Origin of the sequence: uncultured Ruminococcus sp. (genome assembly GCF_947301925.1) — a bacterium.
Lineage (GTDB): Bacteria > Bacillota > Clostridia > Oscillospirales > Ruminococcaceae > Ruminococcus.
The window spans coordinates 115343-173013 of sequence record NZ_CAMYUE010000001.1; the positions used below are offsets into that span (position 1 = coordinate 115343).

The window sequence follows — 57671 nt, forward strand, 5'->3', positions numbered from 1 at the left end:
AAGCGCCGGCCTTGAAGAAATCGACGCTTACGGAACGCAACGCGAAGGATATCTGAATTTTGATATTGAGGAGTACATAATCGACGATGACGAATTCAGAGAGCTTCTGAAGCAGTACGGCTTGTCCGAGAGTGAATTCATGGATAAGTCATCGCCCAAGGGCATAATAGTTGACAGCACACTTGCTTTTGACAGCGAGAGCGGCAGAATGGTCCGCACCAAATTTTTCGCAAAAGATGAATTTGATCTGGTATATTCAAGCTTTGACAGCGTAAAAGGATACTTTTTCTCTCACGTACTCGATGACGGAAATGTTGTATATGTCAATGAAAAAGACGTTAACGACACCAAGCTGATCCCCATAGAGGAGTGCAGCAAGGACAGGACTCTCAACATAGGCAAGGTGATAGACGAAAGACCTTATTTCGTCACATCTTATTCCAATGCTGTGATATATCCCTACAGTTGCATAAAAGAGGTCATCGACGATGCTCAGCTGTATTATTATGACTTTGCCATAAAGTCCGATGATACCAAGGCGGGCTATGAAAGCTTGAAGGAAACCTTCAAGGAAAAAGGCATATCAGATGAGGAGTTCTGGAATTATGCTGCCGGTGTGGAATCAGAGCGCAATATGGTGGTCATCATCAAGGTCTTTGCATACGGATTCATCGTGCTGATATCACTGATAGCAGCTGCAAACGTTTTCAACACCATAACCACAAACATCAATCTCCGCCGCAGGGAGTTCGCAATGCTGAAATCAGTGGGAATGACCGCAAAGAGCATGAGGAAAATGCTTAATTTCGAGTGCCTGCTATATGGCTCAAAGGCGCTCCTTTACGGACTTCCTACATCTATCGGCGTCACATATCTCATCTACCTTTCAATAAACGAGGGGATAGACACTCCATTCTTTGTACCATGGATAGCAGTTCTTATAGCTGTTATGAGCGTGTTCATCGTTGTATTTGCAACAATGATGTATTCCATGGGCAAGATAAAAAAGGATAACCCCATAGACGCTCTTAAAAACGAGAATATCTGATAAAAAGGCCGCAGTTTATAGCTGCGGCTTTTTATATATTATTGTTCTCTATCCTCAAGTCTGTCCATAAGATGGTCGAACAGTCCCTTTCCCTCGTCCTTCCAGTCCAGATCCACGTCCCTTGCGCTTTCTTTCCAGCGTGAGCCGTCTGGCAGGAGAGAGTAGGCTATATTGTGCTGCTGCCATTCGTTTGCCATATCCTCGGGAGTCCTGTACGCCTGCATATCGACAGTATGTATCGGGTGTATATCAGAGAGCGCCCTGCATATTATGAGGATATCGTCAGGCTCGGTTATCATGAATGAATCGGTTATATGCCAGTTATCGGTCTCGCATAATGCGTAAAACTCCCTGCCGTCGTAGCTGAAGGCGTAATTGGTGCCGCTGCCGTCGGTGTCGTGAAGACCGATATCCTCCGGGGAGGTCAGCAGAGAGTGCGTCACAGAGGCTGCTTCTTCCGCAGTATCGGAGGGAGCTTCCGCAGCAGATGCTGTTTCTTCGGGTGTTGATACGCCCTCTGTGCAAACAGCTGTTTCGGAACTCGTGCTGTAAGGCGTGACGGTGACATTATCGCAGCCTGATAAAGTCAATAGAAAGATCAGGGAAACAGCGGGAAAGAACTTCTTCATATGTATCACCATATCTATCAGCTGCTCTTGCGGAAATTCTTGTCGGTGAATATCCTTGCGAATATAAGTCCCAGTGGGAGGGCAGTTACTATTAATACGGCCTTTGTGAGCCACAGACCTCCTGTTGAGATATCATTGAGAGCTATATAGTATATTCCCTTGTACATGAACATTCCCGGAACCATGATAACTATTGACGGTACAGTGAGAGTTATCCTCGGATAGCCTATCCATCTGTGAATGGCCGACGCCAGCAGGCCTGCCGTAAGAGCGCCGGTAAAGGCTGCAAGTCCCACATGGACATCTGCAAGGTCTATGAGCTCAAGTCGCAGGGTATTTGCTATCATGCCTATTAGACCTGCCGTGGCAGCCATTTTTCGTGTGCTGTTGAACATGAGCGAGAAGCCGTAGACTCCGCAGAAGCTGGTGACAAGAGTTATTATCAGGCGCAGCGTGGGATCAAGTTTGTAGGCTTCAAAGTCCTGGGGATGGAAATTGAATATGAGCGCCGTTACCCAGCCTGTTAGGGTCGCCACAGTTATGATCAGCAGGGCATAGGTTATCCTCTCTATACCCGAGCGCAGATCCAGCTTCGCAAGATCCATGCCGCCGGTTATCAGTGGGAATCCCGGGATTACAAAGAGCATTGAGCATATATATCCCGCCTGATGAACTTCGGAGACGCCCAGGAGCAGCTCCGCCAGCTTGATGAACAGTACATAGGTGCAGCAGGCAGAGGCAACGCCGGCGGTTACGTTTGCAAAAAGGGTTATATGCTTTTCCAGCATTTTCCTGCGGACGAAGTTTCCTATGCCTGCGCCGAAAAAGGCACATATCATCTCAACGATACCGCCGCCGAGAAGAAAAGTGAAGGCGCAGCAGGCAAGAGCCGAAGCAAGTCCCAGGTTCCAGGCCTTGTAATTGCCCTTCATCGTCTGGAATTTATCCAGTATCATATGGAACTGCTGAACGGAGTATTTTCCCGCACGCTCGGCAAAGCCGTCAGCGAAGCTCTCCAGCTCGTTGAGTTTATCTGTGTTCACGCCCGTATTGTTGAGGGAGATGGCATTTGTATAGGTCTCTCCGCCGCCTACACAGGTATATTCTATGGAAAGCAGGCCTATATCCGCATTGCAGGTTATGCCAAGAGCACGCGCCAGCTTGTTCATGGACGCTCTTACGCGCCATGCTGCCGTGCCTACAGACAGCATCATCAGACCTATCCTTCCCACAAGAGAAGCTTTCTCGCTGAGGGACGCATTTACAGCTGGCTCCGTGCTCTCGCTGTCAACTATCTCATGCCAGTTTATGGTCATATGCTGTTTTCTGAACTTACTCATAAAGTGCTCCTTTAAGATCGTTATTGTCAGAGTGTATTATACCACTTTTCGCAGTAAAATGCAACAAGCGAAAAAAAACGGAAGCAAAGCTTCCGTTTCCTGTCATATAAGGTTGTTTTTGATGGCGAATACAGCCAGCTGAGTTCTGTCCTTCAGCCCCAGCTTTTCAAGCAGCCTGGAAATACCGTTTCTTACGGTGCCCTCGGCAAGGAACAGCTTTGCAGCTATCTCTCTGTTATCGGCACCGTCGCATATCAGTCTGAGGAAGTCGATCTCACGCTCGGTAAGATCGAAGTTCTTTGCGTCCTGCTGCACGAAAACGTCCTTTTTGATGGAGCGGAACACATTGTCGCAGAATACGTTTATGCCGCCTGCAACAGCCTTTATGGAGTTAATTATCTTGTCGTTGTCCATCTCCTTGAGTATATAGCCGTCCGCACCGCCTGCCATGGCCTTGTCGACAGTTTCCTTGTCGTCGAATGTAGTCAGCACCAGCACCTTTACATCGGGGAGAGTGTCCTTTATCTTTCTTGTGCCGTATCCTCCGTCGTAGTCGGGCATACGCATATCCATGAGGACAACATCGGGTTTCAGCCTCACGCTCATTTCATAGGCTTCCTTTCCGTTGGAAGCCTCTCCCACAACATTGAGCTCGCTGTCACCTGCAAGGACTGCCTTCAGTCCCGCACGGAGTATCTGAACATCGTCAGCTAAAATAATATTGATCATGTCTGCACCTCTCTTAACGGTATTTTTATAATGGTGTTGAAGCCCTCTCCCTCAACTGACGTGAATCTTGCGGTACCGCCGATTGCTTCTGTCCTTTCGCGTATACCGCGGAGCCCGTTGTGCTCCTTTATATCCTGACAGCCCTTTCCGTTGTCGAGGATATACATTTCAAAGCGGTCGTCGAGGAATTTGAGGATAATGTCTATCCGCTTCGCGTCGGAATATCTCAGGGCGTTGGTAATAGTTTCGCGGCAGTTGTCGTATACGGTCTTTATGCAGAATCTGTACCTGTCGTCCTCTGTGCCCTGTATACAAAGCTCTGTTTCAACGCCCCGGACGGCAGTCAGGACAGTCCGGACGGCTCTTGTGACCGAGGTCATGAACTCGTCGTCGCGGAGATTGTTTATAGTACACCTCAGCTGTGTGACGCCGCTTCGGGAAAGACCGTCTATCTCGGTGATATTGCCAAGCATATCATTTATATCGGGAGCTTCCTTCTCTGCTTCAAATTTCAGCATTCTTGCAAGGGAGCTTATCATCGTGAAGGTATGACCTGCGGAGTCGTGCATTTCCTGAGCTATGCGGTTGCGCTCCTGCTCGAGGCTGAGCTTCTTCTCGGCAGAGGCCAGCTCGTGGTATTCGGTGACGTTGCTTATGGTTATGATACTTGCCACCTTGTTGCCGTTGTTATTCTCGCAGCAGGACTGCTTCAGGCTGTAGTAATCGTTGCCGATCTTCACCTCCAGAGCTTTGAAATCGTCGGACAGGGTCTGTCCCGAGGCGTCAGAGAGAGACTTCATGAACTGCGGCAGGTCGGCGACTCCCGACATGAACGACACGGAATCCGCGTATATGTTCTTGTAGGATATATTGTTGTTGATATCGAATATTACCACTCCGCTGTTTATGTTGTTTATGGTATCGCGGATAGCGAGACTGTTGATATTGAGCAGTCCGTATCTTCCAAGAGCGATAATGATAAGCAGGCTTGAGAATCCGAAGAACAGGGGAGTGAGTGTAGCCTTTGATCTGAATATGCCTGCCAGTGAAAGGGTATTTATTCCCAGGGGGATAGCGGCTGACATGATAAGCAGTATGGACTGCTTTGTGAGCTGATCCGATCGTCTGGTATGCTTCAGGCATATAATGGTGATGCCTGCAATGATACATATGTAATATATCACCTGAAAGACATAGAACATGGGACCGTAGACTACTCTTCCCGCTTCAAATACGGAATAATAGGTATTGTGCAGCGGATTTGACAGGGTGAGTATCAGTGCCGAGGCAGATATCAGCGGCGTAAACGTGAGTATCCTGCGAACACGGGGGCCCGCGTCGGAGTATTCGGCGGAAAGCATGAGCCACAGCGGGCCGAAGAAGCATATTCCCAGATTGCCGATAGAATAGCTTATCCAGTACTGCATCCTTGTGTAGGAGAACAGGATAAGAAGCTCCGAGATGACCCATATGACTATTGACACCTGACAGCTTATGAAAAGAAAGGTAAGTCTGTTTTTGTTTCCTCTGCGTATTACCCATGTCAGGGATACGATCATACCGCAGAGTCCGAGAGAGAGAAGGATCGCGGGGACTATAGTGCTGAGCATATTACACCTCCTGCCGTTTTTGAGCGAATATTAGATCATTTACAAACATTATAACATATTTTATCAGATAAATCAACGGCAAACGCCGCTTATTTTATACTTTGCGCAAAAACGCTCCGCAGAGCGCGGAGCGTTACAGGGATCACCAGGTCCAGCCGCTGAATCTTTTTGCGATGGACGTGCGGAGAGTTTCGTTGTTTTTCTTGCAGTACTCGTTGACAGCTGCGAGAGCTATGAGCACCATGCCTGCGAAGAACAGATATATCCACCATCTGAGTGCCATGAGGTATTCTCTTGTGGCGAATACTGTAACAGTGAAAAGGCATACCGACGAAGCGATGAACCAGGTCTTTGATCTTTGCATTATTGAAGCTATGAGCACGAATATCATTACGGTCATTACGAATATGGTGTTTGTGCCGTTGTCGAATATGACGGCGTCGAGAAGAAGTGAGACGAAGGACATAATATAGATGGCATTTGATGAGTATTTTGCAGCCTCCCTGAATTTACGCCATACAAGGCGGCATGAGAGACCTGTGAGTGCAAGAGTTGCAATGTTTATCTTGCTTACGATCTGCTTTGAATCGGGGATAAGGAAAGGCCTTGTCATAATTGCTATGGCAGCCAGGAAAGTGGTGAAGGTAAGGAGCATTGCTGCTGTTTTGGCTGAGGTGTTCTTCTTTACGAAGCAGCCGCAGTATACAGCTGCCGACATAAGTGTGAAGAATACTGCGTCGCGGCTTGTTCCGAGCATAAGACCGATGGCCAGCCAGCCCGAGAGCAGCAAGGGATCGACAATAAGCTTCTTTTCTGTCCTGATTATGATACCCTTGCCGTAAACAAGTCTGGAAACTGCCATATAGAAGCAGAGTATGCAGAACATGGTCAGGCACTTTATGAAGTCGTCGCAGGGATAATCAGTTATTGCCTCATACATGAGAATAATTGCAGTCAGAGCGGGGAGTACAGCTGTAACGTTAACGCGGAGCCTGTTTGATACTGCGAAGTGCAGCAGACAAACAGCCATGGGAACAGCGTAGAGGCAGTGCATACATGAAACCACCATGAGAATAAGACCTGCGGCTGCAAGATCGGTGTATACTGCTGCGAAAAGGTCCTGCGAGTACCATTTGCCGTCTGCTTTGGAGGATAGCCTGTCAAGTATGAAGGCTGAAACAACGAATATCAGGGCAAGTATGCACCAGCATACGAGATTGGTCTCGCCAATGGGAGTTGAAAGAAGGTCGCTTATCACCTGTGTGGAGAAACCGCAGGTGATCATGGGAAGAACAACGGCTGAGATACCTGCCGTCATGCGGACAGCTTTGCGCTTGCTGAAAATATAGGCTCCTATGACTGCCGACATCAGAATTGCTGAGGCCGTCTCGGGAACGAAAGCCTGCGAAGACGCAATGCAGAGGCAGGCTGCTGAAGCTGCTGCGGCGGTGACAAGGGTCACGCTCTCGGTGAGTATATGCTTTAATGAAGGAACATAGCGGTGGAGCAGGTAGAGTACAAATGAAGCTGCGAAGAATAGGAGGCAGCCTGATCTTTTTCCGCTGAGACTGTAGATGCTCATTGCTGCCATCAGTGCAAGGAGCAGGCTGACGATGGATTCGGCATATATGAGGGATTCCGTTTTCTTATAATGTCCGTAGAACAGAAGCTGAAAGAGAATGACCGAAATGGCGGAATATGCCTGTACCGTAGGATCGGGAAGCGCATAGAGAACGTATACCGATGCAAGTGTGCCGTATATTGTTGCGGCAACTGTGCCGACTATCTTTAAGGGAGTCTCATACTTCTTTTTGTCAGCTGCCCTGAAAAGATAGAGTGCAGCGGTGATGACGGCCTGAAGCATAATGAGAGCGGGAACAGCTCCTTCAAATGTATCGCCGATCTGGAAGGCTGTGAAGAATAACGACAGAGCCGATACGGAAAGAGCGGCGTACATAAGAGGAAGGCTCCTGTAGAGCTTTACGCCTGCGAAAAGCATTATAGCTGCCAGGGCGGATGAAGCTGCAAGGAGGGCAAAAAGTCCGTCACCCGTGAATGAAAGCCAGCTTCCCATAAGGCTGTAGTAGCCTGCCGTAAGCAAAGCTGTGGACAGGAAGCCCGTACCCAGAACATAGAATGATACTGCTGTGCCCGAGAGCCTGAGGAATCTGCTGATGATAATGCTGAGTATGAATGATACCGCGGCGGCTGCGATGATTATGGCAACTCTGCCTGTATGCGATGTGTGTACCCAGCTGGCAACTCCGAATGCAATGCCCGAAAGGACCACAAATATAGTACCTATGAGGAAGAGCACATTGGAGACTGTCATGTCGTGCTTTGCGGATTTTGTTTTCTTCTCGGAGGCGGCAAATGGAGCCGCAGTATGTCTCTGAGGAGGAGTGGGCGGATAGGGACGTGTATATATGGGAGAAGGTCCGCTGTTGGGGATCCTTCCTATATACTGCGTCCTGTCTGAGTTGTTGTTTTTATCTGAGTGCCTGACGATGCCGATTATAATGAACGGCACCGCAAAGGGAATAACAATAAACAGTGCGATTATCATATTCAGTGTCAACATATCCATCATCCTTTCCTGTGTGTCAACGCTGTTTCTGTTGTAACTATATCATAACATCTCCGCGGGATTTTTGTAAGGTGTATTTCGTCATTTTCTGAATGACAAATGTCACTGTTTTTATAGCATGACAGGTAAAATGTACCTGTGCCAAAAGTATTGAAAGAGCTGCCTGGTCGTGTTATAATATAGGCAGTCGGAGGGGCAGATTTTGAAAACTTACAAATCGAATACAATATATGAACAAAACGTTAACACAGTGTGTTCATCGTCTTCTATAACGAACTGTATAATTCGATACGTTTTTTACTTGTGATAAATTTGTGAAAAGGTAAAATCGTGCATATGCAGCTGATATATTAAGCTTTAGCTGTGCAATATGACGAAATTCAACGATGATTTTTATGGATTTCTTTTTTTGTATTGCTTTTTTATGAAACGGAAAGTATAATGAAAGTATATAAGCGTAGATGCGGATTTATATATTTATAAAAAGTTTGATTAACTGTATTGAACATTTTGTTATATTTATATATTATCGGAAATACCTTTCTTACTTTTAGAGGCTGCATATTATGAAGCCGAATTGGAGGGAATACGTTATGAAAGAGTTCTTCAGAAGTTTTAAATGCAGAAAGATAGTCCTTGCCGTTGCAGATGTATTCATTGTGTGTATTTCGGCACTGATCGCTAATTTTATTCTTTCCTTCTGGGGGAGAGAGCTTGATGCGGCACGGCTTATCGTTTCGGGAGCTGTCAGTTCCATATGCTGCATCGGCGGACTTCTCATAACAGGCGCTTACAGCAGGATGTGGAGATACTTCAACAGGCGGGATTATCTTACCTGTATTTACGGTTCTGTTGTTGGCATAGTTGTTTCCGCTTCAATAGTCTATATTATCGATAAGAGCTTTTATCCGCTTTATACATTGCTGCATCTGTGTATAATGGCTGCGGGTGTATGCCTTTTCCGTTTCTTCTTCAAGACCGCGTTCATCACTCTTGTAAAGCCCAAGGCTGTCAAGGGCAAGCGCACAATGATGATTGGCGGCGGACAGGCCTGCAGGACTATCCTCAAGGAGATACACAATGCTCAGCATTCTCCTTATGCAGGGGACAAGCAGGTGACAGTATTCGATCCTGTCTGTATCATTGATGATGATATGGACAAGGTGGGCAGCAGTATCGACGGAGTTGAGATAGTCGGTACTACAGCAGAGATATTCAGGTTCGTCAAGGAGAGAAGGATAGAGCAGATACTGTTTGCTATACCTTCGTGTCTCGATGACGAGAGAAAGCGTATACTTGATATCTGTGCCGATACGAAGATACCCGTAAAGGTTGTACCCTTCATAGGCAATCTTGTTTTTGACGAGAAGAACAAGACCATTATCCATCAGATACGCGATATCAGAGTGGAGGATCTTCTCGGACGCGAGCCCATAACCTTTGACAATGCCGATATCAGAAACTTTATCAGCGGTAAGGTTTGCATGGTCACAGGCGGCGGCGGAAGCATCGGTTCCGAGTTGGTGCGCCAGATAGCAAGGTATTCTCCCGAGAGAGTCATCATAGTGGATATATACGAGAATAACGCTTACGATATAGAGCAGGAGCTCAAAATGGACTACGGCGACGACCTGAAGCTGGTAACTCTTATTGCCTCTGTAAGGGATTATTTCCGTATGAACCAGATATTCGACACATACAAGCCTGATGTTGTTTTCCATGCGGCTGCACATAAGCATGTTCCTCTTATGGAAGTATCGCCCATGGAGGCCGTCAAGAACAATATCATCGGCACCTTCAATGTTGCCACACTTGCACAGTTCCATGACGCCGAGAAATTCGTAATGATATCCACGGACAAGGCCGTTAATCCCACAAATGTCATGGGCGCTTCAAAGCGATGCTGCGAGATGATAGTTCAGTATCTGGCACAGCAGCATGAGGGCAGGACAGAGTTCGTTACCACAAGGTTCGGCAATGTCCTCGGCTCGAACGGCTCAGTAATTCCGCTTTTCAAGAAGCAGATAGAGCAGGGAAGGCCTGTAACTGTTACACATCCTGATATAATCAGATACTTCATGACCATTCCCGAGGCTGTGAACCTCGTAATGGAGGCGGCTGCCATAGCACACGGCGGAGAGATCTTCGTCCTTGATATGGGCAAGCCCGTCAAGATAGTGACTCTTGCCGAGAATCTTATCCGTATGTACGGCAAGGAGCCCTATAAGGACGTTGAGATAAGATTCACAGGCCTGCGTCCCGGAGAGAAGATCAAGGAGGAGCTCCTTATGAATGAGGAAGGCCTCCAGAAGACTTCCAACAAGCTTATTTTCATCGGCAAGCAGATAGAGATCGACGAGTCCACATTTGCCTTCCGTCTCGACGCCCTCAGAAACGCTGCCCTTGAAAACAATGAAAAGGTCGCAGTGGACGCCCTGCACGCTATGGTGCCCACCTTCACAACTCCCGAGCAGTTCAACAGCGTTGAGCTCAGGAAGGAGATCATGGAGAAGGAAGTCGAGTCAGCGTAATTTCACCGGTTATATTCTTTTCAGAGGGTTTATGTACTGCCGTTCGCACAGTGGGCGGCAGTATTTTTTTGCCGTTTACCGGCAAAATATACCTTTTTTGAGTGACAGGTATATATATTTTGTATCAACATGAAAAAGTACGGCTGCAAGGGGGCTGTCAATATTGACAAATCGGCGGAATAGTGGTATAATTGCTAATTATAATGGAGTATTGTATATAGAGCCGAGAATGCTCTGAGGAGGAAGATATATGTCAGTTAATATTCCCGAGATATTCGCCTGCAACGTGTTCAATGAAGACGTGATGAAGAACCGTCTCCCCAAAAATGTCTACAAGGCCCTCAAGAGGACCATGCAGAACAACGAGCCCCTTGCTGATATGGCTACAGCCGATGTTGTTGCAAACACCATAAAGGAATGGGCTATCGAAAAGGGAGCTACGCATTATACTCACTGGTTCCAGCCTATGACGGGCTCTACCGCAGAGAAGCACGACTGCTTCATAAATCCGGCACCGAACGGTCTGGCTATCATGGAGTTTTCGGGCAAGGCTCTTGTGAAGGGCGAGCCTGACGCTTCGTCGTTCCCGTCGGGAGGCCTCAGAAGGACCAGCACCGCAAGAGGATATACCGCATGGGACCCCACCTCCTACTGCTTTGTCAAGGAGGGTAGTCTTTACATACCTACGGTATTCGTATCCTATACAGGCGAGGTGCTTGATAAAAAGACTCCGCTCCTCCGTTCCATGCAGGCTCTCAGCAAGACTGCCGTGCGCTTCCTGAAGCTCTTCGGCAACGACAGAGTTACAAGAGTGACTTCTACTGTGGGCGCCGAGCAGGAATACTTCCTTATAGACAAGAAAATGTACGATCAGCGTGAGGATCTTATCCTCACGGGCAGAACTCTCTTCGGAGCAAAGCCTCCCAAGGGACAGGATCTTGACGACCAGTACTTTGCAAATCTCCGCCCCAGGATCGCAGCCTATATGGCTGATCTGGACGAGGAACTGTGGAAGCTGGGCATATATTCAAAGACCAAGCACAATGAGGTCGCTCCCGCACAGCACGAAATGGCGCCTATATTCACAACCTCCAACCTTGGAACGGATCAGAACGAGCTGGCTATGGAGGTAATGGAGAAGGTCGCTCTCAGACACGGGCTGGTATGCCTCCTTCACGAGAAGCCCTTTGAGGGCGTAAACGGCTCGGGCAAGCATAATAACTGGTCAATGTCCACAAACGACGGCCAGAACCTTCTCGATCCCGGCGACACTCCCATGGATAATCTCCAGTTCCTCACCATACTATGCGCACTTATCAAGGGCGTTGACGAGTATGCGGACCTTATGAGACTTTCTGCGGCTTCCGCAGGCAACGATCACAGACTGGGCGCCGACGAGGCTCCTCCTGCTATCGTTTCCATGTTCCTGGGCGAGGAGCTTGAGGCTGTGCTTCAGGCTATCGAGGACGACGCCGTATATAAGACCAAGGCCCGCAACTTTAAGATAGGCGTGGACGCTCTGCCCTCCTTCCCCAAGGACTCCACGGACAGAAACAGGACATCGCCCTTTGCGTTCACAGGAAACCGCTTCGAGTTCAGAATGGTGGGTTCTTCCGATAATATCGCCTGCCCGAATGTACTCCTCAACACTATCGTATGCGAGGAGCTCAGCCAGTTCACGGAGATACTTGAACCCTTCAAGGGCAAGGACAACTTCGATGCCGAGGTAAGAAAGCTCCTCAAGAGCGTTATCAAGGAGCACAGAAGGATAATCTTCAACGGCGACGGCTATTCGCCCGAGTGGGTGAAGGAGGCCGAGAGAAGGGGACTTCCCAACTATGTATCCACAGTTGACTGTATGCCTCATTACACTGACGAGAAGAATATCCGTATCTTCCGCAAGTTCGAGATATACAACCAGAACGAGGTAGCTGCCAGAACGGAGATACACCTTGAAAAGTATTCCAAGACTATCCGTATCGAGGCGCGTACCATGGTGGAGATGGCGAGAAAGCAGCTCCTTCCCGCTACTCTGGATCATATTCATTCTCTCTGCGAGGCTATTGCCGCAAAGAAGCAGGTAGGCCTTACTGCCAACACTGACGAAAAGATCGCAAAGAAGCTCAATGATCTTACAGACCGCTTCTACGAGTCTATCGAGAGGCTTGAACAACGTATCGGCGAAGCAAATGCTGTTGAAGGCATTCAGAAGCAGGCCGAGTTCTTCCATGACGTTGTGCTTGCGGAAATGGATATCATGAGGAGCATAGCCGACGAGATCGAGCTGAATATGCCCTCTGCAAAGTGGCCTATCCCTTGCTATTCCGAGATAATCTACAATGTATGATAAACAGAAAGGCAGTCCGTGCGGACTGCCTTTTTTATTCACTGAAGTTATTTGTACCCTTTATGCTGAGTCCCTTGTCAAAATCATCAAGGAAGTGATGATAGTCGCTGCCGAGATGATAGGAGATAAGGGTCTGAAGGTTCACGTTTTCCACGCTGCGGAATATGTTCATGTCCACAGCAGGATTGGTCTGGCGGAGCTGTTCCAGAAGCCGCTTTATCTCCGCTCTTTTGGAGCTGCCTTCATTGCGGGTTACGCCGCAGGCACACTGTATGAAGCTCAGACCGTTGCGCTCTGCCCAGCTTATGATGTCCTTCTCCCTTACCAGATACAACGGACGGATAAGCTGTACGCCCCTGTAGTTCTCGCTGTGGAGCTTGGGCATCATGGTCTGGACCTGCGAACCGTAGAGCATACCCATTAGTATAGTTTCGATAACATCGTCGAAGTGGTGGCCGAGAGCGATCTTGTTACAGCCCAGCTCCTGAGCAGTCCTGTACAGCCAGCCTCTCCTGAGCCTTGCGCACAGGAAGCAGGGGTGCTTTTCGGCTTTTTCCGCTGACTCAAAAATACGGGTATCCATTATCCTTATGGGAAGCTCCAGCGCTGCAGCGTTTTCGATTATCCTCTGACGGTTCTCATCGGCATATCCCGGATCCATGACTATGTATTCTGCGGTGAAGTGCGTCTCGCCGTACATCTGAAGTCTCTGTATACATTTTGCCATGAGCATTGAGTCCTTGCCTCCCGAGATACAGACGGCTATCCTGTCGCCCTCGCTTATGAGCCTGTATTCCTCGATGCCCCTGCGGAACTTCGACCATATGCTTTTGCTGAATTCTCCCGTGAGCGACTTGTCTATACTTGTGTTCATGTAAGTGATCTCCTGTTATTTGTTACTATTAATATACAGCGAAAAGAGAAAGATGTCAATATATGCCGCAAAAAACAATTGCACACAGTTAACCTGTTGACTATATGCGAAAAATGCGGTATAATTAATTCATACTATATCAGTGAGTTTTATCATATATAATACATGAGGTGAATATAATGCATAAGCTTGAAAAAGATATCAACGATCTTACCAAGAATATACTTGCGGACTATGAGGGGAACAGGACTATCGACGAGGTCAAGACCTACGATCACCCTGACAACGAGATCATCATCGATATAATCGAATCCCTGAGAAGGATCGTTTTCCCCGGATACTTCCGCAATAAGAATTACAGGGTCTACACTGTCAGGAACAATATATCCATGATACTTGAGGACGTTATCTTCAAACTGATACGTCAGATCACCATAGTTCTGAGGTATGACGAGAAGTTCGTAATGCTGAACGATGACGAGATCAATGACAGAGCCGAAAGGATAACCTTTGAGTTCCTTAACAGGCTTCCCAAGATCAGGGAGTACATCGAGACCGATGTGCAGGCTGCCTATGACGGCGACCCCGCTGCATACAACAAGGACGAGATAATCTATTCCTATCCCGGACTTTATGCAATACTTGTCAACAGGCTCGCCCACGAGCTCTTCCTTCTCGGAGTGCCGCTGATCCCCCGTGTTATGACAGAGCACGCCCACAGCAAAACGGGTATAGATATCCACCCCGGAGCAACTATCGGCAGATACTTCTTCATTGACCACGGTACGGGCATAGTTATCGGTGAGACGACCGAGATAGGGGACAATGTGAAGATCTATCAGGGCGTTACTCTCGGTGCTCTTTCCACAAGGGGAGGCCAGTCGCTCAGAAACAAGAAACGTCACCCTACTATCGAGGACAACGTTACCATCTATTCGGGAGCTTCTATTCTCGGCGGCGGAACAGTTGTGGGCAAAGATGCGGTTATCGGCGGTAACGCATTTATAACACGTTCCGTTCCGGCAGGTGCAAAAGTCAGCATCAAGAATCAGGAGCTGAGATACAATTTCGATTCGCCTGTAGAGCAGGTGAAGAAAGAGGATCTTGATCCCGAGGAGAGCTGGTTCTATGTGATATGAAAAGGCGTCCGCGGTATTCGGCGTAATACCGCGGCTTTTTCAAGTACGAAAATTTTTCTGAAAAAATTTCAGAAAAAGCCTTGACAAAAAACAAAAGCCGTGATATAATATTAAAGTCGTCGGAACTGATAACCGATGAACGGAAGAAAAAGTGGGGGTTTAGCTCAGCTGGGAGAGCATCTGCCTTACAAGCAGAGGGTCACAGGTTCGAGCCCTGTAGTCCCCACCAATTCTTTGGCCTCGTAGTTCAGTTGGTTAGAACGCCTGCCTGTCACGCAGGAGGTCGACAGTTCGAGTCTGTTCGGGGTCGCCATTATGCGGATTTAGCTCATCTGGTAGAGCGCCACCTTGCCAAGGTGGAGGTAGCGAGTTCGAGCCTCGTAATCCGCTCCAAAGACGGCGCTATAGCCAAGTGGTAAGGCGTGGGTCTGCAACACCCTGATCCCCAGTTCAAATCTGGGTGGCGCCTCCAGAAGCACTTGCAAATGCAGGTGCTTTTTTTAGTTTATGAAGCGTTTCCTCAATATGCTGAGGAAGCGCTTTTTATGTATGGAGGAATTGTGAATAGAGTAGTTATAAAAAATGTATGTTTTGTGTAAAACGCAGATTGAAAAAGGTTGAAATTTGTGATAAAATGATATATAAATATTTTTATAGGGGGAATTGCCATGGAAAAAAACAAGTTCAGGCGTTTTCTTAGTGTAGTAACATCACTGTTTATTGTGGGAGCGGTGCCGATTGCTGCACATAGGATGAAGCCTGCAAACAACGGAGCACAGCCTGTGACCGATGATAACAGAGCAGAGCTCCTGGGTATCTCTGATGCTAACGAGTATTTCCTCGGTGCGGCATCGCAGTTTTCCGTTTTCCTTCAGGATGATTTCGCGGCTTACGGCTCTGACTGTGAGGGAAGGCTGGCAGCAGGCGGCAACGCCAATATGGGCGATCCTGTTTCCTACTCCGTGGGCGCCAAGCTGGAGGAAGGTACAAAGGCGGCTCAGGTCGTGATCGGCGGCGATACGCTCCGGAGCTTTCAGCCTGACGAGAAGCGATTTGTTGTAGGAAGCGAGGGCTCTGTTAGTGAAGAGATCAAGCACTTTGCCGATGAAGGCCAGTGCGAGATATTCGTTGGACAGCTTATCGACTTCGATAAGGAGTTCGCGCTTCTGCGTGAGCGAAGCAAGTACCTCTCGGAGCTTGAGCCCAATGCCAATCTTGGTATCGCTCAGTACTACGAAAAGGGCTGGACGATCACGGGAAACGACGAAAACCTCAATGTAATCACTCTGACTCCGGAACAGGCGGAGATATTCAACGACGGCTACTTACAGGTGGATGTGTATATCCCCGAGGGCTCGTATCTTGTTATCAATGTTCCGGGTGATGATGTAAAGCTTCCGCTTATGAATATGAAGCTGTACGACAGTAAAGGAAACTTCATAAAGGACAAGGGAGAAAACTTCCCTGTGCTGTATAATCTGACCGAGGCCACCAAGTTCAAATACATGGGCTCCATACAGGGTTCCACTCTTGCTCCCGATGCAGACGGAAGCGGTGACGAGGGCGGACACGTTGCGGGAGCGACTATAGCCAAGTCCTTTGCTGGCGGAATACAGTTTGGTTACTCGGCCTTTAATCCCAAGATGCTTAGCGCAACGGAGGTAATGACTACAACCACAACACCTACCACCACAACGACAACAACAACGACTACAACTACTACCACAACTACAACGACTACCACGACAACTACCAGCACAACAACTACTACTTCAACCACGACAACCACCACAACGACTACTACCACAACTACCACCACAACAACGACAACCACAACAACAACAACTACCACCACAACAACGACAACGACAACGACAACAACGACAACAACGACTACGACTACCACCACCACAACGACTACTACGACAACGACAACAACGACTACGACTACAACCACCACAACGACTACTACGACAACGACAACAACGACTACGACTACCACCACCACAACGACTACTACGACAACGACAACAACGACTACGACTACAACCACCACAACGACTACTACGACAACGACAACGACTACGACTACAACCACCACGACAACGACCACCACAACGACTACTACGACAACCACGACAACGACTACCACGACTTTCACGACAACTACTTCCACCACCACAACAACCACGACCTCCACCACTACAACAACCACAACCACGACGACAACAGCGGCAAGCACAACATCGACCACTACTACCACATCAGCCAAAAAGACTACCAAGACCAATTCTCCCAAAACAGGAGACACACCTGTCTGCGGTATCGCGGCAGTGCTGGGCGTATCGGTCGCAGTCCTTGCAGTATCAAGAAAACGCAGGGATAAATAAAGCTTGAAAGGCACCTTCGGGTGCCTTTTTTGTTATGGGAATATATTTTTTTTAACAGTATATTTTTTTGAAAAAACACTTGCATATTTCTCCGTAATATTATATAATATAAATTGTATGGGCTTTTTGCCCTTATATCGTTATTTATTTTTTTAAGCAATGATCTGCGGCGTAAAGCTGCAGCGATACTGAGGAGAATAATATGAAAAAACTGAACGGTATAAAGCTGAAACACCGCAAGAATACGGAAAACAGCTCTACTGTAGTATTTCCAGTACCCGAAAAGGTGAGGATACCCATGTCCATGACAATGGGCGCTCCCTGTCAGCCTCTTGTAAAGGTTGGAGACGAGGTAAAGGTGGGACAAAAGATAGGCGATACTGACGCCGCTTTCAGTGCCCCTGTTCACTCGGGCGTTTCGGGAAAGGTAACGGCAATAACCGATTACCGCAATGCTATGGGTGTTGTCTGTAAGATGATAGAGATCGAGTCTGACGGCCTTCAGACCGTATCCGACGAGGTTAAGCCTCCTGTAGTTACCGATAAGGAGAGCTTTGTCAAGGCTGTCCGCGAGAGCGGCGCCTGCGGACTGGGCGGTGCTGGCTTCCCCACACATATAAAGCTCAATCCCAAGGCAGAGATAGATACGCTTATTATCAATGCCGCTGAGTGCGAGCCCTACATAACAGCCGATTATCGGGAGATGATGGAAAATCCCGATGATATCATAAACGGTATCAAGCTTCTGAAATCACAGCTCGGCATCAAGAGAGCAAAGCTTGCCATAGAGGCCAACAAGCCCGAAGCTATAAAGAACTTCACAGCTATGGCTGAGAATGACGATACCATAGATATAATAACTCTGCCGTCGTCCTATCCCCAGGGAGCAGAAAAGGTCATCATTTATAATTCCACGGGAAGGATAGTCAACGAGGGCGAGCTTCCTGCCGATTCGGGCGTAATTGTTATAAATGTATCAACCATAGCCTTCCTTTACCGTTATATGCAGACAGGTATGCCTCTTGTGACGCGCCGTCTCACCATTGACGGCAACGCTGTAGGTGAGCCCAAGAATGTTCAGGCTGTCATCGGCACATCGTTCAGGGAGCTCCTTGAATTCTGCAAGGCGGACATTGATTCCATAAAGAAGCTTATAGCAGGCGGTCCCATGATGGGAATGAGCATACCTGATATAGATATGCCCGTTGTCAAGACTTCCAACGCACTGCTGGCTATAAATCACTACGACGAGCGCAAGACCTCATCGTGTATACGCTGCGGACGATGCGTCAGGGTATGCCCTCTGGGACTTATGCCTGCCGATATCGACAGAGCGTACAGGATACGCAATGTTGAGGAGCTCAAGGAGCTGAAGGTGCTGCTCTGCATGAACTGCGGAAGCTGTACATATGTATGCCCCGCAAACAGAAAGCTTGCGGAGACCAATCAGCTTGCAAAAGCGCTCATACCAAGAAAGTAAGGAGGCGGAGAGATAATGAACAAGCTTATCGTTTCGCCGTCGCCCCACGACGAAAATTATGTAAAAACGTCCAACATAATGCTGAATGTTATAATCGCGCTTCTTCCTGCGTGGGGAGCTGCGATATACTTCTTCGGACTGCGCGTTATACCTCTTACGGCGGTATGTATCGGAAGCTGCATATTCTTCGAGTATGTATGCAGACGTATGATGAAGCGCGACAATACCATAACAGACCTTTCCGCTGTAGTAACAGGTCTTATACTTGCAATGAACCTTCCTGTGACTCTGCCGTACTGGATGGCAGTGATAGGCTCATTCGTTGCCATAGTCATAGTTAAGCAGCTCTTCGGCGGTCTGGGACAGAACTTTGCAAATCCTGCCATCACCGCACGAATTGTCCTCATGGTAAGTTTCCCAGCGGCAATGACCAATTGGGTGCTTCCTCTTACAGGTAAGGCTGACGCAGTATCGGGAGCTACTCCTCTTGTACTGAAGGGCATGAGCAGTGACAAGCTCAGCGAGATCGGTCAGAGCGTACCAAGCTATCTTGATCTTTTCCTTGGAAAAACAGGCGGCTGTCTCGGCGAGACCTGTGCTCTTGCGCTTCTTATCGGCGGACTTTATCTTGCAGCAAGGCGTATAATCTCTCTTGCAGCTCCTGTTTCATTCATAGGAAGTCTCTTTATACTGAGCTGGATAGCAGGGGAGGATCCCGTATATCAGATACTTGCAGGCGGCGTGTTCCTCGGAGCCTTCTTCATGGCTACGGACTATGCCACAACGCCCATAACCACAAAGGGCAAGATCGTATTCGGACTTGGCTGCGGTATCATCACATTTGTAATAAGGCATTTTGGTTCCTATCCCGAGGGCGTATCCTTCTCGATACTCCTTATGAACGTGCTGACTCCCTATATCGAGCAGCTCACAAGGACAAAGGTGCTTGGCGCAAAGGAGGCTGAGAAAAATGAAGGATAAAGTAAAGCCTACAATAGTTCTCACTCTGATATGCGTTATAGCTTCTCTGCTCCTGGTATTTGCCTATGAGCTCACAAAGGACAGGATCGCCGATCAGAAGGCGGATAAATTCAACAGCAGCGTTGAGACTCTTTTCGGAAAGACCGAAAGCAAGGTAGTTTCGCTGAAATGCGGATATGACGAAGTACAGACCATTGCCGTTACTCCCGACAAGAAGACGGTCATTCAGGTATGTACGGACGGCTACTCCAAGGGCGGTATAAACATACTTGTAGGTATAGACGAAAATGGTGCTATTTCCGGCATAGAGTTCGTATCTCTCGGTGAGACTCCGGGCCTCGGCTCTAAGGTCCGCGATCAGGAGGACTTCCGCAAGCAGTTCTACGGACTTACACAGCCTTCCGACTCTTTCGACGCCATAAGCGGCGCAACTTTCTCATCAAAGGGTATGAAGCACGCAGTAGATACTGCACTTAAAGTATACAACGAAAACAAGGAGGCGATAATCGGTGGCTGAAAATAAAACATCACTTGTAAAAGAGCTTACAAAAGGCGTTATAAAAGAAAACCCCACACTGGTAATGCTCCTTGGAATGTGTCCTACACTTGCGGTTACAACACAGGCAATGAACGGCATAGGTATGGGACTTGCGACTACCTTCGTGCTCCTTGGTTCAAATATAGTAATATCAGCGCTGAGAAAGGTAATACCCGACAAGGTCAGGATACCTGCATTCATCGTAGTTATCGCAAGCTTTGTTACACTTATCGGTTTCCTGCTTGAGGGCTTCGTGCCCAGCCTTTATGACAGTCTTGGCATATATCTCACCCTTATAACCGTAAACTGTATCATATTCGGCAGAGCTGAGATGTTCGCCAGCAAGAACGGCGTTATCGCATCGGCCTGCGATGCAATAGGAATGGGCATAGGCTTTACTCTTGCCCTGTTCCTGATGGGCTCCGTCCGCGAGATAATAGGCGCAGGACAGTGGATGGGAATATCTATCCCTGTTATACACGATACCCCCATGCTTCTGTTCATCATGCCTGCGGGAGGATTTTTCACTCTGGGTGTGATAATCGCAGCAGTAAACAAGCTTTCAAAGAAGAAGCCGCCCAAGGAGATAAGCTGTGACAGCTGTCCCAATGCGGAGGCTTGCGGAAAGGCAGGTGGCTGTCAGTGAAAACCATGATCGTTATACTTCTCTCGGCAATGCTGACAGATAACTTTGTACTTTCAAAGTTTATGGGAATATGTCCCTTCCTCGGCGTATCCAAGAAGCTGGACAGTGCATCGGGAATGGGGATTGCAGTTACCTTTGTAATGATCTGTGCAACTCTTGTGACCTATCCCATACATCACGGTATACTTGTTCCCAACGGACTTGAATACTTTGACACAGTTGTATTCATACTTGTTATCGCTCTGTTCGTTCAGCTGGTGGAGAACTTCCTGAAGAAGTGCGTACCTTCGCTGTATAAATCCCTGGGCGTGTATCTGCCGCTGATAACCACAAACTGTGCTGTTCTCGGCGTTACGGTCCTCAATATCGACAACGAGTACAGCTTCTTCAATTCAATAATCAACGCTCTCGGCGGCGGACTTGGCTTTATGCTTGCTCTGGTAATATTCTCGGGAGTACGCAAAAAGCTTGAATACGCCGATATCCCCGAGACATTCAAGGGCGTGCCCGCAACGCTCATCGCCGCTTCCATAGTTTCCGTAAGCTTTATGGGCTTCTCGGGACTTTTCAGCTAAGGAGGTGCAGGAATGACAACATATCTTATACCTGCTCTTATCCTCGGAGGCTGCGGAATACTGGCAGGAGTGCTTCTTACTATAGCTGCAAAGGTATTCCATGTTGAAGTGGACGAGAGGATAGAGAAGATCGCCGAATCCCTGCCCCAGGCCAACTGCGGTGCCTGCGGCTATGCAGGCTGTGCGGACTACGCCGCAGCTATCGTCGAGAAGGGCGCTGCTACTAATCTCTGCCGTCCCGGCGGAGCCGACGCAGCGGGCAAGATCGCCGCAATACTCGGAACAGCCGCAGCAGAGGTAGTTCCCATGACTGCTGTTGTACACTGCAGCGGCGACTGCGAAGCCACATCTCAGGCATTTTACTTTGACGGAGTTCAGTCATGTAAGGCTGTAAAGCGTTTCTACGGCGGAAACGGAATGTGCAAATACGGCTGTATCGGTCTCGGAGACTGTATGAACGTCTGCGAGCATGACGCCATAAAGATCGTAAACGGTGTTGCGAAAGTCACACCTGCACTCTGCGGAGCCTGCGGACAGTGCGCAGCTGCCTGTCCCAATCAGCTCATAACCATAAAGCCGCTTTCAAAGCATATCGACGTTCTGTGCTCATCGGGAGACAACGGAAAAGCAACAAAGCTGGTATGCAAGAACGGCTGTATCGGCTGTAAGATCTGTGAGAAGAAATGTCCCAATGAGGCTATTATCGTCAATAACTTCCACGCATCTATCGACTACAGCAAGTGCACCAACTGCGGAGCCTGCATGGCAGCCTGTCCTGCGAAGGTCATTCACAGCAGTGAGGTCAAAGCGCAATAAAACGAAAGCCGCTGTCATACAGCGGCTTTTATAATAACACAAAGAGAAAAGCTTCCCGTGAAGGGAAGCTTTTTGAAGTGCGGATAACAGGACTTGAACCTGCATGAACTTGCGTTCATATGGACCTGAACCATACGCGTCTGCCAATTCCGCCATATCCGCATATTGTCTGTGATTTTTACCCGGCTCAGACTTGCCGGGGCGGACCGTATCAACGGCTGTTCCGCAGTACCTAAATATTTTACCACATTACAGGACGTTTGTCAAGTGTTTTTTTGAAAAAAATTGATATCAGCGGCGGAAGATGTTCTGACGTACATTATATGTTGCAGTTTCCCGTGATATATGATATAATTTTAAGTAATATGCCCCTGCCGAAAGGAGAAGCCATGCATTTTGTCGAAGCAAAAGGGATACTTTCGTCTCATAACGGTATGAATATATACCGCGGCTGTACTCACGGCTGTATTTACTGCGACAGCCGCAGCCTGTGTTATAATATGTCTCACGCATTTGAGGATATAGAGGTCAAGATAAATGCGCCGCAGCTCCTTGAAAAAGCGCTGCGCTCAAAGCGCAAGCGGTGTATGATAGGGACGGGAGCCATGGGTGACCCATATATCCCTGCTGAAAAGGAGCTGAAGCTCACAAGGCGCTGTCTTGAGCTTATAGAGCAGTATAGCTTCGGTGTTGCATTGCAGACCAAGTCCGATCTTGTGCTTCGTGATACTGACCTTCTTTCAGCAATCAACGAAGATCAGAAGGCGGTGGTCCAGATGACCATGACCACATTTGACGACGAGCTGTGCCGTATCATCGAGCCCGGAGTATGTCCCACAAGCCGCCGCTTCGAGGTGCTTTCGGAGATGAAGAAACAGAGGATACCCACTGTTGTCTGGCTTTCTCCCTTCCTGCCGTATATAAACGATACCGAGGAAAATCTCATGGGACTTCTCGGGTACTGTGCCGAGGCAGGCGTAAAGGGGATAATCTGTTACGGCATCGGCACAACTATGCGTGACGGCAGCAGGGAATATTTTTATTCAGCCCTTGACAGGCATTTCAAGGGCCTTTCCGACAGATACCGCCGTGAATACGGACTCTCATATGAGGCGGTCAGTCCGTATAATGACAGGCTGATGGCTATTTTCGGCGAATTCTGTGAAAAGTACGGTATAATGCACGACAATGGACAGTGTTTCCGTTATCTGGAGGAGCTTCCCGAGAAATTCGAGCAGCTGACATTATTCTGACAGGAGATCATGAAATGAACGAACATATAATGGTGATAGATGATGATATGCACATCGGCAATATGCTTGAGGAGGCGCTTTCCAGGGAGAATTACAGGGTTTCCAGAGCTTATTCCGGAACAGAGGCGCTTATGCTCCTTTCTGCTGCCAGACCCGATCTTATACTCCTTGATCTTATGCTGCCGGGACTCACCGGTGAGGAACTCCTTCCTAAGATAAGCGGCATACCTGTCATAATAGTAAGTGCTAAGATAGACGTTGATAACAAGATAGACCTGCTTCTGAAAGGTGCTGCCGACTATATAACAAAGCCCTTCAATATGAGGGAGCTTATGGCGCGTATCAAGGTACAGCTCCGCAGCTGGTCGGCGTCCGCTCACTCTTCCGAACTGGTATACAGGGAGCTCAGGCTCAATACCAATACTCACAGTGTTTCCATAAGCGGCAGCGAGGTCAAACTCACGCGGACAGAGTATGCCATACTGAAGCTGCTCATGCTCAATCCCGAGCAGGTCATAACAAAATCCGTAATGCTTGACAGGATCAGCGAGGACACTCCCGACTGTACGGAATCCTCTCTGAAGCAGCATATAAGCAATCTCCGAAGGAAGCTTCGCTCTGCTGACGGAGGCGAGTACATAGAGGCGGTCTGGGGCATAGGGTTCAAAATGGCCTGAATCTTTACTTTATCTTTACTGTTTTCTTTACCGCTTTCTTTACTTTTTGGATGTAATATGATATCAGAAAGCAAGGAGGTGCATTCTATGGAATATGTAATAAAGACAAAGGATCTGTGCAAGCGTTACAAAAGCTTCAAGGCACTTGACGGATTAGAGCTGAGCGTGCCAAAGGGTTCGATATACGGACTTGTAGGCAGGAACGGTGCAGGCAAGACAACATTCTTCCGAATACTGTGCGGACTTCAGGCGCCTACCTCGGGAGAGTATGAGATATACGGCGCAGCCGGCAGAAGCAGCGCAATAAGAAAGTCCCGCAGGAGAATGGGAGCCGTTGTTGAGACTCCGTCCATATACCTTGATATGACAGCAGAGCAAAATCTTAAGTATCAGTGCAGTATGCTCGGACTTCCGGATTACAGTTGTGTCGGCGAGCTTCTGAAGCTTGTCGGCCTTGAGAATACAGGCAAGAAGCGAGCAAAGAATTTCTCCCTTGGTATGAGACAGCGTCTCGGCATAGCCGTTGCTCTTGTAGGAAATCCCGATCTTCTTATACTTGACGAGCCAATAAACGGACTTGACCCCCAGGGTATAGTAGAAATAAGAGAGCTTATACTTAGGCTTAATCGCGAAAAGGAGATAACAGTTGTTATTTCCAGCCATATTCTTGACGAACTGGCAAAGCTTGCTACATACTATGGCTTTGTTGACAAGGGAAGGGTCATAAAGGAGATGAGCGCCGAGGAGCTGGAGGAAAGCTGCCGCAAGTGTATCAGAATGGAAGTATCCGATACAGCTGCAATGGCAAGGGCTCTTGATAAAATGGGCGTAGAGTACAAGATACTGTCAGATACAACGGCAGATATGTTTGCCAGGATGAATTTTTCAAAGCTGTCGGCAGCTCTTAATGAGGAGAACTGCGAGGTCATCTCCATGAACGAGCATGACGAGAGTCTTGAAGGCTTCTTTATCTCTCTTGTAGGAGGTGGCGGCAATGATCAGACTTCTGAAAGCTGAGTTCGGACGATGCCTGAAGGGAAAGCTCTTCTGGCTCATGGTCATATTCACCTTTGTAATGGGCGTTAGCTGCAATGTGGTAAGGTATATCGACTTCAGAAGGAATTCCAACGAGGCAGCCAACGAGGTAGTATACAATGACACTATGCTGTATGTGGGGCTTATCTCGGCAAGCGTGCTTGTAGGCATATTCGTCGTTTTCCATGCGGGTATGGAGTTTGACGAGGGGACCATAAGGAATAAGCTTGTAGCAGGCAATTCCAGATCTGCCATTTACTTATGTAATTTTGCAATATGTTCTTTTGCGTCAATAGTGATGCAGTATATATTCTTTTTTGCAGCGTTTGCTTCGTCATATGCATTTTTCGGAGCATTTCATCATCCGTTCTCTGTAATGATGCAGCTTCAGCTTATGGGAAGTCTAGGCATCGTTGCGCTGACTGCGTTTATGCTCATGCTGACCATGATACTGAGGAGCAAGACCATTTCCATTGCAGTATGCCTGATAGCCGCTGTTGTTATCTTTGCCGTGGGCACTATAGTGACAACAGACATAACGGAGCACAGTATCGAGCTTTCCGATTACGGCGAGGAAATAATGTCCCCCGAAAAATACGATATACTTGACAGGTACAGCTATGTATACGGTGTGGACAGCGAGAACTGCAAGGGCAAAGAGCTTTTTATAAAGGAACAGCTTTATGATGGCCTGTTTCAGTGTCATGTCTACAGGTTCAGCTCCGAAAGGGAGCTGCCCTATCACTGGCAGTATATGCTTATCTACGATATAGCCATAATAGCTGTAACTACGGCAGCGGGAGTATTCCTCTTCCGCAGGCTTGATCTGAAATGAGGTGAACGGTATGAAAGAACTCCTGAAAGCTGAATTCGGCCGCCTTTTCAGGTCGAAAATGTTTCGTATCCTTGTGATACTTGATGTATTGTTCAATATATACCTGATATACGGTTCGGAGATCACCGGTACGGTGTCAAAGACGCCATATGTTTACATAGAAGTAACACAGCTAACCATGCTGATATTCGTTGAGGTCTACAGTTTTGTAGCCGGCGCCTTCATCAGCCTGTTCATAAGCCGCGAATATTCTTACGGTACAATGAGGAACAAGATAATATCAGGACACTCCAGGTGCTCAATATATCTTACCGAGCTGATAGTATGCTCGGCAGCAGGCATGATACTTCTGGCAGGTTGTCTTCTGGTGGTGGCTTTTACCCATTTTAAATACGGCATCCTTGATGAAGAGGCAGGATACTTAATAAAGATGGTGATAATATGCTGTATTCTCGTGATAGTATACAATGCACTGATCGTATTCTTTTCCATGCTCATTGATTCAAAGGCAAGCTCCGTGGTCTGGTCGGTGATATTCGTAATATGTCTTACCGTATTCTCCTCCATGGTAAACAGTAAGGTCACAAACGACGAATATGCCCGTGAGTGCCGCAGTAACGGCAAGGAATATGTGCATAGCGACATTTTTGATGATACCGAGAGAAAAGTATATACTGCACTGGATAGCACTCTCCCGATGACTCAGCTCATGAAAACATTTACAATGACCAATTTTGTCGATTACGGAGACGGCACAGGTTATGTCGAGGAGTTCATTCCTCCCAAAGGTGAGGAAACGGCAAGATTTGCAGTTATCGACGCAGGTCTCATCGCTGCGGTAACTGTGCTGGGGATAGTTTTCTTCAGAAAAAAGGAGCTTAAATAGCAAGATCACAATATAAGGAGCCCGGTTATGGTAGTTCTTACAGTTCTTCTGGCCGTATTATCGGCAGTACTGATAATAAAGGTGTACGTCCTGCGAAGATCCGCAAGGGAGATCGCAGAGGCTTTTTCGGACTGCCTTAAAACGGATACCAATAACCTTATCACGGTTTCAAGCAGCGATAAACAGGTTAGGAGGCTGGTAAAACAGGTCAATGACGAGCTGAAGCTTCTCAGAGAGGAGCATCACAGGTTCGTACAGGGGGATATGGAGCTGAAAAACGCTGTTACCAATATATCCCACGATCTGAGGACTCCTCTTACCGCTATTTGCGGATATCTGGATATGCTCAGGAGCGAGGAGAAGTCGCCGGCCGCAGAGCGCTATATCGAAATAATCAGCAGCAGGGCAGAGGCCATGAAGCAGCTTACGGAGGAGCTTTTCAGCTATTCCGTAATAATGTCAGCAGAAGGCGGCAGTCAGGAGCAGGTGAACGTGGGCGACTCTCTTGAGGAGTGTATAGCGGGATATTATTCCGTGCTCATCGAAAAAGGCATAACTCCCAAGATAAGCATAACGGAGGAAAAGGTGGAACGTATACTTGACCGTTCCGCACTGTCAAGAGTATTCTCAAATCTTATCAACAATGCTGTGAAGTACAGTGGCGGCGATCTTGCTGTATCTCTTTCGGCAGACGGAACCATAGTTTTTTCAAACAGCGCTCCTCAGCTTACGTCAGTGCAGGTAGACAAGCTGTTTGACAGGTTCTATACCGTAGAAGCCGCAAGGAACTCCACGGGGCTTGGGCTTTCCATAGCGCGGACTCTTGTTGAACAGATGGACGGTTCGATAACAGCCTCGCTGAATGACGGAGTGCTGTCCATCGTAATAAAAATATAACTTATCAAGTATTTTTGCTTCGGCTCTTGATTTAAAGAAAAATATGTGATATAATAAATCTTACAGGGGAGCTTGTGGGACAGGCTGAGAGGAAGGTGACACCTTCGACCCTTCGACCTGATTTGGTTAATGCCAGCGTAGGGAGTCTGATATTGTTATGTACATTCAGGGAACTGCGCAGGCGGTTCCCTGAATTTTTTGAGGAGGTGCTCATATGGTTAAAATTAATGGCGAACTGCTTGAAAAAGACGGAAAAACAGTTGCGGAAATGCTTGCCGATATGGATATAAGCGGCCAGCGTGTGGCTGTAGAGATAAACGAAGAGATCGTACCCAAGGCCAGATATGACGAGACCATTCTTAAAGACGGCGACAGCGTCGAGGTTGTCCGCTTTGTGGGAGGCGGCTGATATGGCGATACCGTCGGAGCAGGAGATGTACCGCGCCCTTGAGGAGCGTCACGGCGCAGAGCTCCAAAGGAAGCTTAAATCGGCATCTGTGGCAGTATGCGGACTTGGCGGACTTGGCTCCAATATCGCCATAGCTCTTGCAAGAGCAGGCGTCGGCAGACTGCATATCATAGATTTTGACAGAGTTGACATCTCAAACCTCAACAGGCAGCAGTATTTTCCCGAACAGCTGGGGCAGCCAAAGGCTGTGGCGCTTTATGATACGCTTCACCGCATTGCGCCTTATTGCAACATCAGGAAGGATACAGTAAAGCTTGACGAGACAAATATCCCCTCACTTCTCTCAGAGGCGGATATAATAGTCGAGGCCTTCGACAAAGCAGACCAGAAGGCCATGCTGGTGAACTGTGTCCTGGAGAATATGCCCGGGAAGTATCTTGTATCTGGATCGGGCATGGCAGGGATAGGGCCGTCAAATACGATATCCACCAGAAGGATAGCAAAGCGTTTCTACATTTGCGGCGACGGCGTCAGCGATGTTGACGACGGAATGGGACTCGTTTCATCAAGGGTGCTTATCTGTGCAGGCCATCAGGCTCATACGGTCATAAGGATAATTGCAGGCGAATTTGATATATAAGGAGTAATTCATATGAAAGATGATAAGCTTATAATCGGAGGACATGAGTTTTCCTCCCGTTTTATACTTGGCTCGGGAAAATATTCCCTCAGCCTAATCGAAGCAGCTGTAAAGTATGCAGGCGCAGAGATAATAACTCTTGCCGTCCGCAGGACAAATTCCAAGGAGCATGAGAATATCCTCGACTATATCCCCGAGGGCGTTACTCTGCTGCCCAACACATCGGGAGCCCGCAACGCAGACGAGGCTGTCCGCATTGCCCGTCTTGCACGAGAGCTCGGCTGCGGAGACTTTGTAAAGATCGAGATAATGCGTGATACCAAGTATCTGCTCCCCGACAATCAGGAGACAGTCCGCGCTACGGAGATACTTGCCAAGGAGGGCTTTGTTGTAATGCCCTATATGTATCCCGACCTGAATACCGCCCGTGACCTTGTGAACGCAGGCGCTGCCTCTGTAATGCCGCTTGCTTCGCCCATAGGCTCAAACAAGGGACTTGCCACAAGGGATTTTATACAGATACTTATCGACGAGATAGACCTGCCGATAATCGTTGATGCAGGAATAGGCAGACCATCGCAGGCCTGTGAGGCAATGGAGATGGGAGCTGCCGCTGTAATGTCAAATACGGCGCTTGCAACAGCAGGAGACCTTCCCGTTATGGCCGAGGCCTTCAAACAGGCCATCGAAGCAGGCAGAAAGGCCTATCTGTCAGGTCTCGGACGTGTCCTTACAAGAGGAGCTTCTCCTTCCGACACGCTTACAGGCTTCCTTCACGATTAATGGTACGTCTTGAAAAGGTAAACGGCGGCAATATATGGGATATACTGGAACTGAGCGTTGCGGAGTCACAGAAAAGCTTCGTAGCTGATAACAGAACGAGTATCATCGAAGCCTATTCCACCGTCAGCAGCGGCGGTCACGCTTTCACATTCGGGATATACGATGACGATACGCCTGTGGGATTTGCGATGATAGGCTTCGGAACAGATGAATACTGGGAAGCGCCGCCTGAGATCGCTGAAAACACATACAATATCTGGCGTTTTATGATAGACAGCCGTTATCAGCACAAGGGTATCGGGAAAGCCGCATTGAAGCTGCTGCTTGACTTTATACGCACATATCCCTGCGGAAAAGCAGAGAAATGCTGGCTGTCATACGAACCCGGGAATACTGCGGCGGAAAGGCTGTACAGTTCCTTCGGCTTTGTACCCACCGGAGAAAAAGACGGCGATGAGATCATTGCTGTACTTAATTTATAAGAAGGTAATTCAATGGAAAATCATTATTTTGTAGACTCGGACAAGCTCTCCGGGGCTGCACTGAAGAAAAAACATGAGCTTGAGACCGATCCTGCCTCCCGTACCGATCATATGAAGTACATGGAGGGCATGGAGCAGATAAAGTCGGATATCATGGACAAGGTAATGACCGAGATGAAGAATTATGACTATTCTCGGTATACTGCCCGTGATGTTAATGCAGCCCTGAATCATGAGACCTGTACGGTGGAGGACTTCAAGGCGCTGCTTTCACCTGCCGCAGAGCCTTTCCTCGAGAAAATGGCGCAGCGTGCAAAGCTTGAGACCCAGAAGCATTTCGGCAATACGGTCTATCTTTTCACGCCTCTGTATATAGCCAATTACTGCGAGAATTACTGCGTTTACTGCGGATTCAACTGCTATAATGACATCAAGCGCATGAAGCTCAATATGGAACAGATAGAGCATGAGATGAAGGTCATTGCCGACAGCGGCATGGAGGAGATACTTATCCTCACAGGCGAGAGCCGCGCAAAGAGCAGCGTTGAATACATCGGTGAAGCCTGCAAGCTGGCAAGGAAGTATTTCCGCATGGTAGGCGTCGAGGTATATCCGCTCAATACCGATGAATACAAGTATCTTCACGAATGCGGCGTGGACTATGTCACCGTGTTCCAGGAGACCTATGACAGCGACCGTTATGAGCAGCTTCATCTTCTGGGACACAAGCGTGTATGGCCTTACAGATTTGAGGCGCAGGAGCGTGCCCTTATGGGCGGCATGAGAGGAATAGCCTGCTCGGCTCTTCTCGGACTTTCGGATTTCAGAAAGGACGCCCTTGCAAGCGCTCTTCACGTTTACTATCTCCAGAGAAAGTACCCGCAGGCAGAGATATCACTTTCGTGTCCGAGACTTCGTCCCATAATAAACAATGACGAGATAAATCCCCTTGACGTCCATGAGAGGCAGCTCTGCCAGATACTCTGCGCATACAGGATATTCCTGCCCTTCTGCGGCATAACAGTTTCCTCCCGTGAGAGCGAAGAATTCAGGAACGGTATCGTTAAGATAGCGGCGACCAAGGTCTCCGCAGGCGTTTCAACAGGTATCGGCGATCACGAAAGCAAGTACACAGGCAAGGAGAGCGAGTCGGCGGAAGGCGATGAGCAGTTTGAGATAAACGACAGCCGCAGCTTTGACAAGATGTACAGGGATATGTCCGAAGAAGGACTCCAGCCTGTACTCAATGATTATCTCTATGTCTGATGTGGTTTGTGTTACTGCGCGGGGACTTTGCAGCGGAGAGTTTACGGACAGACTGAGACTGATCGCTCAGGCTTCGCCAAAGGCGATCATTCTCCGCGAGAAGGATCTCAGCGAGAATGACTACATTGCTCTTGCAGAGAAAGCGATAGAAATATGCAATGAAAGCGGAGCAGAGCTTATACTTCATTATTATCACAGAGCTGCCGCGGGGCTTGGCTGGAAGAACATACATCTTCCGCTCCATATACTGCGTGAGCTGAGCGATACGCAAAAAGCCTGTTTTGAATGTATAGGAGCTTCCTGTCATTCTGTCTCCGATGCAAAGGAAGCTGCGGAGCTTGGTGCGGACTATATCACGGCAGGTCATGTTTTCGCAACAGACTGCAAAAAAGGTCTTGCTCCAAGGGGACTTGATTTCCTCAGGGAGGTCTGCGGCAGTGTCGATATTCCCGTATATGCCATAGGCGGTATATCTCCCGATAACATCGGTCTTGTCAGGAGCGCAGGGGCGTCAGGCGCCTGCGTTATGAGCGGCCTGATGAAATGCAGCGATCCGGCTGCCTATATCAGAGAATTTGAAAAGAAGTGATACCATTGAATATTGAAAAAAAGGATCTTCTTCTGTATGCCGTGACGGACAGAAAGTGTCTCCGCGGCATAAGTCTTGAGGAGGCTGTGGAGCAGGCTCTGCTTGGCGGTGTTACCTGTGTCCAGCTCCGTGAAAAGGACGCAGACGGAGATGATATGATCACCGAGGGCAGGAAGCTGCTGAAAATATGTCATAAATACGGCGTTCCGCTTATAATCAATGATAACTACGAGGCGGCGCTGAAATGCGGTGCCGACGGAGTTCACGTTGGTATCGAGGACGCACCCGTTGCGGAGATCAGGCGCAGAGCGGGGGACAGCTTTATAATCGGCGCCACTGCCAAAACTGTTGAACAGGCAAAGCTTGCCGAGAGCTCGGGAGCCGATTATCTCGGCGTAGGTGCAGTATTTCCTTCGCCCACAAAGAAAAACGCTGTCAGGATAACTCCCGGGCAGCTTACGGAGATATGCGGCTGTGTAAGTATACCTGCTGTTGCCATCGGCGGTATAAATGCAGGAAATGTCTCCGCTATAGCAGGCTGCGGACACTGCGGCATTGCAGTAGTATCCGCGGTTTTCGGTGCTGATGACGTAAGGAAGGCTGCTGTGGAGCTTCGCAGGGCTGCTCTTGAAACAGTGAGGTAAATATGATAAAATACTATGATATCGGGCTGAATCTGTTCTGCAAACAGTTCAGAGAGCCCGAAAGGATAATAAACGATGCAGCTGACGAGGGCGTATACTGTATACTTACGGGCTCGGATATGAAAAGCAGCGAGAGCGTGAACAGATTTGTAAAGGACCACGGCTGCTCAGGCACCTGCGGCATACATCCCCACAGTGCAGACAGCGCAAGAGCTGAGGATTTTCAGCGTATAAGAGAGATCGTTTCCTCAAACGACAGGATAGTTGCTGTGGGAGAATGCGGACTGGACTATGACAGGATGTTTTCCACACGGGAGAATCAGATAAGGTGCTTTGAACATCATATAAAGATCGCCGAGGAGCTTGGAAAGCCCTTGTTCCTTCACGAGCGTGAGGCGACAGATGACTTTATCGCACGTTTCAGAAAGCATAGTGACATATGCAGTCGTTCGGTAGTACACTGCTTTACAGGCGACAAGGAGACTCTGAAAAAGTATGTCGATATGGGCTTCTACATCGGCGTAACGGGCTGGATATGCGACGAAAGGCGCGGAGCTCCTCTTCGCGAGGCGGTTAAATATATCCCCCGGGACAGGATAATGGCGGAAACTGATGCTCCATACCTGACACCAAGGAATATAAAGGGACTTGACCGTACCAACGTACCGCAGAACATAAAGTATGTTGTAGCCGAGCTTGCAAGGAATATGAAGATAGACGAGTGCGAGCTCACAGAGCTCCTGAAAGAGAATACCGAGAGATTTTTCGGCATATAAAAGGACTGCACGGAGATGAAACCGTGCAGTCCTTTTGGCTTATTTGCAGATACCGAGTAATTTGCATATCATTGCCCAGATATTGTTGCAGCACATAATTCAGACCTCCTGTGTGGTATTCCCTTATGGGGTAATTACATTATACAGCAGAAGATAAGTTAAATCAATATTAAATTATTGGATATAATTTTACAAATAATTCCCTCAGTTTATTATATAAACGGCGGTGGTGAGATATGCTGCGAAGCCCAGCCATATCAGATAGGGGATATTGAGCCGTGCAGCGGTTCTGTTTACCCGTTGGAAGGCGAGTATCATGGCTCCGACAAGTACAAAAAGAAGGAGCGCCACAGCAACAGCCGCACCAAGGAGTTTGAAGCGAAAGAAGATGATGCTCCATGAGAAATTGACGGCAAGCTGTATGTAGTACAGTCTCAGCGCAGAACTGCGTTCGTTATCGGAGCAGTTACGCCATATCATGTAAGCGGATATGCCCATAAGAGCGTAAAGAACAGCCCATACCACGGGGAACAGCCATGCAGGCGGCAGGAGAGGCGGAGCCTTGAATTCATTGTAGAAGGCGGAATAGTCTCCTGTGAAAAGAGCTGACAATGCGCCTGCAAGCTCAGCTGTGACTATAAAAATAAGCAGATCCGTAAGTTTGAGTTTTTTCATAGCATTTACCTCTTTTGATTTGATAGTAAATACTATGTCGGATCTGCTCTGTATATGTCTATTTCAGGGGCAGTACATTGTTGAATACTGCATAGAATTTTATGGGGATATGCTTATCTATGTGGCATTTGCCGAAAAACCACTTGCTGTAATTGCAGGTCTTGATTATCTCCTCGAAGAAAGCGTGCATTTCCAGTCTTTCAAGAACATCGACGCCGAGACAGTCCTTCAGGGAAGCAGGGGGCTCATGAGTGATAATATAGTCCACATCGTAGCGGTTCTCTCTGAGGTGAGCTATACCCTCGGTTATTTCTGCCTGAGTAGGCTGTTCCTGTTCCCACCAGTCGTTATCCCGTCTGAACTCAATGTCCTGACTGTGGCCGCCTCCGAAGGTGAAGATCTTCTTTTTTTCGATGGTATAGACCTGTCCGCGCATCAGATGGACGATATTCGGCATTATGACCCTTGCCTTGCCGCCGTGCCATTCCTGGGGACGGTATTTTTCAAGGATATCGAAGTTTTCGTGGCAGCCGTCAAGAAAGGCTATTGTGTAATTCTTGTCTGCCAGCTTCTTCAGCGCAGCTTTTTCCCGCTTGGAATTATCCCAGAAAAAGCCGAAATCGCCTGCAACTATTAGAGTATCGCCTCTTCCGAGCTTTCTGATCTCAGGGCTTTTAAAGCGGCTGATGTCTCCGTGAGTGTCTCCTGTAACGTAGATCACATTAAAAACCTCCGTTCTCTTGTTCTGTTATCTGTGCGGCTGTATATATATCTGTGCCGCTGTCGTTTTGTACTTACATTGTAGCATATTTTCTCCCAAAGGTAAAGAGTCTGAAGAAATTTTTCTGAAAATTCATAATTTTTTTCTGAAACCCCTTTTAAAACGGATAAATATCTGCTATAATATAGTTTGGGCTTTTTTGTAAGCTGATTACTGCGGTTCGCCGCTTGAAATAAAGGAGAATGTATGAAGAAGTTATTATCTGCTATAGCAGCTATGGTAATGGTGCTTCCGTTTTTGTGCAGTATCAGGTCAGAGGCGGTGAATTTCCCGCTTCCGTCGCCGATAAAGAGTGAATCTGCTGTACTGATAAATCTTGATTCCAATACTGTCATTCATCAGAAAAATGCCGATACCAAGCAGATGCCTGGACCTCTTGTCAACATAATGACGGCAGTGCTCTGTATCGAAAACTGTTCCAATCTTTCGCAGGAGGTAACAGTTGACGAGTCTGTATACGAATACCTCTATAATATAGAGTTCCCCGATGATCTGAGGTTTGCGGAGATAGAGGACGGAGATGTGCTGACATATACCGATCTTCTTCACGCCATGATGCTGACCTCATCTGTTGAGGCTGCCGAGACCATAGCCTATAAGATAGGTGAAGGCAATACCTCTAAATTTGTGGAAATGATGAACGACAAGGCCGCAGAGCTTGGAATGGCGGATACTCACTTCACAAATGCTACCGGTATGTATGATCCCGATCAGTATACGACAGCAAATGATATGCTGAAGCTGACGTTATATGCTCTTGGAGTGCCGTATTTTGAGAATATATCCACCGCATTCACATATACACCTTCGGTACCCAACCCCAAGAATCACCCTGAGATGGATAAGTGGATCTGGACCAATTCAAACGTTATGATGGACAGCCAGGGCGATTATGCTTACAGCGGCGCCAAGGGTATCAAGACCGCAAACCTCGAGCGTGCAGGCAGAAACATCATCACAATGGCGAGCCGCGACGGAAACAAGTACCTTGCCGTGCTTATGAAGTCGCCCCTGAACAACGCAGACGGCGACAACACCTTCTTCCATATCACCGACGCTATGGCGCTCTTTGACTGGGCGTTCGATCATTTTTCCTATCAGGTGATACTTGCCGATACGGCGGAGGTAGGCGAGCTTCCTGTAGAGCTTGCCGATGGGAATGACTATGTTCTTGCGATCCCCAAGGAGGAATTCTCGCTTCTCTGGTATGACGAGGTGGATATATCCACTATAAGCCGCGATAAGGTCGTATGGTACAAGAATTCGCTTCAGGCACCTGTTGCCAAGGGCGAGCCCCTCGGAAAGGTAACGCTTGAGTATTCCGGAGAGGAGCTTGGCACGGTAGAGCTGGTAGCTGTCAGCAATGTTGAGCGCTCCACATCAAAGTACAATATGTATGTTGCCAAGATGTTCACCAAATCCCGCTGGTTCAACAAGGCTCTTATGGTGTCCTTCCTGCTGTGTGCTATATATATCATAGTATGCGTATACTCGTATATAGTTTTCAAGAGCAAGGCGAAGCCCATGAAGCCCATATATGCTGTTCCTAAGGTCAATGACAAGGACCGCCGCAGACGCAGGCAGCAGCAGAATGACGACAAGAAATAATAAAGATACCGTACAGTGAATCACTGTACGGTATTTCTTTATAATGTGATGAATTGCGACGATGAATAACCGGTTATCCCGTTGTAGTTTACCACATACCAGCCGTTGGTTTCGCCGTTTATGGTCATTACAGCGCCGTCGGGAGCCGAACCTATAATATTTCCCGAAAGTGAGGGATAGTCCCTGATATTGAGGTTGCTGCCGTCGGTAGTGACCGTGCCTCGTCTCACGGCTCCCGCAGGAACAAAGGGAATACCAAAATAGTCGCAGAGGGAATCAACGATATTTCTTGCAATGCTTTCCATATTATTCTTCAGCCATGCCTCATCGGCGTAATTGTCATGGTATCCCAGCTCGCAGAGCACTGCAACAGCTCTCGTCCGCAGCACCTCCCCCAGAGAGTATGTCGGGACAGCTCTTACTTTATCGGGCAGTGGATATATTTCCCTCAGATTATTTGATATGATATCGGCAAGCTTCCTGCTGAAGCTGCTTTTTGGTGCGTAGTATATATCTATACCTCTTAGTCTGCCCGACAGTGATTCGGGAGCCGCGTTTGAGTGCAGAGCAAGATGAACATCGTATCTTCCTGCGTTTGAGTCGGCTATAGCGCCTGTAACGTTGCGGACCGGATCATTCCTGACATAGCTTATACCGCAGGAACGCAGATACGGCTCCATGCGGTCGGCGAGGAGATTCATGTAAAGCTCCTCATTGCCTTCGGTGGCATATTGGTTCCATTCCTGAGTTGACGGACTTAAAAAGACCTTTGGCATATTACCATTCCTTTCAATAGATATGAGAAAGCTCTCATTCCATTATATGCTGAAGGAACAATATAGGTTTTTCTGAAAAAAGCTCATAAGCCTATTGACTTTTTGGTTTTAAAGCGTTATACTTTAAATGATAAAAGAACTATGGAGGTATCACTGCAATGAAAATATTAGTGGTAGGACTTGGCCTTATCGGCGGTTCGCTTTGTAAGGCGCTGAAAAAGTACACATATCATACAGTCGCCGGCTGTGATATAAATCATGATATCGAGAATGCTGCTCTCAGGGACGTTGCCCTTGATGAAGTGTTTGACGGCAGCTACGAAGGCTATGATCTGATAATAATATCTCTTTTCCCCGAGGGTACGGAGAGATTTTTCGCAGAAAATGCGTCAAAGATAAGCAAAAACACGCTTATAACCGATGTCTGCGGCATAAAGGGCGAGTTTTCACAGCGTATGAAGGCTATCGCTTCCGCAAACGGTCTCAGATACACAGGCATTCATCCCATGGCAGGCAAGGAATTCGGCGGATACTATAACAGCACAGCCGATCTTTTCGTAAAGGCAAACTTTATAATCGCACCGTTTGAGGACAGTGAGCAGTCAGATGTGGATATGCTCAGCGGTCTTGCAAAGGAAATAGGCGCAGGCAAGATAGTTGTTACCAGTCCCGAAAACCATGACAAAATGATAGCCTATACCTCGCAGCTTGCCCATATCGTATCGAGTGCATATGTAAAAAGCCCCGAGCTGGGGCTTGAGTGCGGATTCAGCGGCGGCAGCTTTCAGGATATGACCCGTATTGCTACCATGAACGAGAAGATGTGGACTGACCTGTTTATGCAGAACAGGGAGCATCTTCAGTATGAGCTGGATACGCTTATAGAGAACCTTACAAAGTACAGCGATGCGCTGAAAAAAGGCGATTCTGAAAAGATGCGGGCGCTTATAGCCGAGGGTCGCGAGCTTAAAGAGGAGAACCTCCGTCACAGAGTCGGACAGCCTAACTGAAAAACCTCTTTTCAAATGCGGGAGTCCTGTCGGTTATCTTCAGCTTGTTGAGATAGCTGAGTTCAGAGGTTTCCGGAAGCTCAAAATCCAGAGCGTATGCCCACAAGGTCTGACGGAAGCAGCCGTACCGCTTGTTTACTGCGATATTGCCGTATTTTCCGTCACCAAGCACGGGAGCGCCTATGTGTGCGAGATGAGCTCTTATCTGATGTGTTCTTCCCGTGTAGAGCGTTACCTCAAGGAGCGACAGGCCTCCTTTTGAGTTCAGAACGTGATATCCGGTTTTTATAGGCTTGAAGCCGTTTTCAGGCGAGTCAGAGATCCTTACGAGATTTCTTGACTCGTCTTTTTTGTGATATGCAGTGACAATATCCTCGGTACGGGGCGGAGGCGATACAGTGATGCAGTGATATATCTTGTGGACTGCTCCGTTTCTTATGGCTTCGTTTATATCACGGAGAGCAGCTGCATTTTTTGCGGCAGTTACCAGTCCGCAGGTGTTTCTGTCAAGCCTGCTGCAAAGAGCAGGTGCAAATGAGCTTTCTTTTTCGGGCTGATATTCTTTCTTATTATATAAATAGTGCTTTATCCTGTCGATAAGGGTATCCGTCATGGGACTGCCGTTGGAGTGCGAGTCGAGACCTTCGGGCTTGCTGACGATGATGATATTCTCGTCCTCGTAAACGATATCTATTTCGGCAGAGCATCTGAGAAAGCTCATATCGTGTTTCTTTTCTGCGGCAACATCGTCCCTGACGTATACCGTGACCTTGTCTCCCGTATTTACACGATCGGATATATCACACCGTTTGCCGTTGATCTTGATGTCCTTCTTTCTGATAAGACGGTACATCATGCTTTTCGGAAGCTCGGGCAGTGCCTTGGATATGAATTTATCCACTCTCTGACCGCTGTCGTTTTCATTTATGATAAACTCTTTCATATATGCTCCTCAATTATTACAAAATTGTATCCATAAGTTACAAAAAGACTTCACGAAATTCTTCAAACCTCACAAAAATTAATAATCTATTCACTTTTTTATTATAAAAAGGTTGAAATTCGATCAATAGTATGGTATAATTGACCAAAAGAAACGTTAATAGCGTTTTTCTTTTTGCGACCTTAATAAAAAAGGAGTTCGATAAGCTATGAAGATCTGCAAGGCTTTACTTTCCTTATTGATGACGTGTAGTATCATTAGCTCGGGAGTTGCGATGTCTGCGTCGGCAGCCGACTCCGATACATATAATGATATCACATATTCCACGGAAAGTAAAGAGGAGGATCAGCTGACTGTTCCCGAACAGTACCATAAGGTGGGAAGCCCTTCTGTTGAGCCGACTTCTCAGGCTGATACGGTAGCTGCCGCTTCCGTTACAACTCAGACGCCTTACAATGTATTCGATATTTACGATGCCCATCAGAAGTATGTCAAGCTCCATTCAGGCGATAAGAGCATGATGTACAAAAAGACAGAAGGAATAGACGTTTCCTATGCCCAGGGCAAGATCGACTGGAAGACTGTCAAGGCAAGCGGTATAGATTACGCTATCATCAGGGCAGGCTACGGAAATGCCAATAAATATCCCAACCAGGTGGATACATGGTTCAAGTACAATATCGAAGAAGCCCAGAAGGCCGGCGTGGACGTCGGTATCTACTGGTACAGCTATGCTTTTGATACTGAAGCTGCCCGCTGCGAGGCCGAGTCATGCTGTCAGGTCATAAAGGACTATAACATAACTTATCCTGTTTATTTCGATATAGAAGAGGAAAGACACAAGCAGCTTTCCACTGCTCAGGTATCATCTATAATAGATACTTTCTGCTCAACAGTAGAGTCCAGGGGCTATTGCGCAGGTATATACAGCTTTTCAAGTCTGCTGAATACAAAGATTTATCAGCAGGTGCTTGACAAATACGCTGTATGGGTAGCTCACTGGGACGTAGCAGCTCCGGGATATTCTTATGACTACGGAATGTGGCAGTATAATGCAAAGGGCAGGGTCAACGGTATATCTACCGAGGTAGACCTGGATCACTGCTACATAAATTATCCCTATCTCATATCTCCCGATACCTATAAGCCCGACGGCAGAGAGACTGATTCAAGTGAGAAGCTCTATCCTTTGAGCATGAACAAGGGCGTTGCAAAGGGTATAGACGTTTCTGTATGGCAGGGCAAGATCGAATGGGACAAGGTTAAGGCTTCAGGCATAGATTATGCTGTTGTCCGTGCGGGATACGGCAATGACGCTTCCCAGACCGATAAGTACTTCAAGGCAAATATAGAAGGCGCCGAGAAGGCAGGACTTAACTGCGGCGTATACTGGTACAGCTACGCAACATCTGCCGAGGACGCTGTCCGTGAGGCAGAGGCCTGCTATGAGGTCATAAAGGGACACAAGTTCGGATATCCTGTATATTACGCTGTTGAGGATGCGTCTTTTGCTTCACTGAGCAATCAGCAGATAACCGAAATAATCAATGCTTTCTGTTCAGTACTTGAGAAAAAGGGCTATTATGTAGGTGTAAAGAGCTATGCGAACTTCCTTAATACAAGGATAGACCCGTCAGTATACTCAAAATATGATGTATGGGTAGCTCATTACGGTGTATCAAAGCCTGCTTTCAATAAGAACTTCAATATGTGGCAGTTCACAAATGAGGGAAAGGTCAACGGCATAAAGGGCTATGTAAACTGCAATTATGCTTATCTTGATTTCCCCAAGGTAATGAAGAACGCCCATATCAACGGTTTCTGATCAATAAAACATATATGCATACCGCAGCAATGCGGTATGCATATTTTATATTACAGGAGATACTATGATCGAATTTATAACAGGTCCTGCGGGAAGCGGAAAGACAACCTGTATGTTTGCCAGGATAAAGGAAAGATGTCAGGAGGCGGACAAGCTCTGTATAATCGTTCCCGAGCAGTTTTCACAGGACTTTGATAAAAAGCTGTACTTCTACCTGGGAGCTGAAAACTTTAACGAGCTTTTCTCGCTGAGCTTCACCGGTCTTGCAAGACAGCTTTTTCAGCTTTACGGCGATCCTGCCAGAAAAGGCGGATATGCAGATGATATGGCGAAAATGATATTGGTCTATCAGGCTGTTGAGTCAGCCATGTCACGGCCTGATTCTGTTGGCAGCTTCCGCAGACAAAGCACTCAGAGCGGCTTTGCCGAGGAGATCATGACTCTCATAAGGGACATGAAGCGTACAGGAGTAACTCCCGACGAGCTCATGATCCGCTCACAGCTGCTTGACAAAAGGCTGAGAGACAAGACCAACGACGTTGCCGTTATTTTAATGGAGTATCAGCGCCTTATGGAGGAGTACGGCTTCAAGGACGAGCTGGATAATATCCGCGAGGCTGCTGCTGTTGCAAATCTTAACAGGTATTTCTGCGGAAAGACCATATTCCTTGATGAGTTTGAGAGTTTTACTGCCGATCAGTATGAGATGATAAAACTGATGATCTCATCTGCCGAAAATGTCTGCATAACTTTAAGGACAGACGACGTCAACGCAGGCGAGTACACTCTTTTTGAGACGGTCAACGACACATACCGCAGGATAATGGTGATATGCCGTGATCTGGGCAAGGATACCCGTGTCATTCGGTGCGCGGAAAGCTTTAGATTTATTACTCCCGATCTCGGATATGTCAGCAGCCGTGCTCTGGTAAACCTTTGCAACGAGCCGGATAAAGCGCCAAAGCCGGAGAATATCCATATTTTTGAGGCAAGGGATATGTACAGTGAGGCAGAGTATGTCTGTGCTGCGGTAAAGCACCTGCTGTATGAGGACAGATCTCTCAGGTATCGTGATATTGCCATAATCTCAAATGATATTGCTGTTTATTCCGATGTGCTGAAAGCAGCCTTCGGAAGATATGACATACCATACTTCCTGAGCCTTGAAAAGCCTGTGTCTCATACGGCTGTAATGGTATTCTTTACGACACTTCTCGATATCATTTCAAGCAGGAAATACCGCTCGGAGCAGCTGTTCAGGCTCATAAAGAGCGGACTTCTTGACATCAGTCTCACAGAGGCCTCAATGCTGGAGAATTACTGCTACAAATGGGGCATTGACGGCGATATATGGGAAAAAGCCTTCTGTGCCGAGGACGAGGGCCTCGAACAGCTTGAGAAGCTCAGAGGTAGTCTGATAGGGCCGTTGACTTCGCTTAAAAGGAAGATCAAACGCTGTTCAAAGGCTTCCGAAATATGTTCGCTGCTTTACAGTCATCTTGTGAGCTGCGGTGCAGAGCGGAATACGGCTGCTCTTATGGGAAGGCTCATAAAGCAGGATAAGGACTATGAAGCAGCCGAGCTTAAAAGGCTCTGGGGCTGTCTCATGGATATCCTTGACAGCATAAGTGAAACTATTGGAGAGCGTACTGTGAGCTTTGCCGAAATATCAAGGATGATGCGCTCTATGATTGGCAGGATACAGTATTCCGTACCGCCTCAGACGCTTGACGCAGTTACTGCCGCTTCGGCAAGAATGGCAAGACTTGATTCGCCGAAGGTAGTTTTTGTAATGGGCGCCAATGACGGAGACTTTCCAAACAGAATAAGCCTCCACGGGCTTTTTTCAGAAGCGGACAGAGCAAAGCTTGCCGAAAACGGCATAGAGCTTTCAACTCCGCTTGCCGAGCTTATAGCTGCCGAGCGCCTTGTGGTATATAAAGCCATATCGGCCGCATCACACAAGCTGTTCATATCATATCCGCTGTCAGATCTTGCAGGTCAGGCAAAATACCCTGCGCAGATCGTTGACAGGATAATAGGTATGTTCGGCGACAGAAGCATACGCAGGAGAGACGATGATATCCCTGTCGAATACTATGCTGTAACACTTCATTCTGCGTTTTATCACTATATGCAGGAGAGAAGCAAGAATGATACATCAGTTGCCTCTATAAAAAAGCTCCTTATGGATACTCCCGAATACAGAAGAAGGCTTTCATATGTGATCAGCAGGAGCAATCTGAAGCAGGATTATCATATAGACAGCTCGGTAATGGAGAAGCTCAGCAGTTTTGAGCCTCTGAGGCTTTCTCCTACAGGATTTGAAGAGTACAATCTGTGCCATTTCAGGTTTTTCTGTGATAAATTTCTCAGACTTCACTTGAATGAAAAAGTGGAGCTGGACGCAAGAATAGCGGGTGAGCTTACACATGAGTGCTTTTACGGGATACTCGGCACAAGATCAAAAGCTGATTTCATAGGTATGACCTATGATGAAGTCTGTGACGAAATAAACCGATGCGCCGAGAAATACCGTGAGAACAGCCTTGCCGGAGATTTTGGAAAGGACGCTAAATTCAACCTTATATTCAATAAGCTTACCGAGCGTATGTCGGAAGTATTCATTTATACTCAGCAGGCGCTTATGGCATCTGATTTCGTTCCCCATAATTTTGAGCTCGATCTCAGAGACAGTCATTCTGTTATACTTCCTTTCGGCAGCGGCAAGAAGCTCAGCTTCGGCGGCAAAGTGGACAGGGCCGATATATGCAGGATAGGAGACACTGACTATCTGAGAATAATAGATTACAAGAGCAGCCGAAAGGATATCACTCCGGAGACACTTGCCTGCGGTATCAATATGCAGATGCTTCTTTATCTTTTTGCCTCTACCGACAAGGGCGGATTATATGAGGGCTATGAGCCTGCCGGAGTATTGTATTCGCCTATGCGCATATCAGAGGTCAGTATTGATGACCATAAGATAGAGACCAAGAACAGCAGCGCGGTAAAGTCTTCCTTCAGGACCACCGGACTTGTTCTCGGTGATATGGATATACTTCAGGCAATGGAAAAGAATGTGATGGGAGAGTTCATACCTGTAAAGCTTGATAAGAACGGGGTTCCTGACAAGAACTCAGAATGTATCTCTGCTGAGGGAATGACGCTTCTCAGAAATTATACATACGGAAAGCTTGTCAGCATGGCGGAGTCACTGCTTGACGGAAATGCGGAAGCAGTACCGCTGGTGATGAGCGGCAAGATCCCGTGTACCTACTGCGACTATGTCAATATATGCGATAATTCGGAGCTTACAAGTCAGAGACTTCCCGATGAAGCACAGGTCGCCGAAGCGGCAGAGATACTCGGAAAGAAATATGCGGGAAAGGAGGAGTAAAATGGGCTGGACAGAACAACAGCAGAAAGCCATTAAAGCAAGAGATACTTCGCTGATAGTTTCTGCGGCAGCGGGAAGCGGCAAGACAGCTGTCCTTACGGAAAGGCTTGTACAGCTGCTTGCAGACAGCAGTTCCGGCGTGCACGCTGACAGGATGGTCGTTGTTACATTTACCAATGACGCCGCCGCAGAGCTGAAAAAACGTCTTGACAGCAAGCTGCGATCGATGATAGGCGATAATCCCGATGACAAACATCTTCTGAAGCAGCAGATACTCCTTCAGAGCGCAAGGATATCCACTATAAACTCATTCTGCTTTGACCTTATAAGGGATAATACCGGCGACAGCGGCATTACCTCCGCATTCAGCGTACTTGATGATACGGATAACAAGGTGCTGAGAGCTGCTGCTATGGAGGAGCTTATAAACTATTACTGCGAACACGAATACGAGAAGATATCTTTTATGTATGACCATTTCTGTATAAAGGACGAAAGGAGACTCGTTGAGGTAATAGAGCGGGCTGACAATTTTCTTTCCTCTGTAGCTCTCAGGGACAAATGGCTTGACAGAGCTGTAGAGATGTACAGACCCGAATTCAGAGATTCAGAGTATTACAGCAGACTTTTCGATTCGATAACAGCGAAGCTTGAGAAGGCTGTGGCAGCGGCTGATGATAATATCGGGATGATAAGCAGGATCTTTCCGGATATGTCGTCTGCGGCGGCGGAGAAGTCGTTGGGCCAGGCTGAGGAGGATTATGACAGGATAAGCAGGCTTGCTGAGATTTTCAGGGAAAAGCGTTTCCCGACTGCCGAAGAGGCGGAGCAGGCAATGGCTTTTTCATCTCTTGTGCGTCTGGGAAAGGCACCGCATGATAGTGCACTCAGGGAGATATACAAGAAAAAGCGCGACATAATAAAAAACACAGTAAAAAGTGTAATAAACAGCATAGAAGCCGTAGAAAGCGATTATGCCGAATGCGGAGAGGTCACTGTTATACTGGCAGAGATGCTTAAAAAGTTCAGCGAGATACTCTGGGAGAAGAAATGCGAAAAAAACGCACTTAGCTTTGACGACGGAGAACGTCTCGCTCTGGAGATACTTGCCGCAGAGGACGAAAACGGCAGGATAGTGCAGTCTGAGACTGCTCTGAGAATAGCTGAACACTATGATATAATAATGATAGATGAGTATCAGGATTCTAATAATAAACAGGATCTGATCTTCAAGCTCATATCAAAGAATTACAGGCTTGACGAAAACGGCGGTCCGCTTTACGGAAACAATGTATTCCTTGTAGGCGATGTGAAACAGTCGATATATCGTTTCAGGCTTGCAAATCCACGTAACTTTATAAATACGCTGAGAGCCTCGGTCCCGTACTCCGAGAGCAGCGATGCGTCAAATAGTTCGATAGCTCTTAATAAGAACTTCAGAAGCTCTCCGCAAGTCATTGATTTTGTAAATTATGTGTTTTCAAGGATAATGTCCGAAAAATGCGGCGATATCGACTATACTGATGAAGAGAGACTTTATTTCGGTGCAGAGCAGTATTCGGAAAGCGACTACGAGAAGCGGCTCGCAAGTATCGCATTTATTAAGGACGACGCAGATGATGACGAGGAGCAGGCAGAAAAAAGCAATACAAATAAAGAAGCGGTATATACAGCTTCAAGGATCGCTGAAATGCTCGGAAACGGGATTTTGGTAACTGATAAGGACGGTTCGGAGCGTCCTTGCAGACCTTCAGACTTCTGCATACTTGTAAGGAACAATGTACATATAAATACATATGCCGATGAGCTTAACAGGATAGGTATACCTGCAAAGGGCAGCGAAGAGACGGGATATCTGAGATCACGGGAGATAGCTGTGCTTATTGATCTTCTCAGGATAATAAGCAATCCTCTTCAGGATATATCCATGGCGGCTGTTATGACATCGCCGATGTATATGTTTTCCGTTTCCGATATAGCTATCATCAGATCATATGATAAGAACAGACATCTTTTCCCGATAATACGCGGGATCGTTGACGGAGAATATCCCGCCTTTGATGATATGTTCCTGATGGAGAGATGCAGAGAATTCCTTGATTCTCTTGACAGATTCAGGCTTGATTCGGTAACAATGACCATTGGCGAGCTTATAGGCGAGATATATGATACTACGGATTTCATATCTGTTATGCAGCTGTACAGCGACGGTGATAAAAAACGTGCAAATCTTCGCGCTTTGATACAGTATGCTCAGAATTACGAGTCCACAGCAGCTTTTGACGGTTCGGGAGGCCTTAACGGCTTCCTTAGACATCTTGACAGAGTAATGGAAAACGGAGATTATGCACAGGGAAAGGTTTCAGCATCCGCAGGCGACTATGTATCCGTCATGACGTTCCATCGCTCAAAAGGGCTTGAATTTCCGTTCGTGTTTATTGCAGAGACCTCTGTAGGCTTCAAATTTGATTCAAAGCCTGTGATGTGCAGTACCGACGGCAGGATAGGATTTATGCTTTACGATCCTGTTTTGCTCAGGAAATACAAGACATTCCAGCAGGTAATGCTTGCCGGGGAAGAGGAGAAGGATACAAGGAGCGAGGAAATGAGGCTTCTTTATGTTGGTCTTACAAGGGCGCAGCAAAAACTGTTCATCAATCTTAAATGCGGTGAAAAGGCTCTGAAAAGGGTAAGAAACCTTATTGACAGCATTATGCTTCATAACGGAGATATTTCTGATTCTGTCGGAGAGGCGAAAAGTTTTTCTGACTGGCTTTGGTTAAGCATCATGGGAGATCCCTGCTTTAAAAACATAGCTGAGGATATAGGCATCGATATGAGCGATATACTGCTTGATACTGAGGAAAGAGAAAAGCAGGTGTTTATATATGATATCGCTGAAGGCATTTCCGAAGCCGATGATGAAGCTGAAGAAGAGCAGACTGAGGCGTTGCCTGATGAAGCGCTTGTGAGCAGAATGAATGATATCATATCCTTCCATTATGATAAAACACTTTCGGAAACTCCCGCAAAGCTCAGTGTTACGCAGATAACCAAGAAGCTGAAGGACAGCGATGAGCTGTTTGACATGAAACTGAGACGGCCGAGACTCTTTTCCTCCGACCATAAGCTTACAGGTGCAGAGAGAGGAACGGCAATACATACATTTTTCCAATACTGCGATTTTGATAATACTATCAGAAATGTCGGTGATGAGATATCGAATATCGTAAATAAGGGGTACATAAGTCAGGCGGAAGCGGATTCGATAGACACGGCCAATGTTTCTGCGTTTTTTGAAAGTGATCTTTACGGTAGGATATGCAGAGCCGGGAAATATGTCCGCGAGAAGAAATTCATGGTAGCGGTATCTGAACTTAAAACAGATATAGATACGCTTGAAAAGCTGAAAAGCTCTGAAGGGATGATAAAGGGCATAATAGATCTTATGTTTGAAGAAAAAGACGGCATAGTGATAGTTGACTATAAATCCGACAGGGGAGTATCTCTTGAAAAACTGAAGGAGAGATATTCGATGCAGCTGAAGCTTTACAAGGCTGCTATTGAGCTGACGACCGGAAAGCGCGTAAAGGAAGCATTTTTGTATTCCTTTGAGCTGAGAGATAAGATTAAAGCTGATATATGATACATAAAAGCTCCCGAACTTGCTCGGGAGCTTTTTAACGTGTATTCAACAGATTGATTTGTTACATAGTGATAATATCAACCACTTGGTTTGTGCAAATCGTAGAAATATATCGGCTTGGAAAATTTTGTTGACAATAAATGAAATTTGTATTATAATAAAATATACAGAGATATAAAAACTGAGGTGTAGAATGAACAAAAGAAGGAAACAAAGGCGCAATGCTAACTTGTTAAAAGCAGGCACAGCGGTTTTCCTTTTAGTTCTTATATTTGGCGGTGCTTTTGCAGCACGGTGCTGGTGGAAACGCGACGGGCGTACTGTCCCTGCCGTATCTGTTTCGTCATGCACAGCTTGCGAAGCTACAGGCGAAGTGCCTGTATTTACCGTTACCACTACAGAACAATCAGAGGAAGCAGCGGTGCCTTTTGTTGTTTTTCCTGAAAAGACGGACAAGTCTGTGAAATTCAAAAAGGAATACGACGCTAAGAATGCTATTCTGATAAATGTAGACGACAATGAGGTCGTAGCGTACAGAGATGAACATATACAGTTGTATCCTGCTTCGCTGACAAAAATAATGACTCTTATTGTTGCGGTTGAGAATATAGATGACCTTTCGGCTGCCATTCCGATAACGTATGAAATGGTGGCTCCATATATAGCTCTGGACGCATCCAGGGCAGGCTTTGAACCTGATGAGACTCCTACAGCAAAGGATGTTCTTTACGGAATGATTTTATGCTCGGGAGCAGACGCGTCGCTTGCGGCTACTGAGTATGTCGCGGGTTCAGAGGCCGCCTTTGTGGAGCTCATGAACAGTAAATGCGATGAGATCGGTCTGAAACATACGCATTTTACTAATGTGGTGGGGCTCCACGATAAAAATAATTACAGTACGGCAGAGGATATCGCTGTTTTGCTTGAATATGCAATAAAGAACGATACCTGCCGTGAGATCCTTTCAGCGGTAGAGTACAAAGTACCGCCGACTGAACAGAATCCCGAAGGCCTGACCTTCAGCAGCACTCTTTTCAGCAGGATGTATGGCGATGAGATGCCGGGCGTCAGAGTGCTGGGAGGAAAGACCGGTTTTATTGATGAAGCCGGCAACTGCATGGCAAGTTTTGCGGAGGTGAACGGTAAAACATATATACTTGTTCTTTGCGGCGGAACCACCAGCTGGAACAATGTGTATAATACACTAAGCGCATACAGTGAGTATTGTGCAGGCGGAAAGCCTTATATTCCGTCTGATGAAAAAGAGAAATAAAAAGATAGATAATGTAGAACAAATATCGGAGGATATGTATAATGAAAGAGACAAAGAAAAACAAGCTCAAGCTGAGCCGTGTTCTTCTTGCGATGGGTATAATTGTAGGTACCCTTTTTGGTGCTGATACTCTTAGAAGGGGACTGGCTTCACAGCAGCCATATAATCTTACTATAAAAGGCGATTTCCGCAGTTCGGAGGCTGCTACGCAGGCCTCAACAGGCAGCAGTCTTGGTTTTACTTCGGCTGATGAAGGAACAACTGCTTTTGAGGGAGTAAAGTATCTAGGATATTCTGAGTGCGAGCTCCTGAAGAAAGATGTATCGGACGGACTGCTGTCGGTATACAACGAAAAGTCTCCCGCGAAGGAATCCCATCAGGGAACAATGGTGGATCTTTCGGAGGAAAAGAATGAATTCTACAGCCTTGTTGATGAAAATGTTTATCTCAACGAGGATGCAGCAGAAGCTTTTAACCGTATGATGGAGGATTACGCAAACGAAACAGGTCTTGCTGATTTTATCGTTTACGGTACTACTGATACATTTACAGGCGAAGGATCATATTGTCCCGAGACTTTTTACGATTCAAAGGCCGGATACTGTGTTGATCTTGCTCTCAACGCCTATGGTTCCGTTTTGACGTATGACGGATATGATGCCGAGGGCTGGGTGGTTGAGAATTGCTGGAAATATGGATTTATTGTCAGATATCCCGAAGGTAAGAAGAGCATGACGGGTTATGAATACTGTCCGTGGCATCTCAGATATGTCGGCGAGATTCATGCGGCGATAAGCACACAGAAAAAAATGTGCCTTGAGGAATATGTTGAATTCCTTGAACAGTATACGTTTGATGATCCTTATACTTTCTCGTTTAACGGAGAGGCTTATCAGATCTACTCTGTTACAGGCGATGAGGACAAGCTTACAACAAGGGTGCCTGTATCGGGTAATTATGAGCTTTCAGGTGATAATAAGGATTCATTTATAATAACGGCACATAAAGTTTGATGGGTAAAGGAGCAGCCAAGGCTGCTCCTTTACATTTATCGTCGGATATTCGCATATAATCATATGAGGTGATCGTATGCGAAGTTTTTTCAGAATTATGTCTGTTATCGTTTCGTTTTTGCTTGTTTCACTTGTTGTCTGCGGGGCGGGGGACAAGGAGAATATAAGCGGAAAATCCTATGTTTTAATGGAAGCTGATACCTGTACGGTGATCGAGGGCAGTGAGTATTCCCGGCGATTGAAGGTAGGCGCCCTCAGCAAGCTTATGAGTATACTTCTTATAGCAGAGGATATAGATTCGGGAGAATTCACAGTTAACGATATTCTTACCGCATCTGACAGCGTAACAGGTACAAAAGGATCTGTGATATGGCTTGAGAGCGGAGATAAGCTTTCTGTTGATGAATTGCTGAAAAGCGTTATTGTGGGAAATTCAAATGATGCCCTGACTGTTCTTGCGGAACGCTCGGCAGGCGATATAGGGACTTTTATAGCGGATATGAACGCAAGAGCGTTTGACCTTGGCCTGAAAGATACATATTTTGAGAGCCCCTATGGATACAGCGGAGAAGCTGCATATTCATCCGCACATGATATTGCAGTGATATGCGCCGAGCTCTCAAAGCATGATTTTCTTACACATTATTTCAGGATATGGCGTGATTTCGTGAAGAACGGACAGGTTGAGCTCGTAAATGAAAATGAGCTGTCGCGGACTTACGGAAGCCATATCGGCTTCAAAGCCTGTCATTCGGACGAATGTGGATATTGTATTGCCGAAGCGGCTCGAGGTGATGACGGGTCAGCGTTTATTGCTGTTATCCTTGGGGATAATGAGGCAGAATTATGCTTTAAGAGCTCGAAAAAGCTGCTCAAGAAAGCTTTTAACGGATATAAGCTGTCTTTGACTATGTTTCCTGACGAAATGCTTGCTCCTCTCAGAGTAAAAAACGGTACGGAATCTGCGGTGGAGATATGTATAAGCAGACAGGGGAAGGCTGTAGTACCTGTCGGATCGTCAGAGCTTAGAACGAAGGTCGTTATTCCTGAATATATATCAGCTCCTGTGCGTGAGGGCCAGGCTGTAGGAACGGCTGCTTTTTACAATGGTGATAACCTGGTTTTTGAGGCTGATATTATAACTAAATCACCTGTACAGGGACTGCGGTTACCCTATGTAATAGGATGCTTATTGTTTAAACTGATAGAAAAATGATGTTGAAATAGTGATAAATGTACAAATGTTTATAATGTTCTGTAAAGGGACTTGAAAAAAATCCGAAAATATAGTATCATAAAGATGGTAAATTATATTTGTATGGCTTTTCATACATATTGGAGGTAAATTCTAATGTCTTTGAAACTCAACACCAAATACTTGAAGGATTTTGTCAATGCAGACGAAATGGCCGGTATCAAGGCTCAGGTCGAGGCTGCTGCACAGTCCCTTCACAGCAAGACAGGTCTCGGTAATGACTTTTTAGGCTGGGTGGAGCTTCCCACAGCTTATGATAAGGAGGAATTTGCGAGGATCAAGGCTGCTGCTGAGAGGATCAAGGCTAATTCCGATATTCTTATAGTTATCGGTATCGGCGGTTCCTATCTTGGCGCAAGAGCTGCTATCGAGCTCCTCAAGTCGCCTCTTTATAATAATATGAAGAAGGATACTCCTGATATCTATTATGTTGGAAACAGCATCAATCCTGCTTATCTCAACGAGATAATCGCCCTGTGCGACGGCAAGGATTTCTCTGTAAATGTCATCTCTAAGTCAGGTACAACTACAGAGCCCGCGCTTGCTTTCCGTATCTTCAAGAAGATGGTGGAGGATAAATACGGCAAGGAAGAGGCTAAAAACCGTATCTTTGCAACAACAGACAAGGCAAGGGGAACTCTGAAGAACCTTTCCGATGCTGAGGGTTATGAGACATTTGTTATTCCTGATGACGTTGGCGGACGTTTCTCTGTTCTTACAGCTGTCGGACTTCTTCCTATTGCAGTTGCAGGCTGTGATATCGACGCTCTTATGAAGGGTGCTGCAAAGGCTCAGGCTGATTTCTGCGCTGATTTTGACAACAATGACTGCTATAAGTATGCAGCTCTCAGAAATATCCTCTACAGAAAGGGCAAGTCTGTTGAGATGCTGGTTTCATACGATCCCAGTTTTGTAATGATGTCAGAGTGGTACAAGCAGCTCTTCGGCGAAAGCGAAGGCAAGGACAATAAGGGTATATTCCCGTCAGCAGCAGTTTTCTCAACTGATCTTCATTCAATGGGTCAGTACATTCAGGACGGCGCAAGGATACTCTTTGAGACTGTCGTTGATATCAAGAAGCCCAAGACAGATCTTTTCCTTGAGGAAGATGCCGAGAACCTTGACGGTCTTAACTTCCTTACAAATCAGAATATGTCAGTAGTTAACAGAAAGGCTTTTGAGGGTACGGTTCTTGCTCATACAGAGGGCGGAGTTCCGAATATCATTCTTGAGCTTGATGATACAACAGAAGAAAATGTAGGTTACATGATCTACTTCTTTGAAAAGGCTTGTGCTATCTCGGGTTATGTTCTTGGTGTAAATCCATTTAACCAGCCCGGCGTTGAGAGCTATAAGTCAAATATGTTCGCTCTTCTCGGCAAGCCCGGTTATGAAGGCGCAAAAGCTGCTCTTGAAGCTAAGCTCGGCTGATCGGTCTGTTTAGCTCATATAACAAATATAATACGTCATAAATGCCTAAAGGCACGGAAGGAGTAAATTATGATTAAACTTATTACAGGTAAAAAAGGCACAGGTAAAACAAAGATACTTATTGACCAGATCAACGAGGCTGTAAAGTCTACAAACGGCAATCTTGTTTGCATCGAAAAGGGCGATAACATCAGACGTTCTATCAGCTTCAGAGTTAGATGGTGCGATACAGAGAGCTTTTCAATCGAGGGCGCAGATGCTTTCTACGGTTTTGTAGCAGGTATGCTTGCAGGCAACTACGATATCAAGGACGTTTTTGTTGACGGTATCCTTAAGATCGTTGGCCGTGATTACGATGCTCTCGGAGCACTTTTCGAGAAGCTCGATAAGCTTACAGGCGAGGAAGCTACTATCGTGTTTACAGTTTCCGCTGATGACAGCGAGCTTCCCGAGAGCGTAAAGCAGTTTATCAAGTAATTCAGCTGAAAAAATGAAAATTTTTACACCTAACTATTGACATATCATGTCATCTGGTGTATAATATATCTTATGGTGCTCTGAAGGATTATAATATGAAGATCAATTTAAAACAGATATTTGATATCGTTGGAGAATCAAGGAACTTTAGCTATGAGATCGGCTCTGAAGAGCTCGACGGAGTTAAGGGATATGTTTTTGCATCTCCTGTAAGTCTGAGCGGAAGAGTGTATAACAGGGCGGGAGTGATCTATCTTGAGTATTCCGCTGTATTTGATATACTTCACACCTGTGACAGATGTCTCAGGGAGTTTTCAAAGAGTTATGATCTCAGCTTTGAACATATTGTTGTTCCTTCCCTCAGCAACAGCGATAATGATGATTATATCATTGCTGATGGTGAGAGCATTGAAGTGAATGAAATTGCGCTGACCGATATGCTTCTCAGTTTACCGACAAAGGTGCTCTGCAAGGAAGACTGCAAAGGACTTTGTATGGTTTGCGGCTGTGATCTTAACGAGAATCAGTGCGATCATCTTAATAATAATGAGCTGTGAAGCTCTGTAAGGAGGTGCCAGAATGGCTGTACCGAAGAGAAAAACTTCCAAGGCAAGACGTGATAAGAGACGCAGTGCTGTTTGGAAGCTTGAAGCACCCGCAATGTCCAAGTGTGATAACTGCGGCGCATATAAGGCTCCGCACAAGGTTTGCAAAAACTGCGGATTCTATAAGGGCGTTGAGGTCCTTAAGATCGACGCTGAATAATCGGCTTGATCCGATAAAAGAGAAGGAGAGGAGGAGAGATCCTTCTCTCCTTTTTAAGTGTTTGGAGTTTTTTTATGGTTAAGATCAACAGTGTTCAGCCTAATTCTCCCTCGTTCAGAAGCGGAGTAAAAAAAGACGATATACTCGTCAGGATCAATGGTCACGGTATCAAAGATGTACTTGACTATATGTATTATGCGGCAGATACTGAAGTCACTCTTGAACTGCTGCGTGATGACGAAACTATTGTGATCGATATCATAAAGGATGAATATGACGATCTGGGGCTTGAATTTGAGACGTTTCTTATGGACAGCAAGCAGTCTTGCAGCAATAAGTGTGTCTTCTGCTTCATAGACCAGATGCCTCCCGGAATGAGAGAGACCCTGTACTTCAAAGACGATGACGCCAGGCTTTCTTTTTTGCAGGGAAATTATGTTACTCTTACCAATATGCATCAGGAGGATATAGACAGGATCATTGAGATGAAACTGAATATCAATGTTTCTGTACATACCACAAACCCAGAGCTAAGAGTCAAAATGATGCATAACCGCTTTGCAGGCGAAAAGCTCAAATTTATCTGGCAGCTTGCTGAAAGCGGTATAAAGCTCAATTGCCAGATCGTATGCTGTCCGGGACTCAATGACGGAGATGAGCTCAGAAGATCACTGACTGATCTTGGTACACTTATGCCAAACATCACGAGTATGGCTGTAGTGCCTGTGGGCGTAACAAAGTTTCGTCAGGGGCTTTACCCTCTTGTAGGCTTTACCAAGGAAACAGCAGGGGAGACTATTGATATTATCGAAGAATTCCAGCAGGTGTTCCTCGAAAAATTCGGTACGCGTACAGTCTTTCCTTCGGACGAGTTCTATCTCATCGCTCAGCGTGAATTGCCGCCTATGGAGGCTTACGAGGATTTTTCTCAGTACGAGAACGGCGTAGGTATGCTAAGGTCGCTGATCGATGAGTTTGACAAAGCACTTGAAATAGCAGAATGGGAGGGCGGAAAGAGACACGTTTCGATCGCAACAGGCTATTCTGCGTATACGACCATATACGACCTTGCCAGAAAGGCAGAGGAAAGATTCCCTGAACTGAAATGTGACGTGTATCGTATAAGGAATGATTTCTTCGGCGAAACCATTACTGTTACAGGTCTCATAACTGCTCAGGATCTTATTGCTCAGCTCAAAGGCAAGGACCTCGGTGACAATCTGCTTTTGTCACAGGCAATGGTAAGGCGTGATTCGGATGTATTTCTTGACGATCTTACTATTAGCGATGTTGAAAGAGAGCTTGATGTGGTCATCCGTACGACTCCAAGTGACGGATATGAGCTTCTTGACGCCATAATGGGTATTACATATTGAATTATCATAAGCCTTTATCAGCAATATGCGGAGAATGATCTGCTTTTCTGACAGGTGTTTGCATTATAATTTCTGAAGAAAGGGGAATGGAAAATGTCTTTGCCTATAGTTGCAGTGGTCGGACGTCCTAATGTAGGAAAGTCCACCCTTTTCAACAAGCTGATAGGACAGCGGCTTTCTATAGTTGAGGATACTCCGGGAGTTACCCGCGACCGTATTTATTCAAAATGCGAATGGCGCGGCAAGGAGTTTATGGTAGTCGATACAGGCGGTATCGAACCAGACAGCAATGATGTGATCCTCTCACAGATGAGAAGGCAGTCTGAACTGGCTATTGAAAAGGCAGATGTTATAGTTTTCGTTACCGATATCAGGTGCGGAGTTACTGCGGATGATTATGCTGTTGCTCAGATGCTGCTGAAAAGCGGAAAGCCTGTTGTACTTGCGGTTAATAAGGTCGACAGTCTTGGAGATCCTCCTATGGAGCTTTATGAGTTCTATAATCTGGGACTTGGAGATCCGTATCCTATCTCGTCAGTTCATGGTCATGGTACAGGTGATATGCTGGATAAGGTGTTTGAATGCCTTCCTGATACTGAGGAGACGGTATATGATGAGGATCATATAAAGGTCGCTGTGATAGGAAAGCCAAATGCCGGCAAGTCCTCTCTCATAAACAAGATAGCAGGTGAGGAGCGTGTCATAGTTTCTGACATCGCTGGAACTACACGAGATTCAACGGATACTGTCATCGAAAACGAATACGGTAAATTTGTATTCATTGATACCGCAGGTATAAGAAAAAAATCCAAGGTTACCGAAAAGGTAGAGCATTACAGTGTTCTCAGAGCTTATATGGCTGTTGACCGCGCTGATGTGTGTGTTATAATGCTTGATGCGGCCGAGGGCTTTACCGAGCAGGATTCAAAGGTGGCAGGCTATGCCCATGAACAGGGAAAAGCCTGTGTAGTTGCGGTCAATAAGTGGGATCTTATCGAGAAGGATGATAAGACCATGCAGGAATACAGAACAAAGCTCGAAAACGATTTCAGCTTTATGTCCTATGTTCCGTTTGTGTTTATCTCCGCTAAGACAGGTCAGCGCATCAATAAGCTGTATGAGCTTATCAAGTACACCTATGAACAGAACAGTATGCGTATTTCTACCGGAATGCTGAACGATGTACTCGCTTATGCGACTACGAGAGTTCAGCCTCCGTCGGATAAGGGAAGGAGACTGAAAATATACTATATGACTCAGCCTTCCACAAAACCGCCCACATTTGTTACGTTCGTCAACAGGGCTGACCTTTTCCATTTTTCATACAGAAGGTATATTGAAAATCAGATACGCTCGACGTTCGGACTTGAAGGAACTCCTGTTCGTTTTATAGTCCGCGAGAGGGGAGGAAATGATAAATAATGAAAGTTTTGCTCTCGATAATAGCTGCCGCTGGCCTTGGATACTTTCTTGGCAGCATGAATTTTTCCATAATCGTTGTCAGAATGATGACCGGCAGAGATATCCGCGACATGGGAAGCAAGAATGCAGGTCTTACAAATACGCTGAGATGTGCGGGAAAGACCTGTGCGTTATTCACGCTGATCGGAGACCTTATGAAGGGTATCGTGGCTGTAGCTCTCGCAAGAGGCTTCTGCCATCTTATCCATGCAGGCATGATGCCTGGTAATGATACTCATTATATCGGGTATATTGCGGGATTCTTTGCTATTCTTGGCCATGTTTTCCCGATTTACTACAGCTTCAAGGGCGGAAAGGGCGTTCTTGTAGGAGCGGCTTCGTTTATTGCAGTTGACTATAAAGTTTTCCTTGCACTTCTGGCTATATTTGTTGTAATGCTTGCTCTTTCAAAGTACGTTTCTCTTGCTTCCATAATATCTACAGCATACTGTCCTCTTGCGACACTGCTCATGTCGTGGCTGATCGACGGATATTCCTTTGGACGAAGTTTTCTGTATTTATTA

The 57671-nt window shown here is 46.7% G+C and carries 50 protein-coding genes, 5 tRNA genes and 1 riboswitch (2 of these 56 running past the window's edge); of the genes, 44 read left to right on the forward strand and 11 right to left on the reverse strand.

Annotated features, from left to right (window positions below; translation table 11 throughout):
• Positions 1-1048 carry the 3' portion of an ABC transporter permease gene (locus tag Q0Y65_RS00500; RefSeq protein ID WP_297955449.1) on the forward strand. The gene continues 1721 nt to the left of window position 1, outside the view, so only the last 1048 of its 2769 coding nucleotides appear in the window; its start codon lies off the left edge, out of view; it ends in the stop codon at positions 1046-1048.
• A 38-nt stretch (positions 1049-1086) separates the two neighbouring features.
• On the opposite strand, the gene Q0Y65_RS00505 is transcribed toward Q0Y65_RS00500, so the two are convergent.
• The 5 genes from Q0Y65_RS00505 to Q0Y65_RS00525 form a co-directional block, all read right to left on the reverse strand.
• A complete protein-coding gene (locus Q0Y65_RS00505; RefSeq protein ID WP_297955451.1) occupies positions 1087-1689 on the reverse strand; it encodes a hypothetical protein in 603 nt (200 codons plus the stop codon).
• Positions 1690-1694: 5 nt separating this feature from the next.
• The gene (locus Q0Y65_RS00510; RefSeq protein ID WP_297955452.1) at positions 1695-3017 is read right to left on the reverse strand and encodes a threonine/serine exporter ThrE family protein; all 1323 of its coding nucleotides are present in this window, start codon (positions 3015-3017) and stop codon (positions 1695-1697) included.
• Positions 3018-3119: 102 nt separating this feature from the next.
• Positions 3120-3746 (reverse strand): response regulator transcription factor, encoded by a 627-nt coding sequence (locus Q0Y65_RS00515; protein WP_297955454.1) that lies wholly within the window; start codon positions 3744-3746, stop codon positions 3120-3122.
• Positions 3743-5356 (reverse strand): histidine kinase N-terminal 7TM domain-containing protein, encoded by a 1614-nt coding sequence (locus tag Q0Y65_RS00520; protein ID WP_297955457.1) that lies wholly within the window; start codon positions 5354-5356, stop codon positions 3743-3745. The genes Q0Y65_RS00515 and Q0Y65_RS00520 overlap by 4 nt, the downstream gene beginning before the upstream one ends.
• Positions 5357-5498: 142 nt before the next feature.
• Positions 5499-7937 (reverse strand): hypothetical protein, encoded by a 2439-nt coding sequence (locus Q0Y65_RS00525; RefSeq protein WP_297955460.1) that lies wholly within the window; start codon positions 7935-7937, stop codon positions 5499-5501.
• Between the two features lie 599 nt (positions 7938-8536).
• Between Q0Y65_RS00525 and Q0Y65_RS00530 the strand changes: the two genes are divergently transcribed.
• A complete protein-coding gene (locus tag Q0Y65_RS00530; RefSeq protein ID WP_297955463.1) occupies positions 8537-10474 on the forward strand; it encodes a nucleoside-diphosphate sugar epimerase/dehydratase in 1938 nt (645 codons plus the stop codon).
• Between the two features lie 250 nt (positions 10475-10724).
• Positions 10725-12821: a glutamine synthetase III gene (locus tag Q0Y65_RS00535; RefSeq protein WP_297955465.1), complete on the forward strand. Its 2097-nt coding sequence runs from the start codon at positions 10725-10727 to the stop codon at positions 12819-12821.
• A 34-nt stretch (positions 12822-12855) separates the two neighbouring features.
• On the opposite strand, the gene Q0Y65_RS00540 is transcribed toward Q0Y65_RS00535, so the two are convergent.
• The gene (locus tag Q0Y65_RS00540; protein ID WP_297955467.1) at positions 12856-13695 is read right to left on the reverse strand and encodes an ATP-binding protein; all 840 of its coding nucleotides are present in this window, start codon (positions 13693-13695) and stop codon (positions 12856-12858) included.
• 179 nt (positions 13696-13874) lie between these two features.
• Between Q0Y65_RS00540 and epsC the strand changes: the two genes are divergently transcribed.
• The 12 genes from epsC (at position 13875) to Q0Y65_RS00600 (ending at position 22260) form a co-directional block, all read left to right on the forward strand.
• Positions 13875-14834: a serine O-acetyltransferase EpsC gene (epsC, locus tag Q0Y65_RS00545; protein WP_297955470.1), complete on the forward strand. Its 960-nt coding sequence runs from the start codon at positions 13875-13877 to the stop codon at positions 14832-14834.
• A 153-nt stretch (positions 14835-14987) separates the two neighbouring features.
• A tRNA-Val gene (locus Q0Y65_RS00550) sits at positions 14988-15063 on the forward strand.
• Between the two features lie 7 nt (positions 15064-15070).
• Positions 15071-15147: transfer RNA gene (locus tag Q0Y65_RS00555), tRNA-Asp, on the forward strand.
• Between the two features lie 4 nt (positions 15148-15151).
• Positions 15152-15227 (forward strand) — tRNA-Gly (locus Q0Y65_RS00560).
• 5 nt (positions 15228-15232) lie between these two features.
• Positions 15233-15306, forward strand: a tRNA-Cys gene (locus Q0Y65_RS00565).
• A 196-nt stretch (positions 15307-15502) separates the two neighbouring features.
• Positions 15503-17224 carry a choice-of-anchor A family protein gene (locus Q0Y65_RS00570; RefSeq protein WP_297955472.1) on the forward strand — a complete coding sequence of 574 codons (1722 nt, stop codon included), beginning with the start codon at positions 15503-15505 and terminating at the stop codon, positions 17222-17224.
• A 202-nt stretch (positions 17225-17426) separates the two neighbouring features.
• Positions 17427-18704: an electron transport complex subunit RsxC gene (gene rsxC, locus Q0Y65_RS00575; RefSeq protein WP_297955474.1), complete on the forward strand. Its 1278-nt coding sequence runs from the start codon at positions 17427-17429 to the stop codon at positions 18702-18704.
• Between the two features lie 15 nt (positions 18705-18719).
• Complete coding sequence (locus tag Q0Y65_RS00580; RefSeq protein ID WP_297955476.1) at positions 18720-19685, forward strand: RnfABCDGE type electron transport complex subunit D; 966 nt, start codon at positions 18720-18722, stop codon at positions 19683-19685.
• Positions 19675-20202: an FMN-binding protein gene (locus Q0Y65_RS00585; protein WP_297955479.1), complete on the forward strand. Its 528-nt coding sequence runs from the start codon at positions 19675-19677 to the stop codon at positions 20200-20202. The genes Q0Y65_RS00580 and Q0Y65_RS00585 overlap by 11 nt, the downstream gene beginning before the upstream one ends.
• A complete protein-coding gene (locus tag Q0Y65_RS00590) occupies positions 20195-20869 on the forward strand; it encodes an electron transport complex subunit RsxE (RefSeq protein ID WP_297955481.1) in 675 nt (224 codons plus the stop codon). The genes Q0Y65_RS00585 and Q0Y65_RS00590 overlap by 8 nt, the downstream gene beginning before the upstream one ends.
• Entirely contained in the window at positions 20866-21444 is a 579-nt protein-coding gene (locus Q0Y65_RS00595; RefSeq protein WP_297955483.1) for an electron transport complex protein RnfA, read from the forward strand. Before Q0Y65_RS00590 ends, Q0Y65_RS00595 begins: the two co-directional genes overlap by 4 nt.
• Positions 21445-21456: 12 nt before the next feature.
• Positions 21457-22260, forward strand: a complete 804-nt coding sequence (locus Q0Y65_RS00600) for an RnfABCDGE type electron transport complex subunit B (protein ID WP_297955485.1) — start codon at positions 21457-21459, stop codon at positions 22258-22260.
• Positions 22261-22338: 78 nt separating this feature from the next.
• On the opposite strand, the gene Q0Y65_RS00605 is transcribed toward Q0Y65_RS00600, so the two are convergent.
• Positions 22339-22422 (reverse strand) — tRNA-Leu (locus Q0Y65_RS00605).
• Between the two features lie 227 nt (positions 22423-22649).
• Here Q0Y65_RS00605 and Q0Y65_RS00610 point away from each other — a divergent pair.
• The 14 genes from Q0Y65_RS00610 (at position 22650) to Q0Y65_RS00675 (ending at position 33432) form a co-directional block, all read left to right on the forward strand.
• The gene (locus tag Q0Y65_RS00610; RefSeq protein WP_297955487.1) at positions 22650-23513 is read left to right on the forward strand and encodes a radical SAM protein; all 864 of its coding nucleotides are present in this window, start codon (positions 22650-22652) and stop codon (positions 23511-23513) included.
• Between the two features lie 14 nt (positions 23514-23527).
• Positions 23528-24190 carry a response regulator transcription factor gene (locus tag Q0Y65_RS00615; protein WP_297955489.1) on the forward strand — a complete coding sequence of 221 codons (663 nt, stop codon included), beginning with the start codon at positions 23528-23530 and terminating at the stop codon, positions 24188-24190.
• 87 nt (positions 24191-24277) lie between these two features.
• On the forward strand, positions 24278-25207 hold the full coding sequence (locus Q0Y65_RS00620) for an ABC transporter ATP-binding protein (protein WP_297955491.1): 930 nt from the start codon (positions 24278-24280) through the stop codon (positions 25205-25207).
• Positions 25185-26060: an ABC transporter permease subunit gene (locus tag Q0Y65_RS00625; protein ID WP_297955493.1), complete on the forward strand. Its 876-nt coding sequence runs from the start codon at positions 25185-25187 to the stop codon at positions 26058-26060. Before Q0Y65_RS00620 ends, Q0Y65_RS00625 begins: the two co-directional genes overlap by 23 nt.
• Positions 26061-26070: 10 nt before the next feature.
• Positions 26071-26946: an ABC transporter permease gene (locus tag Q0Y65_RS00630; RefSeq protein WP_297955495.1), complete on the forward strand. Its 876-nt coding sequence runs from the start codon at positions 26071-26073 to the stop codon at positions 26944-26946.
• A gap of 27 nt (positions 26947-26973) precedes the next feature.
• Positions 26974-27843: a sensor histidine kinase KdpD gene (locus Q0Y65_RS00635; protein ID WP_297955497.1), complete on the forward strand. Its 870-nt coding sequence runs from the start codon at positions 26974-26976 to the stop codon at positions 27841-27843.
• 54 nt (positions 27844-27897) lie between these two features.
• Positions 27898-28004: riboswitch (TPP riboswitch) on the forward strand.
• Between the two features lie 53 nt (positions 28005-28057).
• A complete protein-coding gene (gene thiS, locus Q0Y65_RS00640; protein ID WP_297955499.1) occupies positions 28058-28252 on the forward strand; it encodes a sulfur carrier protein ThiS in 195 nt (64 codons plus the stop codon).
• 1 nt (position 28253) lies between these two features.
• A complete protein-coding gene (gene thiF / locus Q0Y65_RS00645; protein ID WP_297955501.1) occupies positions 28254-28892 on the forward strand; it encodes a sulfur carrier protein ThiS adenylyltransferase ThiF in 639 nt (212 codons plus the stop codon).
• A gap of 12 nt (positions 28893-28904) precedes the next feature.
• A complete protein-coding gene (locus Q0Y65_RS00650) occupies positions 28905-29675 on the forward strand; it encodes a thiazole synthase (protein WP_297955503.1) in 771 nt (256 codons plus the stop codon).
• Positions 29675-30157, forward strand: coding sequence for a GNAT family N-acetyltransferase (locus tag Q0Y65_RS00655; RefSeq protein ID WP_297955506.1), 483 nt, complete (start codon positions 29675-29677; stop codon positions 30155-30157). Before Q0Y65_RS00650 ends, Q0Y65_RS00655 begins: the two co-directional genes overlap by 1 nt.
• A 12-nt stretch (positions 30158-30169) precedes the next feature.
• Positions 30170-31423 carry a 2-iminoacetate synthase ThiH gene (thiH, locus tag Q0Y65_RS00660; RefSeq protein WP_297955508.1) on the forward strand — a complete coding sequence of 418 codons (1254 nt, stop codon included), beginning with the start codon at positions 30170-30172 and terminating at the stop codon, positions 31421-31423.
• The gene (locus tag Q0Y65_RS00665; RefSeq protein ID WP_297955511.1) at positions 31416-32012 is read left to right on the forward strand and encodes a thiamine phosphate synthase; all 597 of its coding nucleotides are present in this window, start codon (positions 31416-31418) and stop codon (positions 32010-32012) included. The genes thiH and Q0Y65_RS00665 overlap by 8 nt, the downstream gene beginning before the upstream one ends.
• Before the next feature lie 5 nt (positions 32013-32017).
• Positions 32018-32656: a thiamine phosphate synthase gene (gene thiE, locus Q0Y65_RS00670; protein WP_297955513.1), complete on the forward strand. Its 639-nt coding sequence runs from the start codon at positions 32018-32020 to the stop codon at positions 32654-32656.
• 2 nt (positions 32657-32658) lie between these two features.
• Positions 32659-33432, forward strand: coding sequence for a TatD family hydrolase (locus Q0Y65_RS00675; RefSeq protein ID WP_297955515.1), 774 nt, complete (start codon positions 32659-32661; stop codon positions 33430-33432).
• 204 nt (positions 33433-33636) lie between these two features.
• Here Q0Y65_RS00675 and Q0Y65_RS00680 read toward each other — a convergent pair whose 3' ends face one another.
• Positions 33637-34107 (reverse strand): TspO/MBR family protein, encoded by a 471-nt coding sequence (locus Q0Y65_RS00680; RefSeq protein ID WP_297955518.1) that lies wholly within the window; start codon positions 34105-34107, stop codon positions 33637-33639.
• Between the two features lie 58 nt (positions 34108-34165).
• Positions 34166-34828, reverse strand: coding sequence for a metallophosphoesterase (locus Q0Y65_RS00685; RefSeq protein ID WP_297955520.1), 663 nt, complete (start codon positions 34826-34828; stop codon positions 34166-34168).
• Positions 34829-35074: 246 nt separating this feature from the next.
• Here Q0Y65_RS00685 and Q0Y65_RS00690 point away from each other — a divergent pair, with 246 nt between their 5' ends.
• A complete protein-coding gene (locus Q0Y65_RS00690) occupies positions 35075-36496 on the forward strand; it encodes a D-alanyl-D-alanine carboxypeptidase family protein (protein ID WP_297955522.1) in 1422 nt (473 codons plus the stop codon).
• 38 nt (positions 36497-36534) lie between these two features.
• Here the strand turns inward: Q0Y65_RS00690 and Q0Y65_RS00695 are convergent, their stop codons facing one another.
• A complete protein-coding gene (locus Q0Y65_RS00695; RefSeq protein ID WP_297955524.1) occupies positions 36535-37272 on the reverse strand; it encodes an SH3 domain-containing protein in 738 nt (245 codons plus the stop codon).
• A 158-nt stretch (positions 37273-37430) separates the two neighbouring features.
• Here Q0Y65_RS00695 and Q0Y65_RS00700 point away from each other — a divergent pair, with 158 nt between their 5' ends.
• Positions 37431-38282 carry a prephenate dehydrogenase gene (locus tag Q0Y65_RS00700; RefSeq protein ID WP_297955526.1) on the forward strand — a complete coding sequence of 284 codons (852 nt, stop codon included), beginning with the start codon at positions 37431-37433 and terminating at the stop codon, positions 38280-38282.
• Here the strand turns inward: Q0Y65_RS00700 and Q0Y65_RS00705 are convergent.
• Positions 38275-39225 (reverse strand): RluA family pseudouridine synthase, encoded by a 951-nt coding sequence (locus tag Q0Y65_RS00705; RefSeq protein WP_297955528.1) that lies wholly within the window; start codon positions 39223-39225, stop codon positions 38275-38277. The two genes, Q0Y65_RS00700 and Q0Y65_RS00705, sit on opposite strands and share 8 nt — an antisense overlap.
• A 208-nt stretch (positions 39226-39433) precedes the next feature.
• Here Q0Y65_RS00705 and Q0Y65_RS00710 point away from each other — a divergent pair, with 208 nt between their 5' ends.
• From Q0Y65_RS00710 to plsY, 13 genes are all read left to right on the forward strand, one after another.
• Entirely contained in the window at positions 39434-41050 is a 1617-nt protein-coding gene (locus Q0Y65_RS00710; protein WP_297955530.1) for a glycoside hydrolase family 25 protein, read from the forward strand.
• Positions 41051-41114: 64 nt separating this feature from the next.
• Positions 41115-44450, forward strand: a complete 3336-nt coding sequence (locus tag Q0Y65_RS00715) for a PD-(D/E)XK nuclease family protein (RefSeq protein WP_297955532.1) — start codon at positions 41115-41117, stop codon at positions 44448-44450.
• Between the two features lies 1 nt (position 44451).
• Positions 44452-48096: a helicase-exonuclease AddAB subunit AddA gene (gene addA / locus Q0Y65_RS00720; RefSeq protein ID WP_297955534.1), complete on the forward strand. Its 3645-nt coding sequence runs from the start codon at positions 44452-44454 to the stop codon at positions 48094-48096.
• A gap of 193 nt (positions 48097-48289) precedes the next feature.
• Complete coding sequence (locus Q0Y65_RS00725) at positions 48290-49369, forward strand: serine hydrolase (protein WP_297955537.1); 1080 nt, start codon at positions 48290-48292, stop codon at positions 49367-49369.
• A gap of 41 nt (positions 49370-49410) precedes the next feature.
• Positions 49411-50382, forward strand: a complete 972-nt coding sequence (locus tag Q0Y65_RS00730; RefSeq protein WP_297955543.1) for a M15 family metallopeptidase — start codon at positions 49411-49413, stop codon at positions 50380-50382.
• A gap of 76 nt (positions 50383-50458) precedes the next feature.
• A complete protein-coding gene (locus tag Q0Y65_RS00735) occupies positions 50459-51598 on the forward strand; it encodes a D-alanyl-D-alanine carboxypeptidase family protein (protein WP_297955546.1) in 1140 nt (379 codons plus the stop codon).
• A 135-nt stretch (positions 51599-51733) separates the two neighbouring features.
• A complete protein-coding gene (locus Q0Y65_RS00740) occupies positions 51734-53068 on the forward strand; it encodes a glucose-6-phosphate isomerase (protein ID WP_297955548.1) in 1335 nt (444 codons plus the stop codon).
• A 69-nt stretch (positions 53069-53137) separates the two neighbouring features.
• Complete coding sequence (locus Q0Y65_RS00745) at positions 53138-53545, forward strand: hypothetical protein (RefSeq protein WP_297955551.1); 408 nt, start codon at positions 53138-53140, stop codon at positions 53543-53545.
• Positions 53546-53640: 95 nt separating this feature from the next.
• Positions 53641-54102, forward strand: a complete 462-nt coding sequence (locus Q0Y65_RS00750) for a DUF177 domain-containing protein (protein ID WP_297955554.1) — start codon at positions 53641-53643, stop codon at positions 54100-54102.
• Between the two features lie 22 nt (positions 54103-54124).
• Positions 54125-54310 carry a 50S ribosomal protein L32 gene (rpmF, locus tag Q0Y65_RS00755; RefSeq protein ID WP_019678749.1) on the forward strand — a complete coding sequence of 62 codons (186 nt, stop codon included), beginning with the start codon at positions 54125-54127 and terminating at the stop codon, positions 54308-54310.
• A gap of 74 nt (positions 54311-54384) precedes the next feature.
• Entirely contained in the window at positions 54385-55686 is a 1302-nt protein-coding gene (locus tag Q0Y65_RS00760; protein ID WP_297955557.1) for a DUF512 domain-containing protein, read from the forward strand.
• Positions 55687-55779: 93 nt separating this feature from the next.
• Positions 55780-57108 carry a ribosome biogenesis GTPase Der gene (gene der, locus Q0Y65_RS00765; protein WP_297955559.1) on the forward strand — a complete coding sequence of 443 codons (1329 nt, stop codon included), beginning with the start codon at positions 55780-55782 and terminating at the stop codon, positions 57106-57108.
• Positions 57108-57671: the 5' portion of a glycerol-3-phosphate 1-O-acyltransferase PlsY gene (gene plsY, locus Q0Y65_RS00770; RefSeq protein WP_297955562.1), read on the forward strand. 111 nt of this gene lie beyond the right edge of the window; 564 of the gene's 675 nt are visible here — the first part of the coding sequence; its start codon is at positions 57108-57110; the stop codon falls past the right edge of the window. The genes der and plsY overlap by 1 nt, the downstream gene beginning before the upstream one ends.

Coding starts and splice junctions, on each gene's coding strand:
- thiS (WP_297955499.1), top strand. CDS start 28,058: ATGGTTAAAATTAATGGCGAACTGCTTGAAAAAGACGGAAAAACAGTT.
- epsC (WP_297955470.1), top strand. CDS start 13,875: ATGCATAAGCTTGAAAAAGATATCAACGATCTTACCAAGAATATACTT.
- Q0Y65_RS00715 (WP_297955532.1), top strand. CDS start 41,115: ATGATCGAATTTATAACAGGTCCTGCGGGAAGCGGAAAGACAACCTGT.
- Q0Y65_RS00725 (WP_297955537.1), top strand. CDS start 48,290: ATGAACAAAAGAAGGAAACAAAGGCGCAATGCTAACTTGTTAAAAGCA.
- Q0Y65_RS00760 (WP_297955557.1), top strand. CDS start 54,385: ATGGTTAAGATCAACAGTGTTCAGCCTAATTCTCCCTCGTTCAGAAGC.
- Q0Y65_RS00745 (WP_297955551.1), top strand. CDS start 53,138: ATGATTAAACTTATTACAGGTAAAAAAGGCACAGGTAAAACAAAGATA.
- Q0Y65_RS00620 (WP_297955491.1), top strand. CDS start 24,278: ATGGAATATGTAATAAAGACAAAGGATCTGTGCAAGCGTTACAAAAGC.
- Q0Y65_RS00615 (WP_297955489.1), top strand. CDS start 23,528: ATGAACGAACATATAATGGTGATAGATGATGATATGCACATCGGCAAT.
- Q0Y65_RS00535 (WP_297955465.1), top strand. CDS start 10,725: ATGTCAGTTAATATTCCCGAGATATTCGCCTGCAACGTGTTCAATGAA.
- Q0Y65_RS00570 (WP_297955472.1), top strand. CDS start 15,503: ATGGAAAAAAACAAGTTCAGGCGTTTTCTTAGTGTAGTAACATCACTG.
- Q0Y65_RS00530 (WP_297955463.1), top strand. CDS start 8,537: ATGAAAGAGTTCTTCAGAAGTTTTAAATGCAGAAAGATAGTCCTTGCC.
- Q0Y65_RS00665 (WP_297955511.1), top strand. CDS start 31,416: ATGTCTGATGTGGTTTGTGTTACTGCGCGGGGACTTTGCAGCGGAGAG.
- Q0Y65_RS00510 (WP_297955452.1), bottom strand. CDS start 3,017: ATGAGTAAGTTCAGAAAACAGCATATGACCATAAACTGGCATGAGATA.
- Q0Y65_RS00600 (WP_297955485.1), top strand. CDS start 21,457: ATGACAACATATCTTATACCTGCTCTTATCCTCGGAGGCTGCGGAATA.
- Q0Y65_RS00525 (WP_297955460.1), bottom strand. CDS start 7,937: ATGTTGACACTGAATATGATAATCGCACTGTTTATTGTTATTCCCTTT.
- Q0Y65_RS00705 (WP_297955528.1), bottom strand. CDS start 39,225: ATGAAAGAGTTTATCATAAATGAAAACGACAGCGGTCAGAGAGTGGAT.
- rsxC (WP_297955474.1), top strand. CDS start 17,427: ATGAAAAAACTGAACGGTATAAAGCTGAAACACCGCAAGAATACGGAA.
- Q0Y65_RS00505 (WP_297955451.1), bottom strand. CDS start 1,689: ATGGTGATACATATGAAGAAGTTCTTTCCCGCTGTTTCCCTGATCTTT.
- thiF (WP_297955501.1), top strand. CDS start 28,254: ATGGCGATACCGTCGGAGCAGGAGATGTACCGCGCCCTTGAGGAGCGT.
- Q0Y65_RS00635 (WP_297955497.1), top strand. CDS start 26,974: ATGGTAGTTCTTACAGTTCTTCTGGCCGTATTATCGGCAGTACTGATA.
- Q0Y65_RS00520 (WP_297955457.1), bottom strand. CDS start 5,356: ATGCTCAGCACTATAGTCCCCGCGATCCTTCTCTCTCTCGGACTCTGC.
- der (WP_297955559.1), top strand. CDS start 55,780: ATGTCTTTGCCTATAGTTGCAGTGGTCGGACGTCCTAATGTAGGAAAG.
- Q0Y65_RS00625 (WP_297955493.1), top strand. CDS start 25,185: ATGATCAGACTTCTGAAAGCTGAGTTCGGACGATGCCTGAAGGGAAAG.
- thiH (WP_297955508.1), top strand. CDS start 30,170: ATGGAAAATCATTATTTTGTAGACTCGGACAAGCTCTCCGGGGCTGCA.
- Q0Y65_RS00740 (WP_297955548.1), top strand. CDS start 51,734: ATGTCTTTGAAACTCAACACCAAATACTTGAAGGATTTTGTCAATGCA.
- Q0Y65_RS00690 (WP_297955522.1), top strand. CDS start 35,075: ATGAAGAAGTTATTATCTGCTATAGCAGCTATGGTAATGGTGCTTCCG.
- Q0Y65_RS00730 (WP_297955543.1), top strand. CDS start 49,411: ATGAAAGAGACAAAGAAAAACAAGCTCAAGCTGAGCCGTGTTCTTCTT.
- Q0Y65_RS00710 (WP_297955530.1), top strand. CDS start 39,434: ATGAAGATCTGCAAGGCTTTACTTTCCTTATTGATGACGTGTAGTATC.
- Q0Y65_RS00700 (WP_297955526.1), top strand. CDS start 37,431: ATGAAAATATTAGTGGTAGGACTTGGCCTTATCGGCGGTTCGCTTTGT.
- Q0Y65_RS00695 (WP_297955524.1), bottom strand. CDS start 37,272: ATGCCAAAGGTCTTTTTAAGTCCGTCAACTCAGGAATGGAACCAATAT.
- Q0Y65_RS00655 (WP_297955506.1), top strand. CDS start 29,675: ATGGTACGTCTTGAAAAGGTAAACGGCGGCAATATATGGGATATACTG.
- Q0Y65_RS00540 (WP_297955467.1), bottom strand. CDS start 13,695: ATGAACACAAGTATAGACAAGTCGCTCACGGGAGAATTCAGCAAAAGC.
- Q0Y65_RS00675 (WP_297955515.1), top strand. CDS start 32,659: ATGATAAAATACTATGATATCGGGCTGAATCTGTTCTGCAAACAGTTC.
- Q0Y65_RS00735 (WP_297955546.1), top strand. CDS start 50,459: ATGCGAAGTTTTTTCAGAATTATGTCTGTTATCGTTTCGTTTTTGCTT.
- rpmF (WP_019678749.1), top strand. CDS start 54,125: ATGGCTGTACCGAAGAGAAAAACTTCCAAGGCAAGACGTGATAAGAGA.
- Q0Y65_RS00680 (WP_297955518.1), bottom strand. CDS start 34,107: ATGAAAAAACTCAAACTTACGGATCTGCTTATTTTTATAGTCACAGCT.
- Q0Y65_RS00650 (WP_297955503.1), top strand. CDS start 28,905: ATGAAAGATGATAAGCTTATAATCGGAGGACATGAGTTTTCCTCCCGT.
- Q0Y65_RS00610 (WP_297955487.1), top strand. CDS start 22,650: ATGCATTTTGTCGAAGCAAAAGGGATACTTTCGTCTCATAACGGTATG.
- Q0Y65_RS00580 (WP_297955476.1), top strand. CDS start 18,720: ATGAACAAGCTTATCGTTTCGCCGTCGCCCCACGACGAAAATTATGTA.
- Q0Y65_RS00515 (WP_297955454.1), bottom strand. CDS start 3,746: ATGATCAATATTATTTTAGCTGACGATGTTCAGATACTCCGTGCGGGA.
- Q0Y65_RS00750 (WP_297955554.1), top strand. CDS start 53,641: ATGAAGATCAATTTAAAACAGATATTTGATATCGTTGGAGAATCAAGG.
- Q0Y65_RS00585 (WP_297955479.1), top strand. CDS start 19,675: ATGAAGGATAAAGTAAAGCCTACAATAGTTCTCACTCTGATATGCGTT.
- Q0Y65_RS00630 (WP_297955495.1), top strand. CDS start 26,071: ATGAAAGAACTCCTGAAAGCTGAATTCGGCCGCCTTTTCAGGTCGAAA.
- addA (WP_297955534.1), top strand. CDS start 44,452: ATGGGCTGGACAGAACAACAGCAGAAAGCCATTAAAGCAAGAGATACT.